The organism is Achromobacter sp. D7-1 (genome assembly GCF_059760445.1).
On the sequence record NZ_JCBAMT010000054.1, the window covers coordinates 1 to 47,390 of the forward strand.

Below are 47,390 nucleotides of genomic sequence, written 5' to 3' on the forward strand. Positions count from 1 at the left end.
GGCCGGGCTTGGGCCCGGTCCCGCAAGGCGGCCGTTTCAGCGGCCCTTGGGCCCAGGCCTCAGAGCAGGCCCTTTTCCTTGAAGTACTTCTCGGCGCCCGGATGCAGCGGCGCAGACAGCCCGTTCTTCACCATGTCCGCCGCCTTCAAATTGGCGAACGCGGGGTGCAGCTTCTTGAAGTCGTCGAAGTTGTCGAACACCGCCTTCACCACGGTGTAGACGGTGGCGTCGGGCACGTCGGCCGAGGTGACGAAGGTGGCCGTCACGCCGTAGGTCTTGGTTTCCGTCGGGTTGTTCGGATACAGCCCGGCCGGAATCGACGCGTGGGCGTAGTACGGGTACTTCTCGACCAGCTTGTCCACGGCGGGGCCGGTCAGCGACACGAGCTTGGCGCCGCAGCTGGTGGTGGGGTCCTGGATGTTGGCCGAAGGGTGGCCCACGCCATAGAAGAAGCCGTCGATCTTGCCGTCGCACAGCGCCGAGCCGTGCTCGTCGGGGCGCAGCTCGGACGCCAGCGAGAAATCCTTCAGCGTCCAGCCCATGGTGCTCAGCAATTCCTCCATCGAGGCGCGCGTGCCCGAGCCGGGGTTGCCGACGTTGAAGCGCTTGCCCTTCAGGTCTTCGAAGCTCTTGATATTGGCTTCCTTGCGCGTCACAACCGTGAACGGTTCGGGGTGGATGGAGAACACCGAGCGCAGCTTGGTGTACGGCCCGGCCTGTTTGAACTGGCCTTCGCCCTTGTAGGCGTTGAAGCCCACGTCGGATTGCACCACGCCCAGGTCCAGCTCGCCGGCCTTGATGGTGTTGGCGTTGAAGACCGAGCCTCCGGTCGATTCGACCGAGCAGCGGATGCCGTGGCTGGAACGGTCCTTGTTGACCAGGCGGCAGATCGCGCCGCCGGCGGCATAGTAGACGCCGGTGACGCCGCCCGTGCCGATACTGACGAACTTCTGTTGGGCGGAGGCCGGAGCCGGCGCCGTGGACAGCAAGGCCGTGGCGAGACCCGCGGCTGCGAGCGTCCAGGCGTTGCGATGGCCCAAGGGGTGTTTGACGGACGTGGTCATGCAAACTCCTTTTGGGGTTTTTCCCCGTGATATTGCCGGTCTTGGCCGGCGGTTGGCGCGCCCCGCGAGTCGCTGGGCACCCTGTGCGTATCATCACGAGCCCGCGCCAGGCGGGCGACGCGGCGGATCGACGTCCGCCGCGCTTGCAGGCAAGCAGGCTCTAGGCCCGCGTCTGCGCAATGGCGGCGTCGATGGCGCCGACCAGACGTTCGGTCAACTGGTCCAGCTCATCGTCGGAAATGATGAAGGGCGGGGCGAGCAGCACGTGGTCGCCCTGGCGGCCGTCGATGGTGCCGCCCATCGGGTAGACCATCAGGCCAAGGGCCATGGCCTCGCGTTTGATGCGCGCATGCAGCGACAGCGCCGGGTCGAAGGTCTGCTTGCTGGCGCGGTCCTGCACCAGCTCGACGCCCATGAAGAGGCCCCGGCCGCGGATGTCGCCCACATGCGGATGCGCGCCCAGCGCGCTGTCCAGGCGCTGGCGCAAGCCTGCGCCCTGCGCTTGCACGCGCGCCAGCAGGCCGTCGCGCCGGATCACGTCCTGCACGGCCAGCGATGCGGCGCAGGCGATCGCATGGCCCAGGTAGGTGTGGCCGTGCTGGAAGAAGCCGCTGCCTTGCTGCATGGCGTCCACGATACGCTGCTGAACCATCACCGCGCCGATCGGCTGATAGCCGCCGCCCAGGCCCTTGGCGATGGTGATCAGGTCGGGCCTGATGCCTTCCTGTTCGACCGCGTACAGCGTGCCGGTGCGGCCCATGCCGCACATGACCTCGTCGGCGATCAGCAGCACGCCGTGGCGGTCGCAGACTTCGCGGATACGCCGGAAATAGCCTGGCACCGCCGTGACGGCGCCAGCGGTGGCGCCGACCACGGGCTCGGCCACGAAAGCCATCACCGTGTCCGGACCCAGTCGTTCGAAGGTCTGCTCCAGCTCCTGCGCCAGGCGCTCGCCGTATTGTTCGGGACTTTCGCCCTCGCGCTGGTCGCGGTAGGCGTAGCAGGGCGAGACATGTTCGACTTCGATCAGGAGCGGCGCGAACTGCGCGCGGCGCCAGGCGTTGCCGCCCACCGCCAGCGCGCCCAGCGTGTTGCCGTGATAGCTCTGGCGCCGCGCGACGATGTGGCGGCGTTCCGGCTGGCCGATTTCCACGAAGTACTGCCGCGCCATTTTCAGCGCGGCTTCGACGGCTTCCGATCCGCCCGAGACGAAGTAGGCGTGGGAGATGCCTTCTGGCGCGTCGGCCACCAGCCGCTCTGCCAGTTGCTCGGCGACCTCGGTCGTGAAGAAGCTGGTGTGGGCATAGGCCAGCGCGTCGATCTGCGCGTGCATCGCGGCCTGGACGTCGGGGTGGTTGTGCCCCAGGCAGGAGACCGCCGCGCCGCCCGAACCGTCGAGGTAGGAGCGGCCGGCGCTGTCATAGACCCACACCCCCTGGCCGCGGACCGCGACGGGAGGCGTCTGGCGTAATGAACGATGCATGACATGGGTGTGGCTCATGGGGCAATTCCGCAATGCAAGAGGTTGAAGGCGAATCCGGGCGGGGTATCAGGCGGGGCGGCGCGGCGGGGCGCTGCTCCAGTAGACGTTGTCGTTGAGCAGGCGTTGTTCCACTTCGGTCAGGCGGTTCAGCACTTCGTCGCCGCCGCGCGCGGTCAGACGCGCGATCAGATGCTCGGCCAGCCCGAGCAGCCCAGCGGTGGTGTGGAAGAACGAACCGGGACCTTGGCGCGCCGGGCGGGCCCGCACGCCTTCGCGGTCGGGCGGCGCGAAGCGCAGGGTATGGCGGGCGTCGACGGCAAGCGGCGACAAGGGATCATCAGTCAGCGCGATCAGCGCCACGCCGCGCTGCGCGGCCTGGCGGGCCAGCTGTACGGTGGCGGTGGGATAGGGCGCTTGCGAAATCACGATCAGCGCATCGCCCGTCCCCAGGTTGTCGGCCTGCTCGGCGGGCGCGCCGCCCAGGCCGTCTATGAGCATGCTGTTGCGCCGCACCAACTGGTAGGCGTAACGCATCTGGAAGGCAATGCCGAAGGCCGAGCGGGTGCCCAGGAAGCCGACCTGCCTGGCCTCCAGCAGGGTCTGCACCGCGGCGTCGAAGGCAGAGGGCGGATTCAGTGCGCAGACGGAGCTCATGGCCTGGATCTGGTAGTCGGTCAGCACATCGTGCCCGGGCGCGGCGGGTTCGCCCGCTGCGGCCTGCAAGGCGGCGGCGCGGTCGCGCAGCCCCGGCGTGGCTTGTCCCGCCAAGGCCTGCTGGAAGGGCAGGCGGAAGTCTTCGTAGCTGGAAAAGCCAACGGCGCGCGCCAGCCGCAGCATCGTCGCCGGCGCCACGCCCAGGGTCTGCGCCTGGCGCCGCATGGACCACAGGCCGACCTCGGCGGGATGCGCCACGACCCAGTGCGCCGCCCGCTGTAGTTCCGGGGGCAACTGTTCCAGTTTTTCCTGAAGGGTCAGGAGGAGGTCGGACGGCAAGGACATGTACGGCAGCAGGTTTCATAAAAAACAGATGATAAATCTGTGGTTAATAAAAAAACATATGTTTTTATAAGGATTTTCACCTAGAACGCAGGGGCGGGCAAAAGAAGCGTCACGCAGGCAATTCCATGAAATCCGCTGTTATCCTCCGCAAATCAGCGGTTATTTACTTACATCATGCAACGGGATTTTTGTTTGACGGGAATGAATCGTGCGCATATCATTCGTGTAGAAATTAATTTGACCGAACCTTCTTTTTCCCATGACTGACGCCGCGAAATCCGATCCCTCACAGCAATACGATTTGCGCATCTTGCGGGCGCTGCGCCGCATCACGCGTTCGATCGCCTTGCATTCGCGCCAGCTGTCCGCCGTCAGCCACATCACGGCGCCGCAGCTGATGTGCCTGCGCACGGTCATGGCCAACGGGCCGATGACGGCAACCGCCATCAGCCGCGAAATGCACGTCAGTCCCAGTACCGTGGTCGGGATCCTGGATCGCCTGGAAGACAAGGGCCTGATCCGCCGCGAACGCGGCCGCGAAGACCGCCGCATCGTATTCGTCACGGCCACCGACGCGGGCCGCGACCTGGCGCAAGGCGCGCCGTCGCCGTTGCAAAAGCACCTGGCCGACGCGCTCAACGCCTTGCCCGAACTTGAACAGGCCACCATCACGCTGTCCCTGGAGCGCATCGTGGCGCTCATGGAACAGGACGGCCAGGCCGCCGTCGAGACGCATGGCGATGTGTCGTCGCCCATCCTTGAAGTGCCCACGGGCGGGGCACCCCCTGAATCGGGAATCGTTGCATGAAGAAAAACGAACTGGATACCCCAACCCTCTCAAGTGCCGTGGCGCCGGCGGTCAGCGCGCAGACCCATACCATGCGTCTGCCCGACCGCAAAGACGGCGCCGCCATCCACCGCCTCATTTCCGAGTGCCCGCCGCTCGACCTGAATTCCCTCTACGCGTACCTGCTCCTCGCTGAGCACTTCCGCGACACCTGCGTCCTGGCCGAAAGCGCCGGCGGACGCATCGACGGTTTTATCTCCGCATACGTGATCCCGGACCGGCCCGACACCTTGTTTGTCTGGCAGGTCGCGGTGCACACCCGCGCACGCGGCCATCGACTGGGCCGCGCCATGCTACGCGAGCTCTTGCGCCGCAAGGGACTCGAGCATGTCCGCTATCTCGAAACCACGGTGGGGCCTGACAACCAGGCATCGCGCCGCAGCTTTGCCGGCCTGGCCGGCGAACTCGGCGCCCACGTCTCCGAACAGCCGTTCTTCGACCGGCAACTGTTCGGCGGCGCGGACCATGACGACGAGATGTTGTTGAGGATAGGTCCGTTCGCCTTGCCGGCCCCCTAGGGGCGGCGCAAGCCCAGCGGTCTTATCGAATACCGGGATGGTTGGCCGATCCGGATGCGTCCGCGCACCCGGAAGGGCTCTGGCCGTCCGTCCACTTATGAGATGAAAGGGAGGATTAATCATGGACTTGAAGATCTTTGACCGGATGGAGTCGGAGGTACGGGGCTACATCCGGTCGTTCCCCGTGATATTCAGCCAGGCCAGGGGCTCGACCCTGATCGATGAGGACGGCACCGAATACATCGATTTCTTCAGCGGCGCCGGCACGCTGAACTATGGCCACAACAATCCTGTTCTCAAGGAAAAGCTGCTGGAGTACGTCCAGTCGGACGGCGTGGTGCATGGCCTGGACATGGCCACCAGCGCGAAGAAGCGTTTCCTGGAGACGGTGGACCGCGTGCTGCTCAAGCCGCGCAACTGGCAATACACCTTGCAGTTCACCGGCCCGACCGGCACCAACGCGGTGGAAGCCGCGCTGAAGATCGCGCGCCAGGTGAAGGGGCGTCCCAACGTCATCTCGTTCACCCATGGCTTTCACGGCGTGAGCGGCGGTTCGCTGGCGGTGACGGCCAACATGAAGTTCCGCGAGGCGTCCGGCTATGCCCTGGGCAACACCACCTTCATGCCCTACGACGGCTACTTCGGTCCGGACGTGGACACCATGGCCTACCTGGAGCGCATGCTGGAAGATCCCAGCAGCGGCATGGACAAGCCCGCCGCCGTCATCGTGGAAACGGTGCAGGGCGAAGGCGGCGTCAACGTGGCGACCCTGCGCTGGCTGAAGGAACTGGAAAAGCTGTGCAAGCGCCACGACATGCTGCTGATCGTGGACGACATCCAGGTCGGCTGCGGCCGCACCGGCACTTTCTTCAGCTTCGAGGCTGCCGGCATCCGCCCCGACATCATTACCCTGTCGAAGTCGCTGTCCGGCTTCGGCCTGCCGATGTCGCTGGTGCTGATGAAGCCCGAGCTGGACGTCTGGAAGCCGGGCGCTCATAGCGGCACCTTCCGCGGCAACAACCTGGCTTTCGTCACCGCGACCCAGGCGTTGGAAACCTATTGGGCCAATACCGCCTTCACCGCCGAGATCCAGCGCAAGGAGCGTCAGGTGCGCGACTGGCTGGAGAACCTGGTGCATAGCTATCCCAACGCCGGCCTGTCGGCGCGCGGCCGCGGCCTGATCCAGGGGCTGGTGTGCAACGCCACGCCCGCGCTGGCCAACCGCATCGCGCAGAACGCCTTCAAGAAGGGCGTCGTGATCGAGACCTCGGGCGCGCAGGACGAAGTGCTGAAGCTGCTGCCCGCCCTGACCATCGAGGAAGAACTGCTGAGCAAGGGCCTGGACGTGATCGAAGCCAGCGTCGCGGAAGCGCTCGCCGAAGAAGGGCAGTCCGCCCGCATCCTGAAATTTGGAGGAAAACGTCAATGATCGTACGCAATGTCAAAGATGTGATCGGCACCGCCGACGAAGTCCGCACCGACACCTGGGTCAGCCGCCGCGTGCTGCTGAAGAAGGACGGCATGGGCTTCTCCTTTCACGAGACCACCATCTTCCCGGGCGGCCGCACCCACATCCACTACAAGAACCATCTTGAAGCGGTGTGGTGCATTGAAGGCGACGGCTCCATCGAGACCATCGCCGACGGCAAGAAGTACGACCTGGGACCCGGCGTGGTCTACGCCCTGAACGAAAACGACGAGCACTGGCTGTGCGGCGGCAAGGAGCCGCTGCGCGTCATCTGCGTCTTCAACCCGCCGCTGACCGGCCAGGAAGTGCACGACAAGGAAGGCGTCTACGCCTTGCCCGAGGCCGAGGCCCAAGCGGCCTGACATACATACAAGGAGGTTCGCATGATCTCACCTGCACAGGATCCGTACGCCTCCCGTACGGATCGAAGTTCCGCCATCATTGCCCGCCAGGATCCGGTGGTCTATGAAAACGGCCAGTACGCCAGCGCATTGAATGCCGGCCAGGTCGAGCAATACGAGCGCGACGGTTTCATCCTGCTGGAGAACCTGTTCTCCGACGATGAAATCCGCGCCTTATCCACCGAGGTCGAGCGCATGACGCGCGACCCCTCGATCGTCCGCCGCGAAGAGTCCATCACCGAGCCCGGCAGCAATGCGGTGCGCTCGATCTTCATGGTGCACGTGCTCAACCCCATCCTGTCGCGCCTGGTGCGCGATCCGCGGCTGGTCAATGTAGCGCGGCAGATCCTGGGCTCCGAGGTGTACATCCACCAGTCGCGCGCCAACATGAAGCCGGGCTTCAAGGGCAAGGAGTTCTACTGGCACTCCGACTTCGAGACCTGGCACGTCGAAGACGGCATGCCGGCGATGCGCGCCCTCAGTTGCTCGGTGCTGCTGACCGACAACAATGAGTGCAACGGCCCTCTGATGTTGGTGCCCGGTTCGCATCGGCAGTTCATTTCGTGCGTGGGTGAAACGCCGAATGATCATTACAAGCAGTCGCTGAAGAAGCAGGAATACGGCGTGCCGGATCCGGTCAGCCTGCAACTGCTGGTGGAGCAGGGTGGCATCCGCTCCATGACGGCCAAGGCCGGCTCGGTGGTGTTCTTCGACTGCAACACGATGCACGGCTCGAACAGCAATATCTCACCCTGGCCGCGCGCCAACGTGTTCATGGTCTACAACAGCATGGACAACACCTTGAACCCGCCCAAGTACGGGCTGACGCCGCGTCCCGAGCACATCGCGACGCGCAAGGGATTCAAGGCAGTCACGCCGCTGGATACCCTGAAGCTGGTCGGGGGCTGAACCCCCTGTGTAAATGCCCAGGCGCTGCCTGGGCATTTTCTTGTGGGCCTCTGCTATTCTCTGCGCACTCCGCTACATTGAGATCTCGCACGCCATGTCCGCCCGCATCCTCAGCCTGCACATCTACCCGGTCAAATCCTGCGCGGGCATCGCGCTGGACGAATCGCCCATCGACCGCGCGGGGCTGTCCCATGACCGCCGCTGGATGCTGATCGGCGCCGATGACCAGTTCATGACGCAGCGGCAATGGCCCGCGATGGCGCTGATCCGCACGGCGCTTACGGCAGATACGTTGCGCCTGTCCGCGCCGGGCATGCCCGATCTGGACGTGGCCCTGGACGGCTCGGGACTCGAGCCAGAGGCGCAGTCCGTGGCCGTCTGGAGCGATACCACTTCCGGCCGGCGCGAAAGCGCGGCGGCTGGGCTGTGGTTTTCCGATTTCCTCAAGACGCCGTGCCGCCTGTACAAGGTGGATGCGGCCGCGCAACGCAATGCCAAGCCGGATTGGGTGTCGCGCTGGCTGGACGCGCATCCCGACCTGGCGGAACCGTTCGCGGGCCAGCACTGTTTCGGCTTTGCCGATGGCTTTCCGTTGCTGGTGGCCAACCAGGCCTCGCTGGACGATCTGAATGCCCGCCTGCTGGCCAAGGGCGTGGCGCCGGTGCCGATGGACCGGTTCCGCCCCAATATCGTCGTGCAGGGCGAATGGGAAGCCTTCGAGGAAGACCACACCGCCATGATCGAGGCTGCAGGGGTGAAGATGGCTTTCGTCAAGCCTTGCACCCGTTGCTCGATTCCCGATATCGACCAGAATACCGCCCAGCAATACGAAGAACCCGGCCGCACGCTGGCGGGCTACCGCAATCTGGAGATCGGCGTGGTGTTCGGCCAGAACGCCATCCTCGACGCGCCCGCAGGCGCGTGCCTGAAGGTGGGCGACGAGGTCGGAATCGAACTGGATTTCTGATCCCGCGCCCCGGCGCCCGCCGCCGGGGCCTCAGGCCGAGGACAGCTTCAGGCCTACCAGGCCGAGCACGATGAGGGCCACGCTGGCGATGCGCATCCAGCTGGTGGACTCGCCGAACAGCACGATGCCGGCCACGAAGGCGCCGATCGTGCCTATGCCCACCCATACCGCGTAGGCGGTGCCCAGCGGCAGGGATTTCATCGCCACCGCCAGCAGCCAGACGCTGATGGCCATGCCTCCGGCCGTGATGGCGGAAGGCCAGAAGCGGGTGAATCCGTGGGTATATTTCAGGCCTACGGCCCAGACGATTTCAAACAGGCCTGCGAGTACCAGGATGATCCAGGTCATTACGACTCCTACGCTTGTGTTGCCGGCTTGCCGCCGGCGCGAGGGGCCGTCCCCAGTATCAAACGCACCGGCCGTCCGGCCGCGCGCGGCAACGGGCCGTCCCGCTGCGGCAAAAATTATAGAATACCGGGTTCATACGGCAAAACCGGGTGCCGGGCATCACTCTTGCAACACTTCGCGTTCCGGGCCGCGAAACCAGGATATTTATCATGCAACGCATCATGCTGCGGGCAAAACTGCACCGCGTCACGGTCACCGAAGCCGACCTCCACTACGAGGGCTCTTGCGGCATCGACGAAGACTTGCTGGACGCTGCCGGCATGCGCGAGTTCGAACGCATCGAGCTCTACAACGTCACCAACGGTGAACGTTTCGACACCTACATCATCAAGGCGGCCCGCGGCAGCGGCGCCATCTCCTTGAACGGCGCCGCCGCGCGCCGCGCCCAGGTCGGCGACCTGATGATCATCTGCACCTACGGCCCCATGTCCGAGGCCGACTCGGCCACGCACAAGCCGCTGGTGGTGCTGGTGGACGACGCCAACCGCGTCAAGGAAATCCGCAAGTTCCCGGCCTGAGGCCGGGCCGGGTGGAGCGCCTCGCGAACGAGGCGCTCCGCTAACACCCTGAACCGTTTCATCATGAGCTTCCAGGTCATCATCCAACCCAGCCAGCACCAATTCCCCGTCGAACCCGGCCAGACCGTGCTCGATGCCGCGCTGGCCGCTGGCATCGTCCTGCCCTACAGCTGTCGCAACGGCGCCTGCTCGACCTGCAAGGGCCGCGTGGTGTCCGGGGAGTTCGACGCGGGGCAGTACCCCGCACAGATTCTTTCGCCCGAGGAGCTGGCCGACGGCTACACGCTGTTCTGCCAGGCCCGGCCTGAATCCGACATGGTGGTCGAATCCACCGAAGTCCGCCTGGCCAGCGACATCCAGATCCGCAAGCTGCCGTCGCGCGTGCAGACGCTGGAACGCGTGGCCCCGGACGTCACGGTGATCAAGCTGCAGCTGCCGGCGTCCGAGCAGTTCCGCTACTACGCCGGCCAGTACATCGAAGTCATCCTGAAGGACGGCCGCCGGCGCAGCTATTCGATGGCCGGCGCGCCGCATACCGGCAGCCCCCTCGAACTGCACATCCGCCACATGCCCGGCGGCGTGTTCACCGACCACGTGTTCGGCGCCGGCGACACGCAGATGAAAGAGCGCGAAATCCTGCGCCTGGAAGGGCCGTTCGGCTCCTTTTTCCTGCGCGAGGACAGCGACAAGCCCGTCGTGCTCCTGGCCAGCGGCACGGGCTTCGCCCCGGTCAAGGCCATCGTCGAGCATATGATCCACCACAGCATCAAGCGCCCCGTGGCCCTGTATTGGGGTGGACGCCGTCCGCACGACCTCTACATGGACGCGCTGGCGCAGTCGTGGGCGGGCATGCTGTCCGATTTTCGCTATGTGCCCGTGGTGTCCAATGCCTTGCAGGAAGACGGTTGGACGGGGCGCACCGGCTTCGTCCACGAAGCCGTCATGCAGGACATCGCGGACCTGTCGGGCCATCAGGTCTACGCCTGCGGCACGCCGCTGATGGTGGACGCCGCAAGGCGCGAATTCAGCGCTCAGAACGGACTGCCGGCGGACGAGTTCTACGCCGACGCCTTCACCTCCGAAGCGGACCTGGCCCGGGCCGCGCCCTAGTGTTGAGTAACAGGGCATGAGCGAGCAGGGGGGGAACGAACGGGCCTGGAAAGGTTTGTGACTTCCGCCCCTTTTTATTCCGTAGGCGCGGGCAAAGCGCCAGGGTAAACTGCCGTGGCAGCAGCTTGCCATGGATCGTGGACATAGGGTCGGCGATCCGAGTTGGCACGCAAGGAGCAATGCGGGCATGAAAGTAGCGGTATTGGGTGGCGGCATCATCGGAATCTCCAGCGCCTGGTGGCTGAACCAGGCCGGCCATGACGTCGTGGTCATAGATCGCTGCACCGGTCCCGCCCAGGAAACCAGCCTGGCCAATGGCGCCCAGATCTCGGTTTCCTATGCCGAACCCTGGGCCAACCCGCAAGCCCCGTTCAAGTTGCTCAAATGGATGTTCCAGGATGACGCCCCGCTGCTGTTCCGTCCGCAGCTGGACTGGCGGCAATGGATGTGGGGACTGTCGTTCCTGCGCGAGTGCCTGCCCAGCCGCCTGGCTCCCAATATCCGCGCCATGGTCCGCATGGCGGAATACAGCCGTGCGACCCTGCGCGGCATGCGCGCGGAACTCGGCATCCAGTACGACCACCTGGAACGCGGCATCCTGAATTTCTACCGCGATCCGCACGAATTTGAAAGCTCGCAGCGCGCCGCCGGCCTCATGCGCGATTTCGGCGTGGAGCGCCGCGTGGTCTCGGCCGACGAAGTCATCGCCATCGAGCCCGCGCTGGCGCCGCATCGCCAGACCATCGTCGGCGGCGATTACACGCCCGAGGACGAAAGCGGCGACGTGCACCTGTTCACCGTGGCGCTGGCCGAGCATTGCGCCCGGGCCGGCGTCGAATTCCGCTACAGCACGCGCGCCACGCGCCTGCTGACCGAGGGCGGCACGGTGCAAAGCATCGAAATCATCGAACCCGACGGCCGCTACGGCGTCGTGTCGGCCGATGCCTACGTCGTGGCGATGGGCAGTTTCAGTCCCTATCTGCTGCGGCCGCTGGGCGTGCCTTGCAATGTCTATCCGGCCAAGGGCTATTCCGCGACGTTCCCGGTCATCAAGCCGGACGCCACGCCTACGGTCAGCCTGACGGACAGCAGCCACAAGGTTGTTTTCTCGCGCCTGGGCGACCGGCTGCGCATGGCCGGAACCGCGGAGCTGTCGGGCTATTCCCGCAGCCTGAACACCGGCCGCTGCGAAGCCATGACCCGGCTGGCGCGCGAACTTTTTCCCGATGCGCTCGATTTCGAACGCGTCAGTTACTGGTCGGGCTTGCGCCCCTCCACTCCCTCAAACGTGCCCATCATCGGCCGCAGCCGTATTCCCAACCTGTACGTCAATACAGGACACGGTACGCTCGGTTGGACGATGGGCGTTGGCTCGGGCCGGGCATTGGCCGATCTGCTCAGCGGACGGCAGCCGGAACCGGAGTTTCCTTTTCTTGGTCTGTGAACCCATGAAGAATCTGCAATTGGCGGGCGTTGCCCGCGCGATGTTCGCCAGCCGGCGCGCATGGTTGTTCGGCGCCGCCATGGCGATGGCCGGCGCGGCGAATGCCGCCGCGGTCGACATCCAGGTCTGGCACACGCTGACCGACGCAAACAAGGCCGAGTTCGAAAAGCTCGCCAAGCAATACAACAAGGAGCAGGACCAGGTCCGCGTGACGCTGCGCGGCTTCGCCTCGCCCAGCGCGCTGGAACAGGAAGCCGTCTCGGCGGTGAAGGCCAAGAAGGGCCCGAACCTGCTGCAGCTGACCGACAATCATTCGCCTGAAGTCGTCGCCCAGCACAAGGCCGTGCTGCCGCTGTACGAACTGCTGGCCAAGTACCCGATCAAGGACCTGAACTGGTTCGTGCCGGCCACCAGCAGCTTCACGCGCGACAGCAAGGGCCGCCTGCTGGCCTTCCCCTGGATGGCCGAAGTGCCGGTGATGTTCTACAACACCGCCGCCTACAAGAAGGCCGGCCTGGATCCCAACAAGCCCGCGCGCACCTGGACCGCCCTGCAAGGCGAACTGCTGAAATTGCGCGACGTGGCCGACATCGACTGCCCCTACGCCTCCAGCGACCAGGTCACGGTCCACCTGGAGAACCTGGCGCCGATCAACAACCAGCAGTTCACCAGCAACAACAACGGGCTGGACGCGGTCACCAAGAAGTCGGCCGCGCCCGCCATGCAGTTCGACACGCTGTACATGCGCCATATCTCGCTGATGGTGAGCTGGAAGCGTTCGCTGCTGTTCATGGCGCATTCGGGCGACAATGCCAGCGACAAGCTGTTCGCCAAGGGCGAATGCGCCGTGCTGACGGCCAACACCGGCGCGTTCGGCCAGTTCCTTAACACCAAGTCGCTGTCCTTCGGCGTGGCGCCGCTGCCTTACTACGACCAGGTGACCAAGGACGGCGGCAAGCCGTTCGTGAGCGGTTCGGCGCTGTGGGCGCTGGAAGGCCATCCCCAGGCCGAGGAAAAGGCCACGGCGCAGTTCCTGGCCTGGCTGTCCAAACCCGTCATCGCGGCGGAATGGCATCAGCGCACCGGCTACCTGCCGCTGACCGAAGCCGCTTTCCGCGCGTCGGACGTGTCGTTCTATGAGCGCATTCCGGGCGTCCAGGCGCTGATTGCTTCAATGCGCGCCAACCCCACGGCGAATAGCCGCGGTTTCCGCATGGCCAACTACGAGCGCATCGAGCCTGTGCTGAACCAGCAGCTCAATGAAGCCTTCGAAGGCAAGGTGCCGCCGGTCGCGGCGCTGAACAACGCCGCCACGCAAGCGCGCAGCATCGCGGCGCAACGCTGATCCAGGCGGCGGCGCATACGTCGCCGCCTCCTGACGCAAGCCCGGTCTCAGGACCGGGCTTTTTTTTGGTCCGGCCGCCGCGCGACCAAACCATCCATGCGTACATGCCAGTCTGGCGACGCGCTGGCCGCTCGTCCACCATGCCTCTCATGCGTATCGATTCCGATGCGCCTTTTGCTCGCGGTGAGGCATGGTTCGTTTCTTCTTCCTGGCGGCAGGGCTGTCCTGCCTGGGGGCCTGCACAGGGGCCGGCAAGAGTCCGGCCGCATCCACATGGGAAGCCTCGCGGCAGGCTGCCCAAGGCTTCCGCTTCGACTGGCAGTTGTCCGGCGATCCCGCCGTTGCGCCGATGCAGGTGTTCGACGACGGCAAGGAAACCTGGCTGCAGTTCGCGCCGGGGCAGGCGTTGCCGGCGATTTTCGGTGTTGGCAGCGACGGCGAACGGGCCTTGCCGTACGTCAGGCGCGATCCCTACGTCGTGCTCGCAGGAGGCTGGAGCGGTCTGCTGTTTCGCGGCGGGCGCCTGATGGCCCGCGCGCAGCGTGTGCCGGCGGTCGCGGACGCCAGGCCGGCAGGTGGGGCGGGGACCAGGCCGCAGGATGAACCTGCGCCTCTGGCGCTGGCCGCCGCGGCCGAACGCATCGGCCCGGCGCGGCCTGCCGAGCCGGCGTCGCACGCCATCGGCGCGTTGCAAGCCGCCGGACCACTGGCCGGTGCGGCGTCGGCCGGCGCTACTGCACCGGCACCGATGGCGGCGCCGCAGCAGGTCTATCGCGCTGCTCCCCCGGACGCGACGCTGCGGGCCGTTCTCGCGCGCTGGGCAGACCTCGCCGGCTGGACCTTCCAGCCGCAGCACTGGGCCGTGGACGTGGACATTCCCTTGTCGGCTGCGGCCGAGTTCTCCGGCGATTTCAAGTCAGCCGTGCGCGAACTGCTGGGCGCCACCGAGCTCGCCGAAAAGCCCTTGCAGCCATGCTTCTACGGCAACCGGGTGTTGCGCGTGGTGCCGCTGGCGCAGTCCTGCACGCGCATGGCCGCGCCAGGGGGGGCTGCGGCATGATGCGGATACTGTGCTTGTCTGTCGTTGTCTCTGGCGTGTTGGGCGGCTGCGCGGCGTCGCAGCAGGCGGCGGATCAGCGCCTTGCGGCAAACACGCGTCAGGCCCAGGTGGCTGCCCACCAGCGGGCCTTTGTCGAAGGGCTGTCGGACCGTGCCGCGCGCGTTGCAGCCCAGGACGTCGCCACGCCGTGGCTTGCCGGCAAGCCACAGCCCCTGGCACGGGAAGTGGCGCTGCCGCCCGCATTGCGTGAGAACGTGCGGACCACCTTGATGCTGGCCGACGACGCCGACCTGTCTGCGCTGGCCCAGCGCCTGACGGCCGCCACCGGCATCGCAGTGCGGGTACGGCCGGATGCCTTGCTGCCGCTGGAATTGTTCCTACCTCGGCTGGCCGTCAACGGCGCCTTGTCCCTGCCGGCACCGGTCAGCCTGGAGGTCCGCGCTGGCGGGCAGCCGCTGGCCGACCTGCTCGACGCGCTGGCCGCGCGCTTCTCGGTGCATTGGCGCTACGAGCACAACGCGCTCGAGTTCTACCGCACCGAGACCCGCGTGTTCGATTTGCGCGCCTTGTCGCTGACCAGCAAGGTGGATGTCCGCCTTGGCCGCGAGGGCAGCCCGGAAGGTGAAGGCTTTGAGAGCACCTCCAACACGTCCTTGTCGGCGGGCCAGCACGATGCGGTGGCTATCCTGCGCGCCAACATCGCGCCGTTCCTGACGCGTTCCGGCGTGGTGGCCGACGCGGTCGAGGGCGCCACCTCGATCGTCGTCACGGACACCCCCGAGGCGCTGGAACGTGTCGCTCGCTACCTCGAGCGCGAGAACAAGGCGCTGACCCGCCGGGTCCGGCTGGTGTTCGAGGAAATCACCGTCGTCGCCAACGATGCCACCTCGGGCGGCATCGACTGGAACGTCGTCTACGCCGCGGCCGGGGCCGCAGCGCGGCTGGCGCTGCCGGGCGCGGGGGCGGGCGGGGGCAGCCTGGACGCTTCCATGGCCCGCGGTCCCTTCCAGGGCACGCAGGCCATTGTCTCCGCGCTCAGCACGATGGGAGCCGTCGTACGGCACAACAAAGTTCCCATCCTGACCCTGAACCGCCGTCCGGTCACGCACGCGGTAAGAACCACGTTCAGCTACATCGACCGGGTGCAGAGTACCGCCGTCCCCGGTACCACGGCGGGGGGCGCCAACGGCTCGCTGCCGGCGGTATCCATCAGCCAGAAGGAAGAGACGGTAGGTTCGTTCCTGACGTTGTTGCCGGATATCCAGGAGGACGGCCAGATCCTGCTGTCGCTCGCCTATGACAACGCGGTCGCGCAACCCCTGAAGACCATCACCTTCGGCGAGCGCGGCAACCAGGTGCAGGTGCAGCAGGTCACGATCGACGGCAACGGCACGGTGCAGCAGGTCGAGCTGCGTCCCGGCCAGCCCATCATCGTTTCCGGTTTCGACCGCAGCCAGGACCAGCATGACCGCCAACGGCTCGCGCCGGGGCTGCCGCTCATCGCGGGCGGCCTGGACAGCGCCTCCACGGAACGCATGACGACCCTGGTGCTGGTGACCGCCCAGGTCGAGGAAGGGTACTAGGCGTGGAACGGGTCCCTCTCTCTTTATTGCTTGACGTTCCAGACACGGGCCGCACCTTGGCATTCGGTTTGCGCTGGTTCGCCCTGATCGGCTCCAACATTCCCGCGCTGGCGCGTTCGCGCGGGCGCCGCTTGCGGGCCAGCCACTACGTGGTGGGCGGAGCGCCGGCCATGGTGGCCGGTTATGGCCGCGTGCGTCCGTCGTGGCGCGGCGGTTCGCGAGCGGGGCGGGGCGGGCATCGGCACATCCAGGCGGCCGCGCAACTGTATGCCCTGCTGTATCCGGATGGGGGCCACAGCCTGATCAGCCTGCCCGGCGGCGGGCACTGGTTGGTGGCGGCGCAGCGCGGCACCGTGCTGTCGCAGGCGGACAGAGTGTTCGCCACGCTCGACGAAGCCTTGCGCGAACAGGCGCTGTTGCGCGCCCGGCGGCCGGGGTTGCCGGCGCAGGAAGCCGACGAAGCCTGGGCCTTGCTGATGCAGGCGGCGGACCCCGCCGCGCGCCTGGCCGTGTTGTCGTCGCGCTGGGGCGAGCTGCCGCTGGCGTTCCGATTGTTCCTGGCCTGCGCGGGGGTTGCCGCCGTTGCTCCACAATTGTGGAACAGCTTGATAGCCCCATGGTCCGGCCGCGAACCACCCGTCCATGCCGATCCGCAGGGCTTGGCGCCGCAGCCGGATCCGTACCAGGTCCTGTTGCGAAGCACCGTGGTTCACGCTCCCGGCGAAGTCACCCGCCTGCTGGACGGTTTGGGCAGATTGCCGATACAGATGCGCGGCTGGGCGCTGAGCCGCGCGCGTTGCCTGGCCGCGGAGCAGGCCTGGAATTGTTCCGCTGTCTACGTCAGGGCTCATCCTCAGGCTGCCAACGACGTCCTGCACGCGCTGCGGCCCGTCGGCTGGCAGGTTTCATTTCAGCCTCTGGAGGAAGCCACGCTGTCTTGGCGCACGGCGTCCTCTCCGACATGGCTGGCGGATCTGGTTCTGCCCACCTCGCTGCAGCTCGACACCGGGCTGGTCGCCGCGTTGCAAAGGATGCGGGCGGCCTTTACTTCCGTCGTTCTGGCGACGGCATTGCCGTTGCCCTTGCCCATGCAGTCGCCGCCTGCCGCCGGCCAGGCTGGCGTCACATACGCGGCGCGGCCTGCCATCCGCAGCCGCGCCATCACCTTGCGGGGACCGCTGCGTTCCTTCGCGCTGCTGGATGGCGCCATCGTGGCGGCCAAATGGTCCCGCCTGTCGCTGGACATCCAGGCGCAACCCCGGCCGAGCCTCGTCTCCAGCACGCTGGTTGCCGAACTACAGGGAGAAATCTATGAACACGAATAGGGGCGGCGGCGCGCGCCCGCACCTCGCGGCGGGCTTCATCGGGCGCCTGCTCGTGTCAGCCGCGCTGGTGCCTGCCGCCCACGGCCAGCCGGCGCCGCAGGCCGAGGAACCGCGACCGTGGCCAGAGACCGAAACCGTGCGCGCCTTGCTGCGCGCGGATGCGGCGGCTGCCCTGGCGGACTGCCGGGTCCCCGGCCTGTGCCGTCAGGGATCCGAGTTCGCGGCGTCGGTAGCGCCACCCGCCAGGGCCTCCGACGAGATCCGGGTAATGGCGATTTTCGGTCTTGCGCGGCGCTTGAGCGTCGATATCGCCATCAATGGTGCCGTACTCCGCTATCAAGCGGGTAGGGGCGAACCTGTCGCGGGAGCCGTCGACAGCCGCGCTTACCTGTTGCTGGCCATCGACGATAGCTGCGTGAGGTTGCGCCGCGGCGATACCGAACGCACAGCTTGCGTCGATGCGGGCAGGGGGCAGCCATGACCGTGCATGCCCTTCAGCCCGTCGCGACGCATGCCGATGTGGGGCTTCCCACGGTGGCGGGCTGGGAGCCGCCCCAGCTTCAAACGCCTGAAGACATCGCCCGCCTGCAGCCGGCATTCGCGCGGCCGCTCGGGCGCGACTTCGATCTCGCCGCGCTCGCCGGCAGGTTGTGTCCCGTGTTGCTGGAAAGCGGCGAGGTCGCTGTGTTCGCCGTAAAGGACTACACACTGGGCGATCAGATCGACGAGGTCGAGCGCATGGTGCTGGCGCGCGGCTATCGGCTGGCGCGCGTGCCGCGCTATCAGCTGCCCGCGCCGCTGCTGTTGATGATCGCCCGCGGGCAGTTGGCGGCGCCAGCGTTGGCCGGACGCGGCAAGCAGCGGCAGGAGGAGCGAGCCTCGGCCCTGGCCGCGATGTTCCTCGACATCGTGGGCTGGGGCGTGGCGCAGGGAGCGAGCGACGTGCACATCAACGTCAACCGGCGCCGTGCCGCCTGCGAGATTCGCTACACCATCGGCGGGGAATACGTGGGCACGGAACGATTTGCGGGCCTGTCCAACGCGACGCTGCTGGAGGTCCTGGCGGTGGCCTGGATGGATGTCAAGGGAGGCAACGGCGCGGTGTTCGACCCGGCGCTCGAGCAGCAAGGGCGCATCGGGCTGGACATCGATGGCGTACCCATCGTGCTGCGCTGGGCTTCACTGGCCGCCGATGCCGGGCCTTCGGTCTGCCTGCGCATCTTGCGACTGGACGCGACCGCCAACGCCGATCTGCTGGCCTTGGGCTATCTGCCCACGCAGGTGGAAATCCTTGCCCGGGCGCGCGAGCGCGAAGGCGGAGCCATCGTGCTGGCAGGCGTGGTCGGCTCCGGCAAATCGACCACCATCGCGACGCTGATGCGCGGCATCGCGCCCACCCGCAAGGCCATCACGCTGGAGGATCCGGTCGAATACGTCATCGACAATGCCTTGCAGAACACGCTGGGAGGGGCTCTGGCGGAATCAGCCTGGCCGGCGTTCGACGCCAAGCTCAAGACCATCAAGCGCTCGGCGATGAATGACCTGCTGATCGGCGAGATCCGGGACATGGACACCGGCCGGGCGTTCATGGACCTGGCCGGCTCCGGCGTCAGCCTGTACACGACCACCCACGCCGCTGGCGCCGTGCTGATACCCGAACGCTTGGCATCGGATTCAATCGGCGTGTCGCGAGATTTTCTGGCTACGCCCGGTATCCTCAAGCTCTTGGTCTACCAGACCTTGCTGCCGCGCCTGTGCAGCCATTGTTCGCTGCCCGTGGACAGTTTGTGGTCCAGAGCCGCCGACGGCGGCAAGCGCCCGGACTGGCAGGCATGGTCGAAGCGGATGCAGCAGGAGTTCCTGCTGGATCTCGCCACGCTCAGGGTCAGGAATGCGGCGGGTTGCAGCGCTTGCAGGCGGCCGCAACTGCCTGAGTTGAACGGCATCTCCGGCCGCAGCGTGGCAGCAGAAATGCTTGAGCCCGAGCGTGTCGAAGGTTTTTTTGAGCGCGTGCGCGCACGCGACAACGTCGGGCTCAAGCGCCTGGCCGAGGCCGCCGGCCCTACGGTCTGGCGCAGCGAGACTGCGCGCGGCGCATCGGCGCGGGACTGCGCTCTGTACAAGGTCAGCTGCGGAGAAGTCGATCCTCGTTCCCTGCTGCGCCGCTTCGATTTTCCAGCGCCCGTGCCTGCGCGCGGCGTCGGCGCCGGCGGGGGCGGTCATGGCTAGATCGTTGCTGCCGCATTTTTCCTTCAGCCCCTCCTCCGGCCGGACCTTGTTGTTGCGCCTGGACGCGCTGCGCTTTCGTGCGGGGCGAGCTGACTATTACGAGTACCTTGCAGACCTGGTCGAAGGAACCCAGGGCCGCAAGAATCTGCGCGCCGTCTTCGAGGATGACGCGAGCCGTCATGGCGAAGATACCGTGCGCGGTCGGCTGTCGAGACATTGGGCGGGCATGTACCTGGAGGCCGGCGGCGATCTGGGCGCGGCCTGGGCGGACACGCTGCCGTCCAGCGAGTGCGTGCTGCTCAGCTGCGTGCAGGAAGAGGGCGGCGATCTGTCCGCCGCGTTGCGGGATGTGGCGCGGGCCGTGCGCTTGGCGTCGGATGCGTGGCTGGCGCTGGTCTCGGTCGCGGCGGCGGGCCTCGCGGCTGCGGCTGTCGCATTCTCCTTGCTATGCGCAATTCCCTTTTTCAGCGTGCCGCGCTTGCAGCAGGTATTCCAGGCCGTGCCGGCGGAGGATTATGGCCGGCTGACCCGCGCGCTGTTCGCCTTGGCCCAGGGCCTGCGGCAATGGCTGGCCTTGTGGCTGGTGCTGTTGTCGGGCCTGGTCTTGCTGAGCCTGTGGTCGTTGCCGCGTTACACGGGCGCTGCGCGGTCGCGGCTGGACCGCTGGCTGCTGTGGCGGCTCTACCGGGATTTCCACGCCATCCGCTTTCTCGCTCTGCTGGCCGTGCTGGTCAGGCAGCACGGCGCGGCCGACACCCGTTTGCGGCGCGCCCTGGCCGTGCAGGCCCGCGATGCCGCGCCCTGGATGCATGGGCATCTGCTGGACATGCTGGGGCGGATAGACGGCGGCCAGACCGGTCCGGAGATCTTCGGCACGGGTCTGCTGGACGCGGACACATGGTGGTACATGGCCGACATGATGGATGCCCTGGGCATGGAGGCCGGACTGGCGCAGGTGCGGCTGCGCGTCGAATCGCGCCTGTTGGCGCGCGTGCGCCGCCAGGCATCGGTGTTGCGCTGGGCGTTGCTGCTCTCGTCCGTGGGCGCCGTACTGGGCATCACGCTCTGGCATTACGGCGTGATCGATGAACTGCGCCTGGCGCTGACTAATTTCTATGCCAGCCAATAGGGGCTGCATCAGGCACGCGGCGCCAATCGGCCCTCGCGCTACATTTCACGAGGAAAGCAACCATGCACTACGTACACGCAATCCCGTTCCGCGCCAGCCGGCAGCGCGGCTTTTCGTTGATGGAGGTCTCCATCGTCACCGCCATCGTCCTGTTGATTGCGATCGTCGGCATTCCGGCCATCGGCGCCTACGTCGTTGAGAACAAGGTGCCCAAGGTGGGAGAGGAATTGCAGCGTTTCATTGCCAGCATGAAGACTAATGCGCAGGGGGGCGGGGTCACTCCGTATGCCGGCCTGGACACCGGCGCCATGGCCAATGCCTTGCGGGAGTCCAGCGTGCTGGCCATCGATGGGTCCGGGGGCGCGGCGCGCATCGCCCATGGCCTGGGCGGCAGCGGCGTGGGAGGCAATGGGGTGGTCGAGGTCGCTGCCGCCTCGTTCGGCAGCGCGGGACAGGGTTCCGCGTTCTCCATCAAGCTGACCAACGTCAGCCAGGCGGCATGCCCATCGTTGGCCTCGGTGCTGCAACGGATGTCGGAGACCATCTCGATCGGTGGAGGGGGCGGCGGCCTCAGGCTTGTGAAGGACGCGTTTGCGACGCCCAGCGTGCCTTACCGGGCGGCCCTGGCCCAGGCGCAGTGCAGCCCGGGCGACGTCAACACCTTCGTATTCGTCGCAAAATGAGCCCGCCGCTGTGGTGCATGACGGCTCGATCGGGTGCCGCCGCGGCTTTGCGTCAGCGCGGGTTCTCATTGCCGGGCCTGGCGGTGACGTTGGCCTTGAGCGCCATGGTGGCCATCTGGGCGTCCGGTCAGGTGGTGCAGCGGATCGAAGACGCAGCAGCCCGTGCCTCCGGCGTATGGTTGACGCAGATCCGCCTGGCGCTAACCGAGGTGTTGGTTCGGCATTCCGCCATCCTTGCCAAGGGGGATTTGCCACGTAGCGAACAGGGGGTTCCACTGTTCGCGGACCCGCTTGCGCCCACCGTGGGCGAATTGCGCGGCCTGGGGCTGCTGCCGGCCGATTTTCCCGAGCGGTCCGCCATGGGTTTTTCGGCGCAGATCCAGATCGTCAGGTCGCAGGCATGCCCGGGCGAACGCTGTCGGATGGATGGACTGGTCTACAGCGCCACGCCGTTGTTGAAAACGGGGACGCAATCCATTGACTTGACCGGCATCGCTGCCCTTATCGATGCGGCCGGCGGCTATGGCGGGGCGGTGTGGCCGGCGTCGCCGGGTCTGGTGCGCGGCGCGGCGTTCAGTTTCGCCAATCCGGCGGCGTCCGGAGGGGCGGCCTACGCGCCGGGCACGCTCGCCCTGTGGGCGGGAGCGGACGCTGGCGGTCCTGATCTGGACCGCTACGTCAGGATCCGGGATACGCGCGATCCGCAGCTGCAGGGGGAACTGAGCGTCGCGTCCTCGGCGCGGGTGGGCTCGCATCTTACAGTCGGCGCGCGCGCCAGCGTGGGACAGCCATGCAGTGTCGCCACCGGCGCCATGGCCACCTCGGAGCAGGGAGAGCTGCTGACATGCCAGTCCCAGGCCTGGGGGCCCGCAAGCGGCGGCTTCGGCGGGGCATACAGCGTCAACAGCCCATTGGGTTGCTACCATTACAGCGGCACGTCCACTGCGAATCCCCGGACTGGCGAGTGCTCATGCCCCGCCGGCTACAAGGCCGTGATTGTTTCAGCGGGCGGTAAATGGACCGAGACGGAAGGCTGGACCACAGGCTACGTCTGCGTGCGCTGAGTCTGCCGCAAGGCCTCTTTTCCTGGGATCCCCGCCAACCCTCTATAATCAAAAATTCGCCTAAATTCTGCTTCGCCCACGATGAAATCCTCCGAGATTCGCCAGCAGTTTCTGCAATTCTTCAAGTCCAAGGGACACACCATTGTTCCCTCGTCGTCGCTCGTCCCGGGCAACGATCCGACTTTGCTCTTCACCAATTCGGGCATGGTCCAGTTCAAGGACGTCTTTACGGGCAAGGAATCGCGGTCCTATACGCGTGCCACCTCGTCGCAGCGCAGCGTGCGCGCCGGCGGCAAGCACAACGACCTGGAGAACGTGGGCTATACCGCCCGCCACCATACGTTCTTCGAAATGCTGGGCAACTTCAGCTTCGGTGACTACTTCAAGCGCGACGCCATCCAGTACGCCTGGGAATTGCTGACCCAGGTCTACAAGCTGCCCGCCGAAAAGCTCTGGGTCACGGTCTACCAGGAAGACGACGAAGCCTACGACATCTGGGCCAAGGAAGTCGGCGTGCCGGCCGAGCGCATCATTCGCATCGGCGACAACAAGGGCGCGCGCTACGCGTCGGACAACTTCTGGCAGATGGCGGACACCGGTCCTTGCGGCCCGTGCTCGGAAATCTTCTATGACCATGGTCCCGAGATCTGGGGTGGCCCCCCGGGATCGCCCGAGGAAGACGGCGACCGCTACATCGAGATCTGGAACCTGGTGTTCATGCAGTTCGAACGCGATGCCGCCGGCAACATGCCGCGCCTGCCGCGTCCCTGTGTCGATACCGGCATGGGTCTGGAACGCATCGCCGCCGTGCTGCAAGACGTGCATTCCAACTACGAAATCGATCTGTTCCAGCACCTGATCGCTGCCGCCGCGCGCGAAACCGGCATCAAGAACCTGGAAGACAACTCGCTCAAGGTCATCGCCGACCACATCCGCGCCTGCTCGTTCCTGATCGTCGATGGCGTGATCCCCAGCAACGAAGGCCGCGGCTATGTGCTGCGCCGCATCGTCCGCCGCGCGCTGCGCCACGGCTACAAGCTGGGCCAGACCAAGCCGTTCTTCCACCGCCTGGTGCCCGACCTGGTCGCCGAAATGGGCGAGGCCTATCCGGAACTGGCCGCCACGGCCGAGCGCGTCGCGCAGGTGCTCAAGCAGGAAGAAGAGCGCTTCGGCGAAACGCTGGAACACGGCATGCGCATCCTCGACACCGCCCTGGCCAACGTGCCCAAGGGCGGCCAACTGGACGGCATGACCCTGTTCACGCTGTACGACACCTACGGCTTCCCGGTGGACCTGACCGCCGACATCTGCCGTGAACGTGAAGTGGACGTGGACATGGCCGGCTTCGAGGTCGCCATGGAACGCCAACGCGACCAGGCGCGCGCCGCCGGCAAGTTCAAGATGGCCGAAGGCCTGAGCTACGAAGGCGCTGACACGCGCTTCGAAGGCTACGAAAAACTCGAACTGGATGGCGTCAAGGTCACGGCCCTGTACGTCGACGGCACGCAGGTTCAGCAGGTCAAGGCAGGCCAGAGCGCGGTCGTCGTGCTGGACGCGACTCCGTTCTACGCGGAGTCGGGCGGCCAGGTCGGCGATACCGGCCTGCTGGAAGCCGACGGCGTGCGTTTCGCCGTGGCCGATACCCTGAAGATCCAGGCCGGTGTGTTCGGCCACCACGGCGAGCTGGAGTCCGGCACGCTGTCGGTGGGCGATACCTTGCTTGCACGCGTCGACGCGGTCCGCCGCGCCCGCACCGTGCGCAACCACTCGGCCACTCACCTCATGCACAAGGCGCTGCGCCAGGTGCTGGGCGCGCACGTGCAGCAGCGCGGCTCGCTGGTGGATCCCGACAAGACCCGCTTCGACTTCGCCCAGGATGCGCCGCTGACCGCCGAGCAGATCGCTCGCGTCGAAGCCATCGTCAACGCCGAGATCCTGGCCAACCAGCCCACCGTGGCGCAGGTCATGGCCTACGACGATGCCGTCAAGGGCGGCGCCATGGCGCTGTTCGGCGAAAAATACGGCGACACGGTCCGCGTGCTCGACATCGGCTTCTCGCGCGAACTCTGCGGCGGAACCCACGTCAGCCGCACGGGCGACATCGGCCTGTTCAAGATCGTGTCCGAAGGCGGCGTGGCCGCTGGCGTGCGTCGCATCGAGGCCATCACTGGCGATAACGCGCTGGCCTGGGTGCAGAACCAGAACGCCTTGCTGACCCAGGTTGCGGGCATGCTGCGCAGCACGCCCGCGGACCTGCCGGCGCGTATCGCGCAGGTGCAGGAACAGGTCAAGAGTCTCGAGAAGGATCTGGAACAGTCGCGCAACAAGCTTGCCGCCAGCGCTGGCAATGATCTGGCGACCAGCGCCGCGGTCGAGGTCAAGGGCATCAAGGTCCTGGCCGCCAGCATCGGCGACGTGGATCCCAAGGCATTGCGCGGCATGGTCGACAACCTGAAAGACCGCCTGAAGCCTGCTGTCGTGCTGCTGGCCACGGGTTCGGCCGATGGCAAGATCAGCGTGGTGGGTGGCGTCACCGCCGACCTGACCGGCCGCGTCAAGGCGGGCGATCTGGTCGGCTTCGTCGCGGCCCAGGTGGGCGGCAAGGGCGGCGGCCGTCCCGATATGGCCATGGGCGGTGGCACGGACTTGGCAGCCTTGCCCGCGGCGATCGCCAGCGTGCAGAAATGGGTGGACGAGCGTCTGTGATGAGCGGGGCGGATACCAGCCTTGATGGCGGCGCGCAGGCGCCGTCCTTCGAGCACGAAGTCGATGCCAGCGGCCTGACCTGCCCCTTGCCTATCCTGCGCGCCAAGAAGGCGTTGGCGCAGATGGCCAGCGGTGAGGTGCTGCGGGTCATCACCACGGATCGCAATGCGATCCGCGACTTCCAGGCGTTCGCCCGCCAGACCGGCAATGTGCTGGTGGCGCAACAAGAGGTTGATGGCCACGGGGTGCATTTCCTGCGGCGGCGCTGACCGGTTGCCGGTAGTACACGCCACGTAGAAGGGCCCGCCGCAAGGCGGGCCCTTTCGCATGGGTGGAGCCCCTGCTTACTTGCGGATGGCCGCCGCGACTGCCCGGGTAATGGTGAAATCCACCAGGTCGCCTTCCTTCAACTGCTGCAGGCGTGCCTGCAGGGCCGGATCCTGGACCTGGATGGTACGCATGCCGCCTTGTGGACCCTTCAGCGTCACCAGGTTGGCGCTCTTGTTGATGTGCCAGATCTCGGCGGTGATGGTGGTCTGGCGTCCGGCAGCGCCGCCAGGCATGGCTCCCTTGGCGCTGCGGGTTGCCGCGGTTTCGGTCTTGACCTCCGGAATGCCAGATCCGGCCGGGCGCACGTCCACCGCTACCGACTCGTAGTAGTCGAGCGTCAGCGTGTCGCCGGGCTTGATCTGCTGGAAGTTGCGGATATCGGGGCCAGCCTGAATGTCTACGCTATTGCCGTTTTCGCCCTGCAGCGTGATGGTCCGGGTGGCCGGGTCCACAGCGGTGACCTTGCCGGAGGCGGTCGTCAGGGCTGCTCCCATGACACGGGCCGAAGCTGCAAGCGGCATGGCCAAAGCGCCCGCCAGCAGGCCCGCCAGGGCCAGGCGCGCAACAGGGGTGAAGACTGATTTCTGATTCTTCATGGTGGTGCACCCTCCGGTTAGAGGAAGTTGGGGGAAAACCGCTGGAAAAAGCAGAGACAGGCGGCAGGTGGGCCGCCATTAAGGGGATGGCTTGAAGCAGGTGCGGTGGCGGCGCCGTGGACAGGCGGCAGGGGGGATCGAAGCGCGGGGTCTTGCGTAGGTCGACATAAAACCGATCTCCTCAATCGGGCTATTTCTTCACACGCACTGAGTTCTGACGCACTAAGACAGGCACGAGGGGGGCAGGGCGGCTACACTTGGCACTGCGGCGCGGGCCCCGGCCCGTGTGTTTGTAGAATACCTGGATGTGGTGTTTTAGGATACAAATCGCGCCGCTACGCACAATTCGGCACTGCCATTTGCCAGCAGGCTTGTTTAAGTGCTAGAATTTCCCGTTTTTCACAACTAATTCAAGGGATTACCTATGGTGGTGATTCGCCTGGCCCGCGGTGGGTCCAAGAAGCGTCCGTTTTACAACCTGGTGGCCACCGATTCGCGTAACCGTCGCGACGGCCGTTTCATCGAGCGCGTGGGTTTCTACAACCCCGTAGCCAGCGAAGGCACGGAAAACCTGCGCATTGCGCTGGATCGCGTGCAACACTGGACCGGCAACGGCGCCCAACTGTCGCCTGCTGTCGAGCGTCTGGTCAAAGAGTACTCGGCCAAGGTTTCCGCCGCGGCTTAATTGCCTGCGTCGCTTACCGAGCCCTGAGCTTTACTGCGCTTAAAAGCTGCCATTCATAGCTGCTTCATAGTTACCAAGAGCACGATACATGCCTGATGCCGCAACCTCCAACGCGGCGCCGACGGATTTGATCGAGCTGGGCCGCATCAGTGCAGCCTACGGTGTGAAAGGCTGGGTCAAGGTGCAGCCACATTCGGCCAATGCCGAAGTGCTGCTCTCAGCATCTCAATGGTGGTTGACTCGCCCTGTGCCTGAACTGGCGCGGGGCGTTGTCGCGTCTGCGCCTGTCGCATACAAGGTCGTGCAAGCCCGTTCGCAAGGAGCCACCGTGGTGGCTCAGCTGGCTGGCATTGCGGACCGCGATCAGGCCGAAGCCCTGCGCGGTTGTTCCGTGCAGGCGCCGCGGGGATCCTTTCCCGCGCCCGAGGAAGACGAATACTACTGGGTCGATCTCATCGGTTGTGCGTTGTACACCAGCGCCACTGGCGAACCTGCGCTGCTGGGCGTGGTCGACGAGGTCCTCGACAACGGCGCTCATGCCGTTCTGAGGGTCTTGCGCCAACGGGTGGGGGCTGAAGGCCCCGAGCCCATCCTGAACGCCAAAGGCCGGCCCGCCGAAATGCTTGTTCCGTTCGTGCGCGCGCACATACACGCCGTCGATTTGTCAGCTCGCCGCATAGACAGCGACTGGCCGGCGGATATTTGATGCGTATAGACGTCGTTACGCTCTTTCCCGAAATGTTCGGGGTAGTGCGGGACCTGGGTGTCACCGGCCGGGCGCATGCCCAGGGCCGGTGGTCCCTGCATGCCTGGAATCCTCGTGATTTCACGCACGACGTGCACCGCACCGTGGACGACCGCCCCTACGGCGGCGGCCCCGGAATGGTGATGATGGCGGGGCCTCTGGAAGCCGCCGTCAATGCCGCCCAGGACGCGCGCGCAGCGCTTGGCCTGGGCCGCGCCCCTGTTGCGCTGCTGGCTCCGGTCGGCCGGCGCTACGATCAGGCGGGCGCCGAATCCCTGGCGGCAAGCGAGGGTCTGATCCTCATTTGCGGCCGCTACGAAGGCGTGGATCAGCGTTTCATTGCGCGCTGCGTCACGCAGGAAATCTCGCTGGGCGACTTCGTGTTGTCGGGCGGGGAAATTGCCGCGCTCGCCGTGATCGACGCCGCGGTGCGCCTGTTGCCCGGCGTGCTCAACGACGGCGAATCCGCGCTGCAGGATTCCTTCAACGACGCGTTGTCCGGCCTGCTGGATAGTCCGCACTACACGCGCCCCGAGGTCTACCAAGGCGAGCCCGTGCCGGCGCCTCTGCTTAGCGGGCATCACGCGAACATCGCCCGTTGGCGGCGCGAGCGTTCGTTGGAGCTGACCGTTGCCCGGCGTCCCGAACTGATCGAGGCTGCTCGCGCAAAAGGGGTGTTGACCCTGGCCGACGAGCGCTTTCTGGCCGAGTTGGCGGGTACTCCGCTGCCGGAGCCGGTCAAGCGGCGGCGGCCATCTCGGCCCAAGCTGCCCAAGGCCTCCTGAAACTTCTTCGACTGCACGTTTGCCGGCGATCCTTGCGCCGCGCATGTCTTGCCGCGGCAGGCAAACAAAAACCCCGGAACAAAATTCCGGGGTTTTTGCTTCCAGCGTAGCGATGGGGCTTAGTTGCCCAGCTTGACGCGCTGTTCGCGCACCTTCTGCAGCGTCTCGCCGAACTGCGCCATGCGCGCCTTTTCCTGCTCGACCACGGCAGCCGGCGCGCGCTCGACAAAGCTGGCGTTCGACAGCTTGCCGTTGGCCTTGGCGATTTCGCCTTCCAGGCGCGCGATTTCCTTGTCCAGCCGCACGCGTTCCGCCGCCACGTCGATTTCGACGTGCAGCATCAGGCGGCTGTTGCCCACGACCTGGACCGGCGCTCCGGCGTCGGGCAGGGTGTCGAGCACCTCGACCTGGCTCAGCTTGGCCAGCGCGGCCAGGTACGGCGCGTTGCGGGTGAGGATGGGCGCATCGCCCTGGGCGCACAGCGGCACCTTCTGCGCGGGCGACAGGTTCATCTCGCCGCGCAGCGCGCGCACGGCTTCGACCTGGGCCTTGAGCTCGGCGACATCGGCTTCGGCGGCGGTGTCGACCGCGGCGGGGTTGGCCTGCGGGTAGGGTTGGACGCTGACGCTGTCGGCGACGCCTTCCTTGCGCTTGCCGGCCACCACCGACACCTTTTGCCAGAGTTCTTCCGTAATGAACGGAATGATCGGGTGCGCCAGGCGCAGCACGCCTTCCAGCACGCGGATCAGCGTGCGGCGCGTACCCAGCTGCTGGGCCGGCGTGCCGGTCTGGATCTGCACCTTGGCCAGTTCCAGGTACCAGTCGCAGTACTCGTCCCACACGTAGCGGTAGAGCGAATTGGCGATGTTGTCGAAGCGGTAGTCGGCAAAGCCGCGCGCCACGTCGGCCTCCAGCGCCTGCAGTTGGCTGACGATCCAGCGGTCCACGAAGGACGTTTCGCCGGTTTCCGGGCCGGTCAGGTCGTGGCCTTCGGTGTTCATCAGCACGAAGCGCGTGGCGTTCCACAGCTTGTTGCAGAAGTTGCGGTAGCCTTCGCAGCGCTTCAGGTCGAAGTTGATGTTGCGGCCCAGCGTGGCGTAGGCGGCCATCGTGAAGCGCAGCGCGTCGGTGCCGAAGGCGGGGATGCCGTCCGGGTACTGGCGGCGCGTGGCTTTCTCGATGGCGCCCGCCTGTTTCGGATTCATCAGGCCGTAGGTGCGCTTGGCCACCAGGCCGTCCAGGTCGATGCCGTCGATCAGGTCGACCGGATCCAGCGTGTTGCCCTTGGACTTGCTCATCTTCTGGCCGTCGGCATCGCGGATCAGGCCGTGCACGTAGACGTGCTTGAACGGGATGTGGCCGGTCAAGTGGGTGGTCAGCATCACCATGCGGGCGACCCAGAAGAAGATGATGTCAAAACCCGTGACCAGCACGCTGGACGGCAGGTAGCGCTGCAGGTCGGGGGTGTTTTCCGGCCAGCCTAGCGTGGTGAAAGGCACCAGGCCCGACGAGAACCAGGTATCCAGCACGTCCGGGTCGCGCTTGAGCTCGCCGGTCACGCCGGCCGCGCGGGCCTGGGCATTGGCTTCGGCTTCGTCGTGCGCCACGAAGATCTGGCCGTCCTCGGAGTACCAGGCGGGAATCTGGTGGCCCCACCAGAGCTGACGCGAAATGCACCAGTCCTGGATGTTGTTGAGCCACTGGTTGTAGATGGTGGTCCAGTTGTCCGGGTAGAACTGGATGCGGCCGTCGGCCACCACTTCCAGCGCAACCTCGGTAATGCTCTTGCCCGGGTTCAGCGTGCCTTCGGGAGCGGGCTTGCTCATCGCCACGAACCATTGGTCCGTCAGCATCGGCTCCAGCACGACGCCGGTGCGGTCGCCCTTGGGCTGCATCATCTTGTGCGGCTCGACCTTGACCAGATAGCCTTCGACCTCCAGCTGCGCCACCACGGCCTTGCGCGCCTGGTAGCGTTCCATGCCCTGGAATTGCTTGGGGCCGTTCTCGTTGACATGGGCGTCCAGCGTGAAGATCACGATCAGGGGCAGATCGTGGCGCATCGCGCAGGCGTAGTCGTTGAAGTCGTGGGCGCCGGTGATCTTCACGCAGCCCGTGCCGAATTCGGGGTCGACGAAATCGTCCGCAATGATGGGGATGTTGCGGTCGCACAGCGGCAGTTCCACTTCCTTGCCGACCAGGTGCTTGTAGCGCGGGTCTTCGGGGTGGACGCACAGGGCGCCGTCGGCCAGCATGGTTTCCGGGCGGGTGGTCGCGATGGTCAGGCCGCGCAGCGTGACGGTCTGGCCGTCCTTGTCGACGATGGTTTGCGGGCCGTCGACGAAGGGGTAGAGGATGTGCCACATGTGGCCGTCGGTTTCCTCGGACACCACTTCCAGGTCGGACACTGCCGTCAGCAGCTTCGGATCCCAGTTGACCAGGCGCTTGCCTCGGTAGATCAGTCCCTGTTTATGCAGGCGCACAAAAGTTTCCACCACGCCGCGCGACATGCGCTCGTCCATGGTGAAATATTCGCGCGGCCAATCGGCCGAGGCGCCCAGGCGGCGGACCTGCTCGGTAATGGCATTGCCGGATTTTTCCTTCCACTCCCACACCTTTTCCACGAATTTTTCGCGGCCCAGGTCGTGGCGGGAAACCTTCTGGGCGTCCAGTTGTCTCTCAACCACGATCTGCGTGGCGATGCCGGCGTGGTCGGTGCCGGGAATGAATACGGTGTCGTCGCCGAGCATCCGGCGGTAGCGCACCAGGCCGTCCATGATGGTCTGGTTGAAGGCATGGCCCATGTGCAGGGTGCCCGTCACGTTAGGAGGCGGGAACTGGATGACGTAGGGCTGGCTTTCGGTCCCCGTTTTTACATGTTGCCCTGCCTGGAAGTACCCGCGCTTGTCCCACTCGGCGTACCAGCGGGATTCCAGCGCGGAGGGTTCGAAGCTCTTGGAGAGTTCCTGGGCGTCGCTCGCGGCATTCGCGGCGTTCGGGGGGGCAGCTTGAGTCATTGCAGGGTTCCGGCAAACAGGGGCGCCCGAGCTAAGGGTGCGGGCGGCAAACCGCACATTTTAAGATGTAATGCGGTCTTCTCAGCGTGTTAGAATACCGGGTTACTGTAAACCTTTTAGAAGTCCCTGAATTCATTGAGGATTCCGGGCGAGTCCAACAGGTAGGCAGTGTCGAATCCCTGCCTTGGCCTAGTGGTTCGGGACGGCCCGAAACAAGCATGCGTTTCGGACCTCCTGCGCGCCAACAGCGCGATGACGCTTCAAGGGTGACACCGACAAGCGCAGAGCCACGCCAGGCAATTCATCAGAAACCAAGTCAGAAATCAGTTTTCGGAGTTCTTATGTCCATTCAACGCACCCTCTCGATCATCAAGCCCGACGCCGTCGCCAAGAACGTCATCGGCCAGATCGTCGGCCGTTTCGAGCAAGCTGGCCTGAAGGTCATCGCTGCCCGCCTGGCCCAGCTGTCGCGCGCCGACGCCGAGCGTTTCTACGCCGTGCACAAGGAACGCCCCTTCTTCAAGGACCTGGTCGACTTCATGATCTCGGGTCCCGTGTTCGTGCAAGTCCTGGAAGGCGAAGACGCCATCCTGAAGAACCGCGACCTGATGGGCGCCACGGACCCCAAGAAGGCTGCTCCCGGCACCATCCGCGCCGACTTCGCCGACAGCATCGACGCCAACGCCGTGCACGGCTCGGACGCTCCGGAAACGGCCGCTGTCGAAGTCGCTTTCTTCTTCCCCGAAATCAACATCCACAGCCGTTGATTTTCGCGGAACTTCTGTTCTAGCTTTTTAGTGTTACCCAGGTCATGGAAACCGTCGAACGAATCAATCTGCTGGGGCTAGACGGCTCCGCCCTGTCCGAACTGGTCGGAAAGTGGGGCGGCAAGCCGTTTCGGGCTCGCCAGTTGCAGCGCTGGATGCACCAGCGCGGCGCCGATTCGTTCGACGCCATGACCGACCTGGCCCGCGATTTTCGCGGCCAGCTTGCGCAGCATTGCCGCATCGAGGCTTTGCCCGTCAACATCGAGCAGCGCTCGACCGACGGCACCCGCAAGTGGCTGTTCGATGTGGGGCAGGGCAATGCCATCGAGACCGTCTTCATTCCCGAGGACGACCGCGGCACGCTATGCATTTCCAGCCAGGCCGGATGCGTGGTGAACTGCCGCTTCTGCTCGACCGGGCACCAAGGCTTCAACCGCAACCTGAAGACCAGCGAGATCATCGGCCAACTGTGGTGGGCCAAGCGCGTGCTGGAGGCCGACATCGGCACCGCCCGCCTGGAAAGTGCCCGCGCTACCGAAGACACCCGCGTCATCAGCAACGTGGTCATGATGGGCATGGGCGAACCCCTGCTCAACTACGACCAGGTTCTGCCTGCGTTGCGCCTGATGCTGGACGACAACGCCTACGGCTTGTCGCGCCGCCGCGTCACCGTATCCACCTCCGGCGTGGTCCCCATGATGGACCGGCTGTCGCAGGACTGTCCCGTGGCGCTGGCCGTTTCGCTGCACGCACCGAACGATGCGCTGCGCGACGAGCTGGTGCCGCTGAACAAGAAGTACCCGCTGAAGGAGCTGCTGGCTGCTTGCGAACGCTATCTGGCGTTCGCCCCGCGCGACTTCATTACTTTCGAATACTGCATGCTGGACGGCATCAATGACACCGACCAGCACGCCAAGGAACTGATCCAAATTGCACGCCAGCTGCGCTGCAAGCTCAATCTGATTCCGTTCAACCCCTTTCCCGAGTCCGGCCTGAAGCGCTCGAACTCGGCGCGGGTGAAGGTGTTTGCCCAGCGTCTGATGGACGCCGGCATCATCACCACCGTGCGCAAGACCCGGGGCGACGATATCGATGCGGCCTGTGGCCAACTGGCCGGAGAAGTGCGCGACCGTACCCGGATCACCGAGCGGAACGCCGCACAGCGCCAGACCATACCAATTAAACAGGTGCACGCATGACGCAGGATTTCGCTTCTGCAGTTTCAGAAACGCCCGCAGGCGCTGTGGGTGGCATCGGCTCGGCATTGCGCGCGCTGCGCCAGTCCAAGGGCTGGTCGCTCGACGAAGTGTCCAGCCGCATCAAGTTTTCCACGAAGCAGATCGAAGCCCTCGAAAACGAGCAATGGGCAAACCTGCCCACCGGCGTTTCGCTGCGAGGCCTGGTACGCAACTACGCGCGCCTGTTGGGCGCGGATTCGCAGGCCATCGTCGATTCGCTGGATCCCAAGGCGCGCGTCACCGGTCCGGTGAAGCTCAGCCCGGGCGCCCTGCATTCGGCGCACTCCATTCCCCAGTCCGGCGCCGACGACGAGCGCTCGTCGTCGACCTCCTTGGGCTGGCTCATCGCCATCGTGCTGGTGCTGGCCGCCGGCGTGGCGTATGCCTTCTGGCAAGGCTGGTTGCCGCAGCACTGGCTGCCGTCCGACTGGCTGCCGAAGTCGACCAAGTAACAACCCGGTTCCACCGATGCAAGAATCTTCTCTGCCTTGCCAGGATGCCCCGCCTCCCTCCGTGGGGGCGGCTGAGCGCCGCGCCACGCGTTCGGTGGCGGTGAAGTGGGGTGATCGCGTCGTGAAGATCGGCGGCGACGCTCCGGTCGTGGTCCAGTCCATGACCAACACCGACACGGCGGACGCCATCGCCACCGCGATTCAGGTCAAGGAGCTGGCTCAGGCCGGCTCCGAGCTCGTGCGCATCACCGTGAATACCCCGGAAGCCGCGCGCGAAGTCATCGCCATCCGTGAACAACTCGACCGCATGGGCGTGAACGTGCCGCTGGTCGGAGACTTCCACTACAACGGCCACAAGCTGCTGACGCAGTTTCCGGATTGCGCGCAAGCGCTGTCCAAGTACCGGATCAACCCGGGCAACATGGGCGGGGGCAAGCGGCGCGACGACAATTTCGCGCAGATGATCGAAGTGGCCTGCCGCTACGACAAGCCTGTGCGCATCGGCGTGAACTGGGGCAGCCTGGACCACGAGCTGATGGCCCGCAAGATGGACGAGAACAAACTGCGCGCCCAGCCCTGGGAAGCGCAGGCCGTGATGCGCGACGCGCTGGTCGTGTCCGCCATCAGCAATGCGCAGCGCGCCGAAGAACTTGGCCTGCGGCGCGACGCCATCATCCTGTCCTGCAAGGTCAGCCACGTGCAGGACCTGATCGCCGTGTATCGCGACCTGTCCGCGCGCTGTGACTACCCGCTGCACTTGGGCCTGACCGAAGCCGGCATGGGCAGCAAGGGCATCGTGGCTTCCACCGCCGCGCTGGCCGTGCTGATGCAGCAAGGCATTGGCGACACCATCCGTATTTCGCTCACGCCCGAACCTGGCGGCGACCGCAGCCGCGAGGCCATCGTGGCGCAGGAAATCCTGCAGACCATGGGTTTGCGCGCCTTCACGCCCATGGTCGTCGCCTGCCCGGGCTGCGGCCGTACCAGCAGCACGTTCTTCCAGGAACTGGCCGATAGCATCCAGACCTACCTGCGCCGCCAGATGCCGCTCTGGCGCGCCCAGTATCCCGGCGTCGAAAGCATGAACGTCGCGGTCATGGGCTGTGTGGTCAACGGGCCGGGCGAAAGCCGTCATGCCGATATCGGCATCAGCCTGCCGGGCACCGGCGAGGTACCCGCCGCGCCGGTGTTCGTGGACGGCGAACGCACGGTCACGCTCAAGGGCGACCATATCGCCGAAGAGTTCCAGGCCATCGTTGAAGACTACGTTGCGCGCCGCTATGGCGCGCCTGCCTCTCATTAAAGTAAGGGTGTGGTCGCTAGCGCGCTTGCCGGCGCGCGATGCGGCATGATCAAGATGACTCAAGCTTTCCAGAAAGTCGCCGCGATACGCGGCATGAATGATCTGTTGCCGGGGGCGAGCGCCCGCTGGGAGCAATTCGAGGAAATCGTGCGCGGCTGGCTGCGCGGCTACGGCTATCGCAATGTGCGTACGCCCGTGCTTGAGCATACGCGCCTGTTCGCGCGCGGCATCGGCGAAGTCACCGACATCGTCGAAAAAGAGATGTACACCTTCGCCGACGGGCCCGACGAAGAACTGCTGACCATGCGTCCTGAAATGACGGCTGGCATCGTGCGCGCGTCCATCGAACACAATCTGCTCTACGACCGCCCGCAGCGCGTCTATTCCATCGGTCCCGTGTTCCGCCGCGAGCGTCCGCAACGCGGCCGCTATCGCCAGTTCCATCAGATCGACGTCGAGGCCCTGGGCTTCGCCGGTCCCGACGTGGACGCCGAGCTCATCGTCATGCTGGCGCGCCTGTGGAAGTTGCTGGGTCTGACCGATGTGCGCCTGGAGCTGAATTCGCTGGGCCAGCCGGCCGAACGCGCCGCCCACCGCGCTGCGCTGATCGAGCACCTGGAAAAGCACCGCGACATCCTGGACGAAGATGGCCAGCGCCGCATGTACAGCAATCCCTTGCGCGTCCTGGACACCAAGAACCCCGCCATGCAGGAAATGGCTGACAGCGCGCCGCGCCTGTTCGACTTCCTGGGCGAGGAATCGCGCGCGCACTTCGATGGCATGTGCCAGCGCCTGACCGACGCCGGTATCGAGTACCGCCTGAATCCGCGCCTGGTGCGCGGGCTGGACTACTACAACCTGACCGTGTTCGAGTGGGTCACCGACCGCCTCGGCGCCCAGGGTACCGTGTGCGGCGGCGGCCGTTACGACGGCCTGATCGAACTGCTGGGTGGCAAGTCCGCACCCGCGGTGGGCTTCGCGATCGGCATGGAGCGCCTGCTGGATCTCTGGGAGCAGAGCGTGCAGGTCGAACAGCAAGCCGAGTGCGACGTCTATGTCGTGCACCAGGGCGAAGAGGCGCAACGCCTGGCCGCCCGGGTTGGCGAAGACCTGCGCGATGCCGGCCTGTCGGTCGTCGTGCATGCGGGTTCGGCAGGCTTCAAGTCGCAATTCAAGCGCGCCGACGCCAGCGGCGCCCGGGTTGCGGTTATTCTTGGCGCCGATGAAGTGGCCGCGCAGACGGCCAGCGTGAAGTTCCTGCGCGCCGACGCGCAGGGCGAAACGGCCCAACAGCAAGTCCCGTTGGCGGGATTGGCCGACGTATTGAATAACAAGGGTTAATGCATGGCATACGATCTGGAAGAACAGGAAAAACTCGACGCTATCAAGGCGTGGTGGGCGCGTTACGGCACGCTGGTGGTCACGCTGGTGGCGGCGGTTGCGCTGGCCTGGGGCGGCTGGTGGGGCTGGAAGGCCTATCAATCGCACCGCGCCAACCAGGCCATGGGTTACTTCGAAGCGCTGGAAGACGCGGCCCGCCTGGGCGGCGCCGATTCCTCGGTGCGCATCAAGACCGCCGCAGCCACGCTGCGCGAGCAATATCCGTCCACCGGCTACGCCACGCGCGGCGCCCTGGTGGCAGCCCAGGCGCTGCAGGCCCAGAAGGATGACGCAGGCGCCCGCGAGCAGCTGGAATGGCTGGCCGCCCAGGGCAAGAACCCGTCCATGCAGGCCGTGGCGCGTTTGCGCCTGGCTGGCATGATGCTGGACCAGAAGCAATACGATGCCGCCTTGGCGCAGCTGAACAATCCGCCGGCAGCCTTCGCCGCCTTGTTCGCGGATCGCCGCGGCGACATTCTCGCCGCGCAAGGCAAGCGCGAAGAAGCGCGCGCTGCGTGGCAAAGCGCCATTGATGGCCTGGGTACGGCCAATCCCCTGACCCAGGTTGTGCAACTGAAACTGGATGCCCTGAGCGGAGCGTGACTGTAATGCGTAAATTTGCACCTGGTCGTACGTGGCGTGGCGCCGTTTGCCTGGCGGGCTTGCTCGCCCTGGGCGGATGCGGCATGTTTTCCCATGATGACGGCCGCTACGATCCCGCGCCCCTGACCGAATACAAGGCCGGCATGTCCGTGCGCCAGGTCTGGAGCGTGTCGGTCGGCAGCGGCTCGGGACTGGGCTTTGCGCCCACCGTGCTGGGCGACGCCATCTATGCCGCCACGCCTGACGGTTCGGTCGGCAAGTTCGACCTGCAAAGCGGCCGCGCCATCTGGAAGGCCAGCGTCGACGGCAAGTTGTCCGCCGGCGCCGGCAGCGATGGCACCACCACCGCCGTGGCCTCGCCCAACGGCGACGTCATCGCCTTCGACGACACCGGCAAGGTGAAGTGGAAAGTCCGCGCCACCAGCGACGTGACCATCCCGCCCGTGGTGGGCTATGGCATCGTCGTGGTTCGCAGCGGCGACTACCGCATCCAGGCCTTCGACGCCAACAGCGGCGAACGCGTCTGGAACGTGCAGCGCCCGGGTCCCTCGCTGGCCCTGCGCAGCGTGTCGCAGATGGTCCTGGCCGAAGGCCTGGTCATTACCGGCCTGCCGGGCGGCAAGTTGATGGCCATCGCGTCCAACAGTGGTAACGTGCAATGGGAAGGCACCGTGGCGACGCCGCGCGGCGCCAGCGACCTGGAGCGCCTGACCGACGTGGTCGGCGCCCCTCGTATCGCGGGCAACCTGCTTTGCGGCGTGGCCTATCAGGGACGTATCGTTTGCTTCGACGTCACGGCCGGCGGCCGTCCGCTGTGGGCCAAGGATTTCTCCAGCGTCAGCGGCCTGTCGCTGGACGAGCGTTTCGCCTATGCGGCGGACCAGAACAGCGTGGTCAACGCGTTTGCGCTGGATAATGGCGGCAATGTCTGGAAGCAGGCAGCGCTGAAGAACCGCCAGGTCACCGCTCCGGCTATGCTGGGTGGCGCGCTGGCAGTGGGCGACCTGGATGGCTATGTGCATTTCCTGTCGCGCAGCGACGGCAGCCTGATGGCCCGCCTGTCGGTAGGTGGAGGCCCGGTGATTTCGCCGCCGCAGACCACTTCCCAGGGAGTGCTGATCCAGACGGGCAATGGCAACCTCGTCCTGATCGGCGCCAACTAAAACCTATAGAACAAAGCCTTACACCGTGTCTTTCAAGCCTGTCGTCGCCCTGGTCGGCCGTCCCAACGTTGGGAAGTCGACCCTATTCAACCGCCTGACGCGATCGCGCGCCGCGCTGGTGGCCGATTATTCCGGCCTGACCCGCGATCGCCATTACGGCGAGGGCAGGGTAGGCGAGATCCCCTTCATCGTCATCGATACCGGTGGTTTCGAACCCGTCGCCAAGGACGGCATCCTGCTGGAGATGGCTCGCCAGACCCGGCAAGCCATCGCCGAGGCCGACGTCGTGGTGTTCCTGGTGGATGCCCGCGCGGGCATCAATGCCCATGACCACGAAATCGCCCAGCTGCTGCGCAAATCCGGCCAGCAGCGCGTGCTGCTGGCGGTGAACAAGGCGGAAGGCATGGGCGCCGGCTCGGCCATCTCCGAATTCCATGAACTCGGATTGGGCCAGCCCTATCCCATCTCGGCTGCGCACGGCGACGGTATCGTCGACCTGATCGAACTGGCCCTGCAGGACCTGGCCGAGCCGCCCGCGGAAGAAGAGTCGCCCGAAGAGGGCGAGCACGACCACCGCATCAAGCTGGCCATCGTCGGCCGTCCCAACGTGGGCAAGTCCACGCTCATCAACACCTTGATGGGCGAAGAGCGCGTGATCGCGTTCGACATGCCGGGCACGACCCGCGACGCCATCGAAATCGACTTCGAGCGCGATGGCCGTCGCTATACGCTGATCGACACCGCAGGCCTGCGCAAGCGCGGCAAGGTGTTCGAGGCGGTCGAAAAGTTCTCCGTCATCAAGACGCTGCAGGCCATCGAGGCCAGCAACGTCGTGCTGCTGATGCTGGACGCGCAAACCGAAATCTCCGAGCAGGACGCCCACATTGCCGGCTTCGTGCTGGAAACGGGGCGCGCCGTGGTCGTGGCCATCAACAAGTGGGATGGCCTGGACGGCGAAGCCAAGGAACGCATCGAACGCGAGTTCCAGCGCAAGCTGCGTTTCCTGTCTTTCGCGCGCATGCATACCATTTCGGCCCTGCGCGGGCAGGGCGTGAAGCCCCTGCTCAAGTCCATCAACGCGGCGCATGCTGCGGCGTTCGCCAAGCTGTCCACGCCCAAGCTGACGCGCGAGCTGCAGACCGCGGTCGAGCAGCAGCAGCCGCCCCGCAAGGGCATATTCCGTCCGAAGATGCGCTATGCGCACCAGGGCGGGCAGAACCCGCCGCTGGTCGTCATCCACGGCAACGCGCTGGACGCTATTCCGGATTCCTACCGCCGCTATCTGGAAACGCGCTTCCGCAATGCGTTCGACCTGGCCGGCACGCCGCTGCGCATCGAATTCAAGTCTTCGCACAACCCCTACGCGCAGGAAAACTGATCCATGAGCCGCTTCTGGAGTCCCGTGGTCGGGACGCTCAGTCCGTATGTGCCGGGCGAGCAGCCCAAGCTTCAGAATCTGGTCAAGTTGAACACCAACGAGCATCCCTACGGCCCGTCGCCCAGGGTGCTCGACGCGATCCGCTCGGCCTGCGATGACACGCTGAAGCTCTATCCGGACCCTGCGTCCGACCGTCTGCGGCAGACCATCGCCGGCACGGTCGGCGTGCAGCCCGGCCAGGTCTTCGTGGGCAACGGCTCCGACGAGGTGCTGGCGCATGTGTTCCTGGCGTTGTTGAAGCATGAGCGTCCGTTGCGCTTTCCGGACATCACCTACAGCTTCTATCCGGTCTACTGCGGCCTGTACGGCATCCAGTACGAAACGGTGCCGCTGACGTCCGACTTCCGGATCGACGTCGAGGACTATCTGCCAGGCCGCAATGGGCAGGCAGGCGCCATCATCTTCCCGAATCCCAATGCCCCCACCGGCCGCGCCCTCGGCGTGGCGGAAGTCGAACGCATCGTCGCCGGCAACCCCGACGCGGTCGTCGTGGTGGATGAGGCCTATGTGGATTTTGGCGGAGAGTCCGTCATTCCTTTGGTGGACCGCTACGACAATCTGCTGGTCGTGCAAACGCTGTCCAAGTCGCGTTCGCTGGCAGGCTTGCGCGTCGGTTTCGCAGTGGGCAGCGCCGAGCTCATCGATGGACTTGAGCGTGTAAAGAACAGTTTCAACTCCTATCCCATCGATCGCCTCGCATCGGCGGGCGCGGTGGCGGCCATGGAAGACGTGGAGTACTTTGAGCAAACGCGCCAGGCCGTGATCGAAACCCGGTCGCGGATGACGGCGGCTCTGGAATCGCTGGGCTTCGAGGTGCTGCCTTCGGCCGCGAATTTCGTGTTCGCACGGCACCCCTCCAAGGACGCTGCGGATCTGGCTGCCGCCTTGCGCGAACGCAGCATCATCGTGCGCCATTTCCGCCAGGAACGCATCGACCAGTTTTTGCGCATTACCGTGGGCACCGACGAGCAGTGCGAACTGCTGCTGAAGGCGCTTGCGGAGGTCTTGCAGGCTTGAGCGGCGGCAGCTTTCCAATCGGAAAACTCTGGTGTCACTTTTGCTTCCCGGCCAAGTAGCACGGGCCGGGAAAACCCTGTAGAGTACAAGTTTCGGCGTATGCCACCAGTACAGAAGTACGCCACCACTCAATAACAAACAAATGGAGCCTGGCCAATGAGCAATAAAGGGCAAACTCTGCAAGATCCGTTCCTGAACACGCTGCGCAAGGACCATGTGCCCGTGTCGATCTACCTGGTGAACGGCATCAAGCTTCAAGGGCAAATCGAATCCTTCGACCAGTACGTGGTGCTGCTGCGCAATACGGTCACGCAAATGGTCTACAAGCATGCCATTTCGACCGTCGTTCCCGCGCGTGCCGTGAATTTTCAGGTGGAAGTCCCTGCTGAGTAATCTCGCTCCAGCTTTACCTTTTATTGCCCGCCGGACGGTACTCGTCGGCGGGCATTTTCGCTTTGGCTCCAATATGGTGCATGTATGCGCGCTCTGATTATCAGCGTGGATCTGGGAGATCCGGACTTCGCGGCCCATGCCGAGGAATTCGCCATGCTGGCCAAGGGCGCTGGCGCGGAAGTCGTCGGCACCTTGACGGCTCGGCGCGACCGGCCCGACGCCAAATTCTTTATCGGTTCAGGCAAGGCCGATGAGGGCGTGGGGATGGCCCAGGCCTTGCTGGCCGACATCGTCCTTTTCGACCAGCCGCTGTCCCCCGCCCAGCAACGCAACCTGGAACGCGCGTTCAATCTGCGCGTGGTGGACCGGGTTGCCCTCATCCTCGACATCTTCGCGCTGCGCGCGAAGAGCCACGAAGGCAAGCTCCAGGTCGAACTGGCGCAACTGCAGCATCTGGCCACACGCCTGACCCGCATGTGGAGCCACCTGGAACGGCAGCGCGGCGGTATCGGCATGCGTGGGCCAGGTGAGGCCCAGCTCGAAATGGACCGACGCATCATCGGCGCCAAGGTCAAGGTACTGCGGGAGCGGCTGGACCGGGTCGAACGCCAGCGCGTGACCCAGCGTCGGGCGCGCGCCCGTGGCGGCGCGTTGTCGGTGTCGCTGGTCGGCTACACCAACGCCGGCAAGTCCACCTTGTTCAATGCCCTGACGCGCGCCGACAGCTACGCCGCTGACCAGCTGTTCGCCACCCTGGATACGACCACGCGCCGCATCTGGATCGAAGGGGCGGGTTCGGTGGTGGTGTCCGACACGGTCGGATTCATCCGCGACCTGCCTCACGGCCTGATCGCGGCATTCCGCGCCACCCTGGAAGAAACCGTGCACGCCGATCTGCTGCTGCATGTGGTCGATGCCGCCAGCCCGCAGCGCGACGAGCAGATTTTCGAGGTGAACAAGGTCCTGGCCGAAATCGGCGCGGCCTCGATTCCCACCATTCTGGTCTACAACAAGATAGATCTGGCCGGACTGGAGCCAAGGGTGGAACGCGATGCACATGGTACGATTGCGCGAGTATTTGTAAGCGCCACCGAGCGCGCCGGTTTGGATGCGTTGCGCGGGGCAATTGCGGAAACCGGACAGATTGTGGGAAACAATGCCGCGAATTATCAAACTCTTCAATCTGAATGACCCCGGCTGGGGTCGTGGGAACAACAATGGCTCCGAGCCGCCGCCCAAGCGGCCTCAAGGCAGCGGAGACGGCCCTCCCGACCTGGACGAGGTCTGGCGCGATTTCAACAATCGCATCGGATCGCTGTTCGGGCGCAAGGGCGGGGGCGGCAATAACCGCCCTGGCAACCGTGGCGGCATGACGCCGCCATCGCCGCGTGGTGCGCGCATCGGCCTGGGGGTGATCGCCCTGGTCGCGGCCGGCATCTGGCTGGCCAGCGGTTTCTACATCGTGCAAGAAGGCCAGGTCGCGGTTGTGACACAGTTCGGCAAGTACAAGTCGACGTCGCAAGCCGGTTTCCAATGGCGCATGCCGTATCCCATCCAGAGCCACGAAATGGTCAACGTGTCGCAGCTGCGTACGTTCGAGGTCGGCTTCCGCGGCGGCGCGCGCAACAAGGTCTTGCCCGAAGCGCTGATGCTCACGACGGACGAGAACATCGTCGATATGCAGTTCGTCGTCCAGTACCGCCTGCGTGCCGACGGCGCGCCCGACTACCTCTTCATGACGCGCGACCCCGATGAATCGGTCCGGCAGGCGTCGGAGACGGCCATGCGTGAAGTCGTGGGCAAGCAGTCGATGGACTTCGTGCTCTACGAGGGCCGCACCACGGTCGCCACGCAGGTGCAGACCCTGATGCAGCAGATTCTGGACCGCTACCAGACCGGCGTGCAGGTCAGCACCGTCGCCATCCAGAACGTGCAGCCGCCCGAACAGGTGCAGGCCGCGTTCGACGACGCCGTCAAGGCAGGCCAGGACCGCGAGCGCCAGATCAACGAAGGCCAGGCCTACGCCAACCAGGTCGTGCCGCTGGCCAGTGGCCAGGCGTCCCGCATGACCGAACAGGCTGAAGGCTACAAGGCCAAGGTCGTCGGCGATGCCCAGGGTAATACCTCGCGCTTCACCAGCATCCTCGGTGAATACGAGAAGTCGCCGGCGGTCATGCGCCAGCGCATGTATCTGGAAAGCATGCAGGAGATCTTCACGCGCGCCAGCAAGGTCATGGTCGACACCAAGAGCAACAACAACATGTTGTATCTGCCCCTCGACAAGATCATGCATCTGGCCGCTCAGGACGCCAGCAAGTCCGGTGTCGCCGGTTCGGGTTCGCCCACGCTCGCCAGCCCGCCCGCCCAGTCGCCGGCGCGCGGCAGCGCCGCGCCGGTGCCTCAGTCTTCCGGCAGCAGCAATAGCAACACGCTGCCCCGCGACCGTACGTCGCGCTAACCCGGAGGAGTCCTGATCATGCAACGTCTCATGCCTATCCTGGTCGGCCTGCTCATCGTGCTGGCCGCCCTTTCTTCCTGCGTCTTCGTCGTGCGCGAGCGCGACTACGCCCTGGTGTTCTCGCTGGGTGAAGTGCGCAAGACCATCAACGAACCCGGCCTTTACTTCAAGGCGCCGCCTCCGTTCCAGAATGTCGTGACGCTCGACAAGCGCATTCTGACCATCGAAACCAACGAAGCCGAACGCATCCAGACTTCCGAAAAGAAGAACCTGCTGATCGATTCGTACGTCAAGTGGCGCATTGCGGATCCGCGCCAGTACTACGTGTCCACCGGCGGCAATGAGCGCGTGGCGCAGGAGCGCCTGCAGGCGCTGATCCGCGACGCACTGAACGCCTCGGTCAACGTGCGTACGGTGCGCGACGTGGTTTCGACCGAACGCGACAAGATCATGGCCGAGATCCTGACCAACGTCGCCAAGCGCGCCGAGCCCTTGGGCGTGCAGATCGTCGATGTGCGCCTGCGCCGCATCGAGTTCGCGCCGGAGATTTCGGAATCGGTGTATCGCCGCATGGAAGCGGAGCGTACGCGCGTCGCCAACGAGCTGCGTTCCATCGGTGCCGCCGAAGGCGAAAAGATCCGCGCCGAAGCCGACCGCCAGCGTGAAGTGATCGTGGCCCAGGCCTACGCCAAGGCCCAGGGCATCATGGGCGAGGGCGACGCTGCGGCTGCTGCGATCTATTCGCAGGCCTATGGCAAGAACCCGCAGTTCTACACGTACTACAAGAGCCTGGAAGCCTACCGCGCTTCGTTCTCGAAGCCGGGTGACGTGCTGGTCGTTGACCCTAGCTCCAGCTTCTTCCAGTTCATGAAGGATCCCACCGGCGACGCGCTGGCGCCGGTCACCGTGCCGGCCAAGTGATGCGGCTGCGGTAACGCGGAACGAAAAGCCCCTTGGATTTCCAAGGGGCTTTTTGCTGGCGGTTGGGGCGGTTGGCTCGTCGTTGTGCAATAAGGGACGGTTGCCTACCCAGGGCAGGTCCGGGTGGCGCTCGCCGCTGAACCATGTACAATACCCCGTAAGCTAGAAAACATTCCGCAGCGGCTGAGCGGGCTTACGCCCCCTCAGCCGCTTTTTCGTTTGGGCGACGCCCACGCATCATTTGGCGTTATTCAGGTAAACATTCATGGGTAACTGGTTGCTGCCCGAGAGCCTTGCCGACGTACTTCCGGCAGAGGCCCGGCGCATCGAGGAATTGCGCCGCGAACTTCTCGATCTGTATCGCACTTACGGTTTCGAGCTGGTCGCGCCGCCCCTGGTCGAATACATTGATTCATTGCTGTCCGGCACCGGCAGCGATCTGGATCTGCGCACCTGTAAGCTGGTCGACCAACTGTCTGGTCGCACGCTGGGCGTGCGCGCCGACATGACTCCTCAGGTCACGCGCATCGACGCGCACTTGTTGAACCGCGCCGGCGTTACCCGTCTGTGCTATTGCGGCAACGTACTGCATGCCCGCCCGGCGGACCTGCTGTCCAGCCGCGAGTTGCTGCAGATCGGCGCCGAGATCTACGGCCATGCCGGCTTCGAGGCCGACCTGGAGATCATCCAGCTGGTGCTGGAAACGGTGGCGATCGCCGGCGTGCGCAACCCGCGTCTGGATCTGTGCCATCCGGGCGTGCTGCGCGCGCTCCTTGAATCCGATCCGGCGGCCGCGGCCCTGTCGCAGGACGTCATCCTGCTGATGCGCGAGAAGGACGTCCCGGGGTTGGGCGAATTGGCTGAGCGGGCTCCCGGCCTGCGTGCAGAGACCCTGAAGGCCCTGCAATTGCTGCCCAAGCTGTACGGCGGGCCGGAAGTGCTGAAGGAAGCGCGCCGCGAACTGCCCTTGTTGCCGGGCGTGGTGGCGGCTCTGGACGCGCTGCAGTTGGTGGTGGACGCCATGCCCAATGTGGCTTTCGGCGTGGACTTGGCCGACGTGGGTGGCTATGGCTACCATTCCGGCGTGAAGTTCGCGCTGTATGCCGAAGGCTGGCGCGATGCGCTGGTCAGCGGCGGCCGTTATGACGATGTCAGCCGTGCGTTTGGCCGGGCCCGTCCCGCCACCGGCTTCAGTCTTGATTTACGCAAGCTGGCGGCGGGTTTGCCGCCGGCGGAAAGGGCGCGTGCGGTTCGCGCGCCTTGGGGGCAAGCCCCCGCCCTGACCGAGGCGGTGCGCCGCCTGCGCCGGTCGGGGGAAATTGTCGTTCAGGTATTGCCCGGTCACGAGCAGGATCAGGACGAATTCGTTTGCGATCGCGAGCTGGCGCTGCAGGATGGCGCCTGGACGGTCAGAACGCTGTGACTAACTCCCTCTCGGCAACGAGAGGGCCCGCGGGGAGATTTCCGGATTTCCCGAGAAACTCGATATTGATTCGTAACATGAGCAAGAACGTAGTCGTAATCGGCACCCAGTGGGGTGACGAGGGCAAGGGCAAGATCGTCGACTGGCTGGCGGAATCCGTCCAGGGCGTGGTCCGCTTCCAAGGCGGTCACAATGCCGGCCATACGCTGTGGATCAACGGCAAGAAGACGATTCTTCGCCTGATCCCGTCGGGCATCATGCATCCCGGCGTCACCTGCTTCATCGGCAACGGCGTCGTGCTGTCCCCCGAAGCCCTGCTCAAGGAAATCGAAGAGCTTGAGGCCGCCGGTCTGGACGTGCGTTCGCGCCTGCAGATTTCCGAAATCTGCCCGCTGATCCTGCCGTACCACGTTGCCATCGACAAGGCGCGCGAAGCGCGCAAGGGCGACGGCAAGATCGGCACGACCGGTCGCGGCATCGGCCCTGCGTACGAAGACAAGGTCGCCCGCCGCGCGCTGCGCGTGCAGGACCTGTTCAATCCCGCGCTGTTCGACGAAAAGCTCGCCGAGGTGCTGGATTACCACAACTTCGTGCTGACCAAGTACCTGGGCGCCGAGGCGGTTTCCGCCAATGAAGTGCGCGACCAGGCCATGGCGCTGGCTCCGGCCATCGCCCCGATGGTCAAGGACGTGTCGAGCAATCTGTACGCCATGCAACAGGAAGGCAAGCGCCTGCTGTTCGAAGGCGCGCAGGGCGCTTTGCTGGACGTGGACCACGGCACCTATCCCTTCGTCACCAGCAGCAACTGCGTTGCTGGCGCGGCCTCGGCCGGCGCAGGCGTCGGTCCGCAGCAGCTGGATTACGTCCTGGGTATCACCAAGGCCTACACGACCCGCGTCGGTTCGGGTCCGTTCCCCACGGAACTGGTCGATGAGATCGGTACCCGCCTGGCCACGATCGGCAAGGAATTCGGTTCCGTTACGGGCCGTCCGCGTCGTTGCGGCTGGTTCGACGGCGCGGCGCTCAAGCGCTCGGTCCGCCTGAACGGCATCACCGGCCTGTGCATCACCAAGCTGGACGTGCTGGACGGCCTGGAAACCATCCAGCTGGGCGTCGGCTACCGCGTCAACGGCGAGTTCCGCGATGTGCTGCCTTACGGCGCGCATGCCGTGGCGCAGGCGCAACCGGTGCTGGAAGAACTGCCGGGCTGGAGCGAATCCACCGTCGGCATCACCGAGTACGACAAGCTGCCCGAGGCGGCCCGTCGCTACCTGGAGCGCGTGGCCGAAGTCTGCGGCGTCCCGATAGATCTGGTGTCGACCGGTCCCGACCGCAACGAAACCATTGTGCTGCGTCATCCCCTGAAGGGCTGACATCGGGTTATTATTCGCAAGGCCGCCGCCGGTCTCATACCGGCGG

General features: G+C 65.4%; 44 protein-coding genes. 38 read left to right on the forward strand and 6 right to left on the reverse strand.

Features of this window, described 5'->3' with window-relative positions:
* Nucleotides 1-59: 59 nt before the first annotated feature.
* From AC6LKD_RS21210 to AC6LKD_RS21220, 3 genes are all read right to left on the reverse strand, one after another.
* On the reverse strand, nt 60-1,064 hold the full coding sequence (locus AC6LKD_RS21210) for a TAXI family TRAP transporter solute-binding subunit (RefSeq protein WP_498117369.1): 1,005 nt from the start codon (nt 1,062-1,064) through the stop codon (nt 60-62).
* Between the two features lie 160 nt (nt 1,065-1,224).
* Complete coding sequence (locus AC6LKD_RS21215; protein WP_498117370.1) at nt 1,225-2,565, reverse strand: aspartate aminotransferase family protein; 1,341 nt, start codon at nt 2,563-2,565, stop codon at nt 1,225-1,227.
* A gap of 48 nt (nt 2,566-2,613) precedes the next feature.
* The gene (locus tag AC6LKD_RS21220) at nt 2,614-3,546 is read right to left on the reverse strand and encodes a MurR/RpiR family transcriptional regulator (RefSeq protein WP_207471312.1); all 933 of its coding nucleotides are present in this window, start codon (nt 3,544-3,546) and stop codon (nt 2,614-2,616) included.
* Between the two features lie 259 nt (nt 3,547-3,805).
* Between AC6LKD_RS21220 and AC6LKD_RS21225 the strand changes: the two genes are divergently transcribed.
* The 6 genes from AC6LKD_RS21225 to AC6LKD_RS21250 all read left to right on the forward strand — a co-directional run bounded on the left by AC6LKD_RS21225 (nt 3,806) and on the right by AC6LKD_RS21250 (nt 8,656).
* Nucleotides 3,806-4,354, forward strand: coding sequence for a MarR family winged helix-turn-helix transcriptional regulator (locus tag AC6LKD_RS21225; protein ID WP_013392796.1), 549 nt, complete (start codon nt 3,806-3,808; stop codon nt 4,352-4,354).
* A complete protein-coding gene (gene ectA / locus AC6LKD_RS21230; protein ID WP_042792828.1) occupies nt 4,351-4,911 on the forward strand; it encodes a diaminobutyrate acetyltransferase in 561 nt (186 codons plus the stop codon). The genes AC6LKD_RS21225 and ectA overlap by 4 nt, the downstream gene beginning before the upstream one ends.
* 121 nt (nt 4,912-5,032) lie before the next feature.
* On the forward strand, nt 5,033-6,340 hold the full coding sequence (gene ectB / locus AC6LKD_RS21235) for a diaminobutyrate--2-oxoglutarate transaminase (protein WP_013392798.1): 1,308 nt from the start codon (nt 5,033-5,035) through the stop codon (nt 6,338-6,340).
* Nucleotides 6,337-6,741 (forward strand): ectoine synthase, encoded by a 405-nt coding sequence (locus AC6LKD_RS21240; RefSeq protein WP_013392799.1) that lies wholly within the window; start codon nt 6,337-6,339, stop codon nt 6,739-6,741. The genes ectB and AC6LKD_RS21240 overlap by 4 nt, the downstream gene beginning before the upstream one ends.
* 21 nt (nt 6,742-6,762) lie before the next feature.
* A complete protein-coding gene (gene thpD, locus AC6LKD_RS21245; RefSeq protein ID WP_013392800.1) occupies nt 6,763-7,689 on the forward strand; it encodes an ectoine hydroxylase in 927 nt (308 codons plus the stop codon).
* Between the two features lie 94 nt (nt 7,690-7,783).
* Nucleotides 7,784-8,656 (forward strand): MOSC domain-containing protein, encoded by an 873-nt coding sequence (locus AC6LKD_RS21250; protein WP_498117371.1) that lies wholly within the window; start codon nt 7,784-7,786, stop codon nt 8,654-8,656.
* 30 nt (nt 8,657-8,686) lie between these two features.
* Here AC6LKD_RS21250 and sugE read toward each other — a convergent pair whose 3' ends face one another.
* The gene (sugE, locus tag AC6LKD_RS21255) at nt 8,687-9,004 is read right to left on the reverse strand and encodes a quaternary ammonium compound efflux SMR transporter SugE (protein WP_013392803.1); all 318 of its coding nucleotides are present in this window, start codon (nt 9,002-9,004) and stop codon (nt 8,687-8,689) included.
* Nucleotides 9,005-9,213: 209 nt separating this feature from the next.
* Here sugE and panD point away from each other — a divergent pair, with 209 nt between their 5' ends.
* The 14 genes from panD to AC6LKD_RS21325 all read left to right on the forward strand — a co-directional run bounded on the left by panD (nt 9,214) and on the right by AC6LKD_RS21325 (nt 25,529).
* Nucleotides 9,214-9,582 (forward strand): aspartate 1-decarboxylase, encoded by a 369-nt coding sequence (gene panD, locus AC6LKD_RS21260; RefSeq protein WP_013392804.1) that lies wholly within the window; start codon nt 9,214-9,216, stop codon nt 9,580-9,582.
* Nucleotides 9,583-9,645: 63 nt separating this feature from the next.
* Nucleotides 9,646-10,692 carry a CDP-6-deoxy-delta-3,4-glucoseen reductase gene (locus tag AC6LKD_RS21265; protein WP_498117372.1) on the forward strand — a complete coding sequence of 349 codons (1,047 nt, stop codon included), beginning with the start codon at nt 9,646-9,648 and terminating at the stop codon, nt 10,690-10,692.
* 187 nt (nt 10,693-10,879) lie between these two features.
* Nucleotides 10,880-12,136 carry a D-amino acid dehydrogenase gene (locus AC6LKD_RS21270; RefSeq protein ID WP_498117373.1) on the forward strand — a complete coding sequence of 419 codons (1,257 nt, stop codon included), beginning with the start codon at nt 10,880-10,882 and terminating at the stop codon, nt 12,134-12,136.
* Between the two features lie 4 nt (nt 12,137-12,140).
* Nucleotides 12,141-13,481, forward strand: a complete 1,341-nt coding sequence (locus AC6LKD_RS21275) for an extracellular solute-binding protein (protein ID WP_207471301.1) — start codon at nt 12,141-12,143, stop codon at nt 13,479-13,481.
* 190 nt (nt 13,482-13,671) lie between these two features.
* On the forward strand, nt 13,672-14,541 hold the full coding sequence (locus AC6LKD_RS21280) for a TrbG/VirB9 family P-type conjugative transfer protein (protein WP_498117374.1): 870 nt from the start codon (nt 13,672-13,674) through the stop codon (nt 14,539-14,541).
* Entirely contained in the window at nt 14,538-16,124 is a 1,587-nt protein-coding gene (locus AC6LKD_RS21285) for a hypothetical protein (protein WP_498117375.1), read from the forward strand. Before AC6LKD_RS21280 ends, AC6LKD_RS21285 begins: the two co-directional genes overlap by 4 nt.
* Before the next feature lie 56 nt (nt 16,125-16,180).
* Complete coding sequence (locus AC6LKD_RS21290; RefSeq protein ID WP_498117376.1) at nt 16,181-17,449, forward strand: type IV pilus inner membrane component PilO; 1,269 nt, start codon at nt 16,181-16,183, stop codon at nt 17,447-17,449.
* On the forward strand, nt 17,436-17,930 hold the full coding sequence (locus tag AC6LKD_RS21295) for a hypothetical protein (RefSeq protein WP_498117377.1): 495 nt from the start codon (nt 17,436-17,438) through the stop codon (nt 17,928-17,930). The genes AC6LKD_RS21290 and AC6LKD_RS21295 overlap by 14 nt, the downstream gene beginning before the upstream one ends.
* Nucleotides 17,927-19,678, forward strand: a complete 1,752-nt coding sequence (locus AC6LKD_RS21300; RefSeq protein WP_498117378.1) for an ATPase, T2SS/T4P/T4SS family — start codon at nt 17,927-17,929, stop codon at nt 19,676-19,678. Before AC6LKD_RS21295 ends, AC6LKD_RS21300 begins: the two co-directional genes overlap by 4 nt.
* Nucleotides 19,671-20,807, forward strand: coding sequence for a hypothetical protein (locus AC6LKD_RS21305; protein ID WP_498117379.1), 1,137 nt, complete (start codon nt 19,671-19,673; stop codon nt 20,805-20,807). The genes AC6LKD_RS21300 and AC6LKD_RS21305 overlap by 8 nt, the downstream gene beginning before the upstream one ends.
* A 62-nt stretch (nt 20,808-20,869) precedes the next feature.
* Complete coding sequence (locus AC6LKD_RS21310; RefSeq protein ID WP_013392814.1) at nt 20,870-21,490, forward strand: type 4 pilus major pilin; 621 nt, start codon at nt 20,870-20,872, stop codon at nt 21,488-21,490.
* 17 nt (nt 21,491-21,507) lie between these two features.
* Nucleotides 21,508-22,554, forward strand: a complete 1,047-nt coding sequence (locus AC6LKD_RS21315) for a type II secretion system protein (RefSeq protein ID WP_498117380.1) — start codon at nt 21,508-21,510, stop codon at nt 22,552-22,554.
* 81 nt (nt 22,555-22,635) lie between these two features.
* Nucleotides 22,636-25,260 (forward strand): alanine--tRNA ligase, encoded by a 2,625-nt coding sequence (gene alaS / locus AC6LKD_RS21320; RefSeq protein WP_498117381.1) that lies wholly within the window; start codon nt 22,636-22,638, stop codon nt 25,258-25,260.
* Nucleotides 25,260-25,529, forward strand: coding sequence for a sulfurtransferase TusA family protein (locus tag AC6LKD_RS21325; RefSeq protein WP_013392817.1), 270 nt, complete (start codon nt 25,260-25,262; stop codon nt 25,527-25,529). Before alaS ends, AC6LKD_RS21325 begins: the two co-directional genes overlap by 1 nt.
* 75 nt (nt 25,530-25,604) lie before the next feature.
* Here AC6LKD_RS21325 and AC6LKD_RS21330 read toward each other — a convergent pair whose 3' ends face one another.
* The gene (locus tag AC6LKD_RS21330; protein WP_013392818.1) at nt 25,605-26,186 is read right to left on the reverse strand and encodes a hypothetical protein; all 582 of its coding nucleotides are present in this window, start codon (nt 26,184-26,186) and stop codon (nt 25,605-25,607) included.
* Between the two features lie 424 nt (nt 26,187-26,610).
* Here AC6LKD_RS21330 and rpsP point away from each other — a divergent pair, with 424 nt between their 5' ends.
* The 3 genes from rpsP (at nt 26,611) to trmD (ending at nt 28,401) form a co-directional block, all read left to right on the forward strand.
* Complete coding sequence (gene rpsP, locus AC6LKD_RS21335) at nt 26,611-26,871, forward strand: 30S ribosomal protein S16 (protein ID WP_013392819.1); 261 nt, start codon at nt 26,611-26,613, stop codon at nt 26,869-26,871.
* Nucleotides 26,872-26,959: 88 nt separating this feature from the next.
* Nucleotides 26,960-27,577: a ribosome maturation factor RimM gene (rimM, locus tag AC6LKD_RS21340; RefSeq protein ID WP_013392820.1), complete on the forward strand. Its 618-nt coding sequence runs from the start codon at nt 26,960-26,962 to the stop codon at nt 27,575-27,577.
* Complete coding sequence (gene trmD, locus AC6LKD_RS21345) at nt 27,577-28,401, forward strand: tRNA (guanosine(37)-N1)-methyltransferase TrmD (RefSeq protein WP_013392821.1); 825 nt, start codon at nt 27,577-27,579, stop codon at nt 28,399-28,401. The genes rimM and trmD overlap by 1 nt, the downstream gene beginning before the upstream one ends.
* 119 nt (nt 28,402-28,520) lie before the next feature.
* Here trmD and AC6LKD_RS21350 read toward each other — a convergent pair whose 3' ends face one another.
* A complete protein-coding gene (locus AC6LKD_RS21350) occupies nt 28,521-31,415 on the reverse strand; it encodes a valine--tRNA ligase (RefSeq protein ID WP_498117382.1) in 2,895 nt (964 codons plus the stop codon).
* A gap of 341 nt (nt 31,416-31,756) precedes the next feature.
* Here AC6LKD_RS21350 and ndk point away from each other — a divergent pair, with 341 nt between their 5' ends.
* From ndk to AC6LKD_RS21425, 15 genes are all read left to right on the forward strand, one after another.
* Nucleotides 31,757-32,182, forward strand: coding sequence for a nucleoside-diphosphate kinase (gene ndk, locus AC6LKD_RS21355; protein WP_006393972.1), 426 nt, complete (start codon nt 31,757-31,759; stop codon nt 32,180-32,182).
* A gap of 44 nt (nt 32,183-32,226) precedes the next feature.
* Nucleotides 32,227-33,381, forward strand: a complete 1,155-nt coding sequence (gene rlmN, locus AC6LKD_RS21360) for a dual-specificity RNA methyltransferase RlmN (RefSeq protein ID WP_013392823.1) — start codon at nt 32,227-32,229, stop codon at nt 33,379-33,381.
* On the forward strand, nt 33,378-33,872 hold the full coding sequence (locus AC6LKD_RS21365) for a helix-turn-helix domain-containing protein (protein ID WP_498117383.1): 495 nt from the start codon (nt 33,378-33,380) through the stop codon (nt 33,870-33,872). Before rlmN ends, AC6LKD_RS21365 begins: the two co-directional genes overlap by 4 nt.
* Nucleotides 33,873-33,888: 16 nt before the next feature.
* Nucleotides 33,889-35,175 (forward strand): flavodoxin-dependent (E)-4-hydroxy-3-methylbut-2-enyl-diphosphate synthase, encoded by a 1,287-nt coding sequence (gene ispG, locus AC6LKD_RS21370; protein WP_013392825.1) that lies wholly within the window; start codon nt 33,889-33,891, stop codon nt 35,173-35,175.
* Nucleotides 35,176-35,229: 54 nt separating this feature from the next.
* Nucleotides 35,230-36,516 (forward strand): histidine--tRNA ligase, encoded by a 1,287-nt coding sequence (gene hisS / locus AC6LKD_RS21375; protein ID WP_085947857.1) that lies wholly within the window; start codon nt 35,230-35,232, stop codon nt 36,514-36,516.
* A 3-nt stretch (nt 36,517-36,519) separates the two neighbouring features.
* On the forward strand, nt 36,520-37,158 hold the full coding sequence (locus tag AC6LKD_RS21380; RefSeq protein ID WP_013392827.1) for a YfgM family protein: 639 nt from the start codon (nt 36,520-36,522) through the stop codon (nt 37,156-37,158).
* Nucleotides 37,159-37,163: 5 nt separating this feature from the next.
* Nucleotides 37,164-38,321, forward strand: coding sequence for an outer membrane protein assembly factor BamB (gene bamB / locus AC6LKD_RS21385; RefSeq protein ID WP_492276759.1), 1,158 nt, complete (start codon nt 37,164-37,166; stop codon nt 38,319-38,321).
* A gap of 25 nt (nt 38,322-38,346) precedes the next feature.
* The gene (gene der, locus AC6LKD_RS21390; RefSeq protein ID WP_013392829.1) at nt 38,347-39,699 is read left to right on the forward strand and encodes a ribosome biogenesis GTPase Der; all 1,353 of its coding nucleotides are present in this window, start codon (nt 38,347-38,349) and stop codon (nt 39,697-39,699) included.
* A 3-nt stretch (nt 39,700-39,702) separates the two neighbouring features.
* Nucleotides 39,703-40,776: a histidinol-phosphate transaminase gene (gene hisC, locus AC6LKD_RS21395; RefSeq protein ID WP_498117384.1), complete on the forward strand. Its 1,074-nt coding sequence runs from the start codon at nt 39,703-39,705 to the stop codon at nt 40,774-40,776.
* A gap of 156 nt (nt 40,777-40,932) precedes the next feature.
* The gene (hfq, locus tag AC6LKD_RS21400; protein WP_006218585.1) at nt 40,933-41,169 is read left to right on the forward strand and encodes an RNA chaperone Hfq; all 237 of its coding nucleotides are present in this window, start codon (nt 40,933-40,935) and stop codon (nt 41,167-41,169) included.
* A gap of 84 nt (nt 41,170-41,253) precedes the next feature.
* On the forward strand, nt 41,254-42,360 hold the full coding sequence (gene hflX, locus AC6LKD_RS21405) for a GTPase HflX (protein WP_498117385.1): 1,107 nt from the start codon (nt 41,254-41,256) through the stop codon (nt 42,358-42,360).
* On the forward strand, nt 42,326-43,627 hold the full coding sequence (hflK, locus tag AC6LKD_RS21410; protein ID WP_207471239.1) for an FtsH protease activity modulator HflK: 1,302 nt from the start codon (nt 42,326-42,328) through the stop codon (nt 43,625-43,627). Before hflX ends, hflK begins: the two co-directional genes overlap by 35 nt.
* 18 nt (nt 43,628-43,645) lie before the next feature.
* Nucleotides 43,646-44,548, forward strand: a complete 903-nt coding sequence (hflC, locus tag AC6LKD_RS21415) for a protease modulator HflC (RefSeq protein ID WP_013392833.1) — start codon at nt 43,646-43,648, stop codon at nt 44,546-44,548.
* A 265-nt stretch (nt 44,549-44,813) separates the two neighbouring features.
* On the forward strand, nt 44,814-45,971 hold the full coding sequence (locus AC6LKD_RS21420; RefSeq protein ID WP_088139594.1) for an ATP phosphoribosyltransferase regulatory subunit: 1,158 nt from the start codon (nt 44,814-44,816) through the stop codon (nt 45,969-45,971).
* A 77-nt stretch (nt 45,972-46,048) separates the two neighbouring features.
* Nucleotides 46,049-47,344, forward strand: a complete 1,296-nt coding sequence (locus AC6LKD_RS21425) for an adenylosuccinate synthase (protein ID WP_013392835.1) — start codon at nt 46,049-46,051, stop codon at nt 47,342-47,344.
* The last annotated feature ends 46 nt before the right edge of the window (nt 47,345-47,390 follow it).

Excerpts from the sequence above, each read along its gene's own strand:
- AC6LKD_RS21210 (WP_498117369.1), bottom strand. The coding sequence starts at position 1,064 with ATGACCACGTCCGTCAAACACCCCTTGGGCCATCGCAACGCCTGGACG.
- AC6LKD_RS21215 (WP_498117370.1), bottom strand. The coding sequence starts at position 2,565 with ATGAGCCACACCCATGTCATGCATCGTTCATTACGCCAGACGCCTCCC.
- AC6LKD_RS21220 (WP_207471312.1), bottom strand. The coding sequence starts at position 3,546 with ATGTCCTTGCCGTCCGACCTCCTCCTGACCCTTCAGGAAAAACTGGAA.
- AC6LKD_RS21225 (WP_013392796.1), top strand. The coding sequence starts at position 3,806 with ATGACTGACGCCGCGAAATCCGATCCCTCACAGCAATACGATTTGCGC.
- ectA (WP_042792828.1), top strand. The coding sequence starts at position 4,351 with ATGAAGAAAAACGAACTGGATACCCCAACCCTCTCAAGTGCCGTGGCG.
- ectB (WP_013392798.1), top strand. The coding sequence starts at position 5,033 with ATGGACTTGAAGATCTTTGACCGGATGGAGTCGGAGGTACGGGGCTAC.
- AC6LKD_RS21240 (WP_013392799.1), top strand. The coding sequence starts at position 6,337 with ATGATCGTACGCAATGTCAAAGATGTGATCGGCACCGCCGACGAAGTC.
- thpD (WP_013392800.1), top strand. The coding sequence starts at position 6,763 with ATGATCTCACCTGCACAGGATCCGTACGCCTCCCGTACGGATCGAAGT.
- AC6LKD_RS21250 (WP_498117371.1), top strand. The coding sequence starts at position 7,784 with ATGTCCGCCCGCATCCTCAGCCTGCACATCTACCCGGTCAAATCCTGC.
- sugE (WP_013392803.1), bottom strand. The coding sequence starts at position 9,004 with ATGACCTGGATCATCCTGGTACTCGCAGGCCTGTTTGAAATCGTCTGG.
- panD (WP_013392804.1), top strand. The coding sequence starts at position 9,214 with ATGCAACGCATCATGCTGCGGGCAAAACTGCACCGCGTCACGGTCACC.
- AC6LKD_RS21265 (WP_498117372.1), top strand. The coding sequence starts at position 9,646 with ATGAGCTTCCAGGTCATCATCCAACCCAGCCAGCACCAATTCCCCGTC.
- AC6LKD_RS21270 (WP_498117373.1), top strand. The coding sequence starts at position 10,880 with ATGAAAGTAGCGGTATTGGGTGGCGGCATCATCGGAATCTCCAGCGCC.
- AC6LKD_RS21275 (WP_207471301.1), top strand. The coding sequence starts at position 12,141 with ATGAAGAATCTGCAATTGGCGGGCGTTGCCCGCGCGATGTTCGCCAGC.
- AC6LKD_RS21280 (WP_498117374.1), top strand. The coding sequence starts at position 13,672 with ATGGTTCGTTTCTTCTTCCTGGCGGCAGGGCTGTCCTGCCTGGGGGCC.
- AC6LKD_RS21285 (WP_498117375.1), top strand. The coding sequence starts at position 14,538 with ATGATGCGGATACTGTGCTTGTCTGTCGTTGTCTCTGGCGTGTTGGGC.
- AC6LKD_RS21295 (WP_498117377.1), top strand. The coding sequence starts at position 17,436 with ATGAACACGAATAGGGGCGGCGGCGCGCGCCCGCACCTCGCGGCGGGC.
- AC6LKD_RS21300 (WP_498117378.1), top strand. The coding sequence starts at position 17,927 with ATGACCGTGCATGCCCTTCAGCCCGTCGCGACGCATGCCGATGTGGGG.
- AC6LKD_RS21305 (WP_498117379.1), top strand. The coding sequence starts at position 19,671 with ATGGCTAGATCGTTGCTGCCGCATTTTTCCTTCAGCCCCTCCTCCGGC.
- AC6LKD_RS21310 (WP_013392814.1), top strand. The coding sequence starts at position 20,870 with ATGCACTACGTACACGCAATCCCGTTCCGCGCCAGCCGGCAGCGCGGC.
- AC6LKD_RS21315 (WP_498117380.1), top strand. The coding sequence starts at position 21,508 with ATGACGGCTCGATCGGGTGCCGCCGCGGCTTTGCGTCAGCGCGGGTTC.
- alaS (WP_498117381.1), top strand. The coding sequence starts at position 22,636 with ATGAAATCCTCCGAGATTCGCCAGCAGTTTCTGCAATTCTTCAAGTCC.
- AC6LKD_RS21325 (WP_013392817.1), top strand. The coding sequence starts at position 25,260 with ATGAGCGGGGCGGATACCAGCCTTGATGGCGGCGCGCAGGCGCCGTCC.
- AC6LKD_RS21330 (WP_013392818.1), bottom strand. The coding sequence starts at position 26,186 with ATGAAGAATCAGAAATCAGTCTTCACCCCTGTTGCGCGCCTGGCCCTG.
- rpsP (WP_013392819.1), top strand. The coding sequence starts at position 26,611 with ATGGTGGTGATTCGCCTGGCCCGCGGTGGGTCCAAGAAGCGTCCGTTT.
- rimM (WP_013392820.1), top strand. The coding sequence starts at position 26,960 with ATGCCTGATGCCGCAACCTCCAACGCGGCGCCGACGGATTTGATCGAG.
- trmD (WP_013392821.1), top strand. The coding sequence starts at position 27,577 with ATGCGTATAGACGTCGTTACGCTCTTTCCCGAAATGTTCGGGGTAGTG.
- AC6LKD_RS21350 (WP_498117382.1), bottom strand. The coding sequence starts at position 31,415 with ATGACTCAAGCTGCCCCCCCGAACGCCGCGAATGCCGCGAGCGACGCC.
- ndk (WP_006393972.1), top strand. The coding sequence starts at position 31,757 with ATGTCCATTCAACGCACCCTCTCGATCATCAAGCCCGACGCCGTCGCC.
- rlmN (WP_013392823.1), top strand. The coding sequence starts at position 32,227 with ATGGAAACCGTCGAACGAATCAATCTGCTGGGGCTAGACGGCTCCGCC.
- AC6LKD_RS21365 (WP_498117383.1), top strand. The coding sequence starts at position 33,378 with ATGACGCAGGATTTCGCTTCTGCAGTTTCAGAAACGCCCGCAGGCGCT.
- ispG (WP_013392825.1), top strand. The coding sequence starts at position 33,889 with ATGCAAGAATCTTCTCTGCCTTGCCAGGATGCCCCGCCTCCCTCCGTG.
- hisS (WP_085947857.1), top strand. The coding sequence starts at position 35,230 with ATGACTCAAGCTTTCCAGAAAGTCGCCGCGATACGCGGCATGAATGAT.
- AC6LKD_RS21380 (WP_013392827.1), top strand. The coding sequence starts at position 36,520 with ATGGCATACGATCTGGAAGAACAGGAAAAACTCGACGCTATCAAGGCG.
- bamB (WP_492276759.1), top strand. The coding sequence starts at position 37,164 with ATGCGTAAATTTGCACCTGGTCGTACGTGGCGTGGCGCCGTTTGCCTG.
- hisC (WP_498117384.1), top strand. The coding sequence starts at position 39,703 with ATGAGCCGCTTCTGGAGTCCCGTGGTCGGGACGCTCAGTCCGTATGTG.
- hfq (WP_006218585.1), top strand. The coding sequence starts at position 40,933 with ATGAGCAATAAAGGGCAAACTCTGCAAGATCCGTTCCTGAACACGCTG.
- hflX (WP_498117385.1), top strand. The coding sequence starts at position 41,254 with ATGCGCGCTCTGATTATCAGCGTGGATCTGGGAGATCCGGACTTCGCG.
- hflK (WP_207471239.1), top strand. The coding sequence starts at position 42,326 with ATGCCGCGAATTATCAAACTCTTCAATCTGAATGACCCCGGCTGGGGT.
- hflC (WP_013392833.1), top strand. The coding sequence starts at position 43,646 with ATGCAACGTCTCATGCCTATCCTGGTCGGCCTGCTCATCGTGCTGGCC.
- AC6LKD_RS21420 (WP_088139594.1), top strand. The coding sequence starts at position 44,814 with ATGGGTAACTGGTTGCTGCCCGAGAGCCTTGCCGACGTACTTCCGGCA.
- AC6LKD_RS21425 (WP_013392835.1), top strand. The coding sequence starts at position 46,049 with ATGAGCAAGAACGTAGTCGTAATCGGCACCCAGTGGGGTGACGAGGGC.